The following is a 57671-nucleotide window of genomic DNA, read 5'->3' on the forward strand; positions in this document are numbered from 1 at the left end:
CTTTTATATTTTTTAGGGCTTTCACTCATGTACTCTACAAATATAAATAAACGTTACCGCTGCTCACAGATTGTGGTAAGTAGGTAATCGACTGGTACAGATAATAATTTGTCTATGACAGTGTTGTATCTTTGTTATACTAAAACTTTATGTTATGATCACTGGATTCATTTTAGGAATGTTTGGCGTTTGGCAAGTTGTTCTTGTTGTTTTGGCTATTTTATTACTCTTTGGTGGTAAAAAAATTCCTGAGCTCATGCGCGGTTTAGGTGGTGGTATCAAAGAATTCAAGGATGCAACCAAAGAAGATAAAGAGGACGCTACCAGTAAAGGCATCGACTCCAACAAATAATATGCGTTGATCGCATTAAAAAAGCCCTGTAAGATGATCTTACAGGGCTTTTTTATGGATTACAATCGGCTTAACCTTATTGATTGTCTTCCTTTTCTACAAAGCGTATGCTGTTGAGAATTGCCTCAATCTCAAATAGATAATTGCGCTGCACAGCATTGGGTGCAGAAATGTAGCCTTCTACAATTAACCACTTTTCTTTATCTGCATTGTAAATAGCATAGTTCAAGAACGGACCTGCCATGAACATATCCCTGACTTCCCAAGTACCTTTAGTCTCAAACGCAAACCTGCCATCGACTTGTGTCTCATTCACATAGGGTGAAAAAGCAGGCTCTGTACGGAACGGACCACCGTCAGTTGGGATCTTAATCAATCCTATGGAGTCTCTCACGGCAACAATGTCTTGCACCACGCTGCTATCGCGTTGTATCTGGCTCAACGGTACTTCATAGATAAGCATGTCCATCGTTCCTTCTACAATATTGCGTCGCAACCAGGTGAAATCTGGATCGTCTACCGCGGCATATCTATAGGCTGTAGGCACATTCATATCAATACCAAAACGGTCTGTAATACGATCTGTATTTAAGCGCACACGATCAATAAGGCGTTGCTTTTCAGTTAATTCTCCTTGTTTGAAAATGGTAACGATGTTATCGGCATTTTCGCTTATTTGCTCGGCGATTTCACGTGTGTCTTTTCCCTGAACGATTACGCCTATTTGCGGTGTGGCGTATTTATTCTTGCGTATGCCAACGCTTGCAGTATCTGACTTTCTTACAAAAAGGTAATTGCGGGATTTCTTGAGCATGCCCTTAAATGACTCTGGCTTGACCTGATTGAGCGTGAACATTGCCTCGTCACGTACCAATCCATCAATAGGTCGTGCCAGCACATTCCTGATCGTGTCACCTATCTCGCCATCCCAGTTCTCACTGTTCACAACAATTAATATATCGTTGAGTTTACCTGCGCTGTCGTTTATACGCACTGGCTCTTCCTTACAGGAAATAAGCACTAATGCAACAAGTAATGTGGTTATAATTCTCATACTATTATTTTAAGACCAGCGTCATTCCTGGTTTTAGATTCTTAGAAGCCTTAGGGTTTAATCGCTTAAGTTCCTTGACGGTCATGTTATTGCGCCTAGATATTGCCCATAGGCTGTCACCAGATCGCACGACATAATTTTTGACCTTTGCCGTTTGCCTAGTTGCACCGGTCGTGGTGTTAATTTTAAGACGCTGCCCAATTGTCAATTTATTGCTGCGTAGGCGATTCCATCTTTTGATTTCGGAAACCCTAACATTATATCGTGCTGCGATTTTACCTAGATAATCACCGCTGCGCACCCTATAAGTAATGCTGGTTGATGGCTTGAGAAGCTCTGGTAATGGTTGTTCTCTTTTTTCAAATTCTGCTTTCGCGAAAGCGTAAACCTTATCCTCATTACCTGCAATAACGGCAACCTGCTCTATAGGTAGCCTCAAATAATGTGGTTTGCCTTGCTCTATAGGTATGATTCCCAATTTGTAACTAGGATTAAAAAACTCGATGGTTTCCTTGTCAATGTCTAGCTGGCTCTCGATTTGATCAAAGGAGATTTGATTCTTAATCAGGACCGTATCAGTCTCCATCATAAGCCTAGAAGTGCGCTGTGGTTTAAAGCCATGCTCTTGGGCATATGTGAACAAATACATCATCGCCTGGAATTTAGGCACGTAACCAGCAGTTTCCCTAGGTAAATGCGGTCGCAAATTCCAGTAATTTTTCTTGCCGCCACTACGGCGTATGGCTTTGTTGACATTACCAGCACCGCTGTTGTAAGCGGCGAGAGCCAGATCCCAATCATCATAAATGCTGTAGAGTCTGTTGAGATATTTACATGCCGCTATGGTTGATTTATTGGGATCCATGCGCTCGTCAACATAAGAGTTGACCTCGAGCCCATAACCTTTGCCCGTTGCATACATAAACTGCCAGAGTCCGGTTGCACCTACTCTACTCTTTATTTTCGGATCCAGAGCGCTCTCAACAACGGCTAGATATTTCATCTCTAACGGTATGTCATAGCGATCCAGCTGCTCCTCAAACATGGGGAAATAATAATCACTAAGCGTCATGATGCGTTCTAGATACACACGCTTGTAGGTAAGTTGCTTTTTTATAAGCTGCTCAAGAATTGGGTTGTATTCAATATTAAAAGGCGTGCGCTCATTTATGCGCTGTAATCTCGCCTTGAGCGTATCTGTGCTTAATGTTGAGTCACCTACATTAGGTAAGCTATCTATATTTTTAAATAAATACTCATAGCCATCATGATCATACAGCATGTCCATGTAGGCCTGATCAAATCGATCTACCTCTTCATAGTTCTTCATCACTAGTGAGTCCAGCGATTGCAAGGGATCGATTGCTCGATCAACGCTAGTCGTTTCCAGAAACTTGACACTATCCACGGCAACGACCATAGAGTCTGTAACCTGCCCTTGCATCAATGCGCAGGACAACAGGATAAAGAGTGTCCACATTTTCTTGAGGTACATCATATAACTTACACGATCAATCTTCTTGCCACTATTGTTCTTGCACTGCTTTGATTCCTGGTAATGTTTTTCCTTCCAGCATTTCTAGCATGGCGCCACCACCAGTAGATACGTAACTTACTTTATTCTCAAAGCCAAATTGTTTTACCGCTGCAACCGAGTCGCCACCACCGACAAGTGAGAAAGCACCATTAGCCGTAGCATCTGCGACAGCATTACCAATGGCAATGGTTCCTTTAGAAAAAACGTCCATCTCAAAGACACCTGCTGGGCCATTCCAAAGAATCGTTTTACATTCTTTAATAACAGCAGCAAAATTTTTTCTTGATTGCTCACCTATGTCCAGTCCCATCCATCCATCGGCTATTTGATCGATTGGAGAAAGGTCGCGTGTGGCCTGCTCAGAAAATGAGTCTGCAATCACAGAATCTACTGGTAGGTGAATCTGTGTATTAAGTTCTTTGGCTTTTTCAAGAAGTTCAAGAGCCAATTCTTGCTTGTCATCCTCGACAAGCGAATCACCTATCTCGCCGCCTTGAGCTTTCACAAAGGTATAGGCCATACCACCAGCTAGGATCAAGTGATCTACTTTAGGTAAAATGTTCTCGATCACTGTAATTTTTGAAGAGACCTTTGCACCACCCAAAATAGCAATTACCGGAGATGTAGGAGAATTCATGACTTTATTAAGACTATCCAATTCCTGCTCTATCAGCTTACCGAAGCACTTTTCTTTAAAAAATTGAGCAATAATAGTGGTTGATGCGTGTGCACGATGTGCAGTACCGAAGGCATCATTGACGTAAACGTCACCTAATTGAGCCAATTGCTGTGCAAAGTCTGTGTCGCCTTGCTCCTCTTCCGGATGAAATCGTAAGTTTTCTAATAGTAAAACTTGTCCTGACTCCAGTGTTTTTGATTGTTCCAGAGTTTCCTCACCAACACAATTACTAGCAAAAATCACTTGCACTCCTAAAATATCAGATACTGTTTCTACAATATGTTTGAGCGAGTATTTATCCTCAATACCATCTGGACGTCCTAAGTGCGACATAAGCACGACAGATCCACCATGCTCAAGTATGTGGACGATAGTTGGTTTTGCAGCCTCAATTCTAGTAGTATCCGTTACTTGTAGCTCCTCATTAAGTGGTACATTGAAATCTACTCGTATGAGCGCTCTTTTATCTTTAAAATCTATTTGTTCTATGTTCATATATCAGGCATTTGTGAGCCTACACAAATATAATGGTTATGGTATAACCTGCTTTACAGACTAGTATATTTGCAATATGTCTCAGGAAGCAGTCATAGGTCTAGATCACATAAAAAATCATTTGAAGAGCACTGTTTCAAATGATCGAGTTGCTCATGCACAACTATTCATAGGTAGCAATGGTTGTGGTGTATTACCACTAGCGCTAGAATATGCCAAAAATATTCTTGCTAGCAACGGCGATAAGGATGCCATGAGACGCGTAGAACAATTAGTTCATCCTGATTTACACTTTGTTTTTCCCGTGGCAACCACCACAAGGATTACTAGTAAACCAGTATCTGACGACTTTATTCAAGAATGGCGTGCTTTTTATAAGGAACAGCCCTATGGATTATTACAGGACTGGTATCAATATGCAGACATTGAGAAGAAATCTTGTGAAATACGAGTGCATGAAGCTGCAGACCTTTCAAGAAAACTGAGTTTGAAATCCTATGAAGGTGGTGCCAAAATCTGCATTATTTATGGTGCCGATTTCATGAATGTTGCTGCGTCAAACAAACTGCTCAAGATCATCGAGGAGCCGCCAACTGGTACAGTTCTTATTCTTATCGCTGAAAGCGAAGAGCAGATTCTCAACACCATAAGATCAAGATGCCAAGTGCTTCACGTACCAAAGTTGAGTGCCGCTGATATTTCGCAAGGCTTACAAACCCATTATGGAATTGATGCCTCACGAGCAGAAATGATTTCTAGACAAGCAAACGGAAGCTTTAATAAAGCGATCAAATTGTTAAGCAATCATACGGAAGATAAGGAATTTGAGGAATGGTTTATTTACTGGGTGCGTACAGCCTTTAGTGCTAAAGGAAAGCCCAGCGCTGTTGCCGACCTGATAGCGTGGGCAGAAAACATTGCTAGTAAAAACCGTGAAGTACAAAAGAGGTTTTTATCCTATTGTTTAGAATTCTTCAGACAAGCCATGCTTACCAATTATAAAGCTGATACGGCGGTTTATCTAGAAACCAGTCCCAGTTTTGATCTGAAAAAATTTGCTCCATTTATTGATGGACATCGTATCATTGAGATCACAAAGTCCATTGAAGATGCGCTTTATCATATAGATCGTAATGCTAATGGTAAGATCGTAATGACTGATTTGAGCATAGGATTAACTCGAATTCTGCATAAAAAGTCACGATAATCGATATTTTACATTGAAAGTCTCTTATTTGAAGTCATTTAGCCTAAACCTGACTATTATTGCCACACTAAAATTGAAAAATGGACTTTAACGCGGCTGGTATTACCATCCTTCTTTCTTTCTTGCTCTTGACATTTCTCATGTCTGCTTATGAGAAAATGATTGAATGGAGCAAAACGTTAGAGCATTACCAAAAAATGTATTCAAAAACATTTTTGAAACCCATTATTAAACCTCTTATTGTTTTAATTCTAGGATTTGAAGCAACCGTAAGTACGTTTTGTGGTCTAGGAATCTATGATTTGATAACGATGGGTAATTATGAATTTGCCTGTTATGGATTTTTTACCGCCTCTTTGCTCTTCTTCATATTTTTATTTGGATTACGCTTGATCAAAGACTATCAAGGAACGTCAAGAATTGGGGTTTACTTTTTAATTGCAGTTTTAGGTCTATACTGGGCTCAATTACTTAATTCTATACCTTAAGGAAATAATATAGTTTTTTACTATTTCAAACTGCACATTGCGATGACTTTAGAGAACGTTTTAGAGCTTTAAATTATCAAACATACACTAAATCCGAAATGGTTCGTCAAAACGCCTCTATTGTGCTTTTTTGAAGATGTAAATATGCGAAGATGCTTGATTGGTGAAAATCGTAGCAATATTTGAAAATAAACCTATGATTCCGCCTATGACTAATGGAAGCGGCCATTTTTTATATCGCGCTGATAAAATAGAGACATAGAAACTATCAAGCCACATAACTTTTGTATTGACCAATTCAAACTTACCATCAAAAACTGATTGAATACCGTTTTTATCAAAATGCCACAAATGCCTAGGAACATCCCACGCGGCCCAATACTTACCGAATAATTTTGCGTCTAGGGATTTATGATTAGGAACCGCAATAATTACATGACCATCTTCCTCTACAATTTTAGATAAATAGTGTAATTGCTCACTTAAATCCTCAACATGCTCTAGGACATGAAACATGGTAACCACTCGATAGGATTTTATTTGAGCATCGGGTAGCTCATCCAGCAGCTGAATCCCTTTTTGATAAGCAAACTTTCGCGCAAGCGGGCTAGGCTCAAAACCAATTGCATCAAATCTATTTTCTCTCAAATAGGAAACTAGCTCACCGTTGCCCGCTCCAATATCTAACATTGGACCTTCTGGCAAGTATTTACTGATCAAAGATTTTTTGCTATTAAGATTCCAATTCCTTGCTGTCTTATATAAGCTTGCAAATAATCCTGTGTTAGAGTCGTCATGACTCAAGTATTCATCACTTTGATAATACTTGTCCAGGTTTGATGGAATAGGCATGGTTTTCAGCAAACCATCAATTGTAGTTTTGACAATATCAAAATGCTCTTGAGTCAAAAAATAATCCTGGGTACTGCTATGTAGTTTCTTTTTTTTGCTCATTGTTTCACGTGAAACTATCGACCCATATGAACCAATAATACAGAAATATCGCTAGGTGAAACGCCTGATATACGTGATGCCTGCGAAATGCTTACTGGCTGAACCGCCTTTAATTTTTCTCTAGCTTCAAAACTAATGGACTGTATGTGACTGAAATCAAAGTTATCTGGAATACGAACGTCTTCTAGCCTATTCAGTTTATCGGCATTCGCTTTTTCTTTAGCAATGTATCCCGCATATTTAACTTGTACCTCTACTTGCTCTAAGATATCGTCGTCTAAATCATTTTCTTTTAAATATTGATCGACTTGAGAAATAGTGCTTATGTCTTTTAAGTCAATGACTGGCCTTGAGAAAACTTTAAATAGCTTCGCATTTTGGGTAACTCGAGCACTGCCTTTTTTATCCAATAACTCGTTCATCTCATTAAAATCAAAGCTGGTATCGCGTAAAAATGAGACCATTTTATCGGCTTCGCGAGCCTTGCGCTCGACCCTTCGGATTGCTTCTTCGCTAACAGTACCTATTTCGTGGCCCATAGGCGTCAATCTCAAATCTGCATTATCCTGGCGCAGCAACGTACGATATTCTGCTCTTGAGGTAAACATACGATAAGGCTCGTCTGTTCCTTTTGTGATAAGGTCATCTATTAACACACCAATGTATGCGTCATCACGACGTAGAATGAAGGCTTCTTCTTCTCTGATTTTTCTCACGGCATTAATACCGGCCATCAAGCCTTGTGATGCGGCTTCTTCATAACCTGTGGTTCCATTTATCTGACCCGCAAAATAAAGTCCATCGATAATCTTAGTTTCTAACGTGTGTTTGAGTTGCGTCGGTGGGAAATAATCATACTCAATGGCATAACCTGGCCTAAAGAATTTGACTTTCTCAAAACCAACTACAGATCGCAGCGCTTTAAATTGCACATCTTCTGGTAGTGAAGTGCTGAATCCATTTACATAGACCTCTACCGTATCCCAACCTTCTGGTTCAATAAACATCTGGTGTCTGTCCTTACTTGCAAAGCGGTCGATCTTATCCTCGATTGACGGACAATAACGTGGACCTATTGATTGAATGCGTCCATTAAACATAGGACTGCGATCAAATCCTTCTCGAAGTAAATCGTGAACCAAAGGACTTGTATAAGTCATGTGACAGTCGCGCTGATGTTTCAGCTTGCTAGTGCGATTACCATAGCTGAATTTTGACACCTCTACATCACCTGGTTGCGGCACCATCTTAGAGTAATCTAGCGATCGACCATCCACTCTTGGCGGCGTTCCTGTCTTCATTCTACCAGACTCGAAACCAAGATCAATTAATTGCTCGGTGATTCCGGTACTAGCTCGCTCACCAGATCTACCACCACCGAATTGCTTTTCTCCAATATGGATCAATCCATTTAGAAAAGTTCCATTAGTCAGCACTACTGATTTACCTCGTATTTCTAGTCCCAGAGATGATCTAACGCCGACTACCTTTTCGCCTTCTATAATGAGGCCCGAAACCATTTCTTGATAAAAGTCGAGATTTGGTAAGGCTTCTAACTGTAAACGCCACTCCTCAGCAAAACGCATACGGTCATTCTGTGTACGAGGAGACCACATTGCTGGACCTTTGCTTTTATTAAGCATCTTGAATTGGATGGCACTTTTATCGCTTATAATGCCGCTATATCCACCTAAAGCGTCAATCTCACGTACAATTTGGCCCTTGGCAATACCACCCATCGCAGGATTGCAAGACATTTGCGCGATTGTTTGGAGGTTCATGGTGACCAATAAAGTACTTGCGCCCATGGTCGCGGCAATAGCAGCTGCCTCGCTTCCTGCGTGGCCTGCACCAACTACTATAACGTCATATTCTTCTAAAAACATATCATTGTTTCACGTGAAACATTTGCATCTTCTGCGATTCCAATAGTCTCATTTTGGCAGACTCTTCGTCGGTCTTATCTCCATAACCTATCATGTGTAAAAGACCATGAACCATGACTCTTCTTAACTCGTCATCTTGACTGACATTGTAGATGAAAGCATTCTCATTTACACGATCCGTAGAAATGTATATCTCGCCTTCCAAAACATCATCTACCGAATAATCAAAAGTGATAATGTCCGTAAAGGTATCATGATTCAAGTGCTGTTGATTAATGTCCAACAAGAACTCGTCACTACAAAAAACATAATTCAATGACTTGATAGAGCAATTCTCACTATCTGCAACACGATTCAACCACTCAATGTAATTCTTCGGAGAGGAGAATTCAAAGTTGTTCTGCGAATCAAACTCAATCATTGGTTTTGAAATAGGATTTCACCTTACCCTTGTATTGTGGTTGCAAAGGTAATACTTGTCTATTGAGTATTTCTTTGTTCTCAAAGTATCTCTGTATAGTGGCATCCAGCTGTGAAGCGGTATTGATATACTGGCGCTGGTTTGCATTTGATTGACGTTGCTCGTCCTTTCCTTGTTCAAGGTTTGCATCTTTGAGCTTGAGCAAATCATACAAGATCTCAGACATCTCATTTTGCACATCGCGGTTGAACCCTTGATCCAGCAACTTACGTTCCACACCTTTCATCTGATCGCGTATCTCATCCACCTTTTGCTGCAAGCCTTCATCAATAATCATATCTTCTAACTGATTGCGCAATTCTTGTTGTTGTTTGTAAATTTCGTAAATACGCTGACTTTCCTCTTCAGACTCTTGATAAGACTGCTTGTCGCCATTTAAGCCTTCACCAGATCCATTCCCATCTCCATTACCTTGACCTGTTGATCCATTAGTACCATTTTGACTTTCGGATCCTTGACCTTGTCCGTTTTCTCCTTGTTGACCTTGCCCAGCCTGGCCTGGATTTCCTGATTGACCTGCTTGCCCGTTCTCGCCCGATTGACCAGAACCTTGTCCAGATGTGCCTTGACTGCCATGTGATTGCCCTGATCCACTCGTGCCACTTTCACCTTGCTGGCCTGGTGCGCCACTATTGCCCGGCTTTCCTTCTCCTGGTTTATCACCTTTGCCGTCACCAGGCTTTTCTCCATCGCCATCGCCTTCTTTCTCTCCTTCACCTTTTTTTTCACCTAGGCTTTTTTGTTTCTTAATAATATCTGGCAATTGGAATCCAGCGCCTTGACCTCCTTTTTGAGGTTTACCAGGAATAGCTGGAGAGTTAAGCTGATCAAGCACACCGCTTAACATCGCGGCAAGTGCATTTGCCCCTTTGAGACTTGATTGCTGTGACACCTGTCCAGCCGGTATATCAAGATCACCCAATCTTTCTAAGGATTTTTCAAGATTGTAGTAGATATCTATCACCTCTTTATTGATCTTCTCACCTACCTCAGGATTGCGGGTACTTAACGAAAACAAGCTATCATCCACGTGCTTAAAAACAGTCTCGAGCTCTTTTTGTAAACGCAACGTCTTGCCATAAGATAGGCTATTGGCGGTGATACTTTTTACCTCATCGAGTAAATCCTCTTGCTCTTGAGAGAAAACAATTAGGTTGTCCAATACCTGACGTAAAGATTCGGCATCCTCTTCCTTTGCCTCAGCCTCCATGCTTTGCATATCTTTTTGCATCTTGGCAGCTTGCTTTTTCATAAGCTGTGCTGCCTTACTTTGATTGTCTTGTGCATCCTTAGGTGACGCCTTTTCCAAATCGTCCGTTGCCTGTTGCTGCTCATCCTTGATCTCATCACCATCTTCTGGATAAAAATCGAGATTCATGTCTTGCTTGAGGTCCTCATTCTCCTTTTCCAGGTCTCTAAGTTCCTGTTCCCATTTCTTGTATTCCTCATTGAGTATCTCTTGCGCTTCCTTAGTATTAGTAGCATCACTTTTTTTGGATAACTCTTGTTGACGCTGCGCTATTTCTTGTAACTTCTTACCTAATTGCTCGAACTTTTGGGCAACATAATAGCGCTTAGTCAACTCCAACAATTGCTCTAGACTGCGCTGTTGTTGCTTAGTGTTTTTTTGTGCCTTTTGTAATTCTTCCTGCAATTCTTCTTTGGATATCTTATCCTGATATTCCTCTAGTTGTTTGAGTAATTCTTCATTCTTTTTGGATTGCTTGACTGATTCTTGCATGCGCTCCTGTAATTGCTTTTTGCGCTCATCCGGCTCTGATGTTTTGTCAAGTTGCTTGTCTAGTTGTTTAAGTTGCTGCTGTATAGTTTTTTCCTGCTGCTGCTGTTTTTGTAGCGCTTGTTCAAGCTTACGCCTATCACTAAAGGATCTTGATCGCTTCTCTATTTGCTCTTGAGACAGATTTTCTAAGGCTTTTTGCTCCTGTTTTTGCTCTTCAAGTGCCTTTTCAAGGCTGGAAAGCGATTGTTTCTGGTTCTTCAACTGTTCTTCTTGCTCTTGTGGCAATGTGGGCTGTGAGAATGTGAACGTTTGTGATTTTACAGACTTGTAATTGTGGATCGCATCATTGTCGACAACTTCAAAATAGAGGCTGTACTCATGACCACGCTCTAATTGTACGTCGCCAGGAAAGCTTGTCAAGAATTGGTGAAAGGCAGCACCGCTGGAGAAGGCAATCTTCTTGAGTTGCAATTCCTGTGGTTGATCATTTTTAAAATATACCAGATCAATGGATCTAAGGCCATAATCATCTGCGGCCTGTCCATTAAAATACATCACACGCTCCTCGATGGAGTCTCGCTTCATTTCTACCTTTAACTCAGGAAACTCATCTGTGATGACTTCGAGATTAAAGTCCAATTGTTCATAGCCTGATACATTCTCGTTGCTAGTACTTACGGTATAGGGTAGGTCGTTAAGTACCGCTTTCGCGAAAGCAAAATCATCACCAACCTTATCAAAATTGATAGCCTCATCACCACCCGATTTGTATTGTACCAACTGTGTTGACAGCGCGCCAATGTTCCACGTGACCACGGTTCCCTGCGGTATTATAGCGTTACCGGTGCCGTTGATCTTTTCATCTACTTTACCCGTATAATTAGGGTAGTCCAGCATCATGGTAAACTCACTGATGGTAGGAACGCTGTTTACCTGAAGCTTATAATCCATACTGCGCACATCGTTTGCAGCGATATAGAAATCAATATCATCTTCTGGGCGCTCAAAGTCAAATGTGTACGAGCTAGGCGATATTTGTGTCATGAAATATTCTTGACCGTCGTATAATATGCTTGCATTCTCTGGGAGCTTGTCACCTGTAACATTTACTTGTAACTGAAAGTTCGTTCCCTGCAGGGTCGATAAATCACCATTGACTACCGTAAAAGTGAATGGCGCTGGTGGAATGTATTCATTAGAATAATCTACTACTCTACTGGCACTAGAGGTTAGCATCTCGTCATTATTGGTAAAGAAAATGGCTGCAATAATCACTAGCGGTATCGCGAGGTATTTTAAGTACTTCTTGTTACTGCCTAAATCAATGGCTAGTGAAAAAGGTATAGGCTTAAGTTCTTCACTCTTCTGATTGATACTAGCCCATGTGAGATCGTCATCGCCACCGCTAGAGTGCAACTGCAACACGTTGACCAGCTTGTCAGACACTTCTGGAAAATAATTGCCAATGATATTACTAGCATCTCTAAAATCGATGCCGCGAGCCAATCGTAGCAAACGCGCCAATGGAATAAAGACAAACTTGATTAAAAGTGCTAACTCTACAATGATAAACAACCAGAATAAAATGGTTCTTCCCAAGCTGCTGAGCCATAAAAAATGCTCTATTAGCGCGGTCGTGAGAAAATAAAGCAAACCAATAGCAAGAAATAACAGCGCACCTCGCAACAGATCATTGAGGTAAAATTTACCTATGAACTTTTCAAGCTTTACCTGTATGATTTCAAAATTGCTCAATGGCTAATTGTTGCGTTGTTGATTACTTGTGCATTTAATGACTACAAAGGTAATGACTATCAACCTAGTAGAAGTTCCTATAAATCTGAATCGTCTTGAGGTTGCAGCATCAAAAGATTTGATTAACAAATTTTTATGGTTTACTTTTAATCCTGCAGTAAATTAAAATTATGAAAGATCTCAAATATTTAACCGCATATGTTGTACCTATATTGTGTGTTGTCAGCATCTATTATGGTGGCTGGTCTTTATACCTGACACCATTGGTCATTTTTGGGATTGTTCCATTTCTGGAATTGTGGATGCCGTCCTTAAAAAGCAATCTTGAAGATGACGAGCGTGAAGAAAAAATAGCCAATAAATTTTTTGATATGCTGCTATGGCTTAATGTTCCTATTGTTTTTGGGGTGTTGGGCTATGGTTTCTATACCTACTCCATTAGTGCGTTTGAAACCTACGAGATTATTGGCTTAGTATTTTCCCTAGGTATCGTTGCAGGAAGTAATGGTATCAACGTGGCTCACGAACTAGGTCACCGTCAAGATACGTGGGAACGCTTTTTGGGCAAGGCCTTGCTATTACCTAGCCACTACATGCATTTTTATATCGAGCACAATTACGGTCATCATTTGAAAGCTGCCACTCCAGATGATCCAGCAAGCGCACGATACAATGAGAATTTGTATGCTTTCTGGATACGATCAGTGAGCAGTCAATATTCTAGCGCTTGGGAAATTCAATCCAGATTGAACAACGCAGCCGAAAGGTCTTTCTTCTCGTTCAAGAATGATATGCTGTGGTACACGATAATTCAAATATCCTATATCGCGCTCATTGCTGTAGTCTTATCGCCAGCGACGGCTCTTATTGCTATAGCAGTAGGAATTGTAGGCTTTACCTTATTGGAAATTATCAATTACCTGGAACATTATGGTTTGCGCCGTGCACAGAAAAAATCTGGGCGATATGAAATCGTGCGAGAAATGCACAGCTGGAATTCTAATCATGCTTTAGGTCGCATTTTGTTATACGAATTGACCAGACACAGCGATCACCACTATCGTGCAAGCAAGAAATATCAAGTACTGGATTATCACGACATAAGCCCACAACTGCCTTACGGGTATCCTACCATGATGGTAATTGCTACCATACCACCGCTATGGTTTGCCATTGTAAACAAGCACGTGCCTAAAGAGATGGTGGCATTGCAAACAGCTGCTTGAAAAACATCTTGTTAGCTCCTAATCTATTACGCAATCCGTTCGTAACGACATAAGATCAACATCCCTTTTACTCGCGATAAGCATTCTTTATCTTTGCAATCTCAAAAAATTGCCTAGATATGACTCAAGATGTACGTGTAAGATTTGCTCCTAGCCCAACTGGGCCGTTGCATATAGGTGGTGTGCGCACAGCGCTTTTCAACTACCTGTTTGCCAAAAAACATAACGGCACTTTCATCCTACGTATTGAGGATACTGACCAGAATAGATATGTTCCTGGTGCAGAAGATTACATCATCGAGGCACTCAACTGGTGTAACATACCTTATGATGAAGGACCTGGAAAAGAGGCTAATTACGGTCCATATCGTCAAAGCGAGCGCAAGGATAGATACCGTGATTACGCCTTACAATTAGTAGAAAAAGGTGCTGCTTACTATGCGTTTGATACTGCTGAGGAACTTGCAGAAGCAAGACAAAAAGCAGAATCTAATAAGGAAACTTTTATCTACAACCATCACAACCGCGACCAGTTTACCAACTCATTGACACTATCCAATAACGAGGTGCGTGATCGCATTGCATCTGGTGATGCCTATACCATACGTTTTAAGCCAGAGCTTAAGACGTTATTCATGCATGATGAAATACGCAAAGGCATTGAGATTGACACAAGCTTACTGGATGATAAGGTGTTGTTCAAAAGTGATGGTATGCCTACCTATCACCTCGCGAATATTGTGGACGATCACGAGATGAAAATATCGCACGTGATACGTGGTGAAGAGTGGTTGCCTAGTATGGCTTTGCACGTGTTATTGTATGAAAGTTTTGGTTGGGACGCGCCTAAATTTGCGCACTTACCATTGATCCTCAAGCCTACCGGTAAAGGAAAATTAAGCAAGCGCGATGGTGATAAGCTGGGTTTTCCTGTTTTCCCGCTAGCGTGGAATCCTGAAGTAGGTTCATCCAGTACTGGTTATCGAGAAGACGGTTATTTGCCTGAAGCCGTAATCAACATGCTTGCTTTTCTAGGTTGGAATCCAGGAACTGAGCAGGAATTATTTACCTTAAAGGAGCTTATTCATGCCTTTGACCTAGATAGAGTGAATTCATCAGGTGCTAAATTTGATCCTGAAAAAACTAAGTGGTTTCAGCAACAGTGGTTTGTGCAGCAGGACGATGCCGTCATAGGTTCCGCTTTCGCGAAAGCGTTACAAGAAAAAAACATCGACTACAAGTCACAGGATTATGTCAATATCATCGTTGGTCTGGTGAAAGAACGTGCCGTGTTTGTAGAAGACTTATTTGAACTCGCAGGCTTTTTCTTTACTGCACCTAAGGAATTTGATAACAAAGCTGCTTCAAAATCATGGAAAGATGACACGAGCGACCTTATGCAACATGTTATTGATGTGATTCAAAAAGCAGGAGACACGACAGCATTAGAATTAAGCAATGCGGTAAAAGGCTGGATCAAGGAACAGGAAATGGGTTTTGGTAAGGTGATGATGCCGCTTAGACTATCGCTGGTAGGTAGCCTTATGGGACCCGACGTTTTTGAAATCGCGAGTATGATAGGTGTTGATGAGACAATTTCACGCATACGGTTTGCCAGCGAACAGTTAGGCTAGAAATACAGCCTCAAACCGGCGGATACATAACTTAATTTTCCATCGACATCGCTGCCGCTTACTGTTTGGCTATCTAGTGAATCTAGGAAAGCATAATGATAATGTGCCGTAATGCGCACATTGTTGATACCGGCAGAAAAGCCACCAACAGCATTGATGTTGATAGGGTTGGTTTTTTCAAATTCTGATACTAGAATAGGGTCTGTCGTACCTACAAACCTGCTGAGATCTGAATCGTCAATTTTGAACTCACCATTGACCATGACGGCAGGACCGGCTTCTATCGTGAAGTATGGTGAACCAAAAACGCGCCAGGCTAGCAGAAGCTTCACCTCTGCACCTATCACGCTCATGTCAATCGTTTCAGTAGATTGAAATTCTTCTACATTGAATTTATGATTGAAGATCCCAACAGAATAGACCATATCAAAATACCGATTGAAATCACCTCTAGTCTCTAGATATCCTGCAAATCCTGTCTCGCTTTCTATATTGACCTGATCGCTTTCTAATTGTAGAAAGGTAGCATCGGCTCCTATTCCTAGTCTATTAATACTACTGTAAGTGCGTTGAGCTGATAAGTACAGACCGAACAAACAAAAAGAAAGTACGAGGTAGATTTTCATAATTTGTAACTATACTCGTAAACTTAAGACTAATCAATTGTTAATCACTTAAAAATTTACACTAACCATGGATTTAATTGTTCTCGTACCGCTGCTATTGATAGGTTTCTTTATCATTATCGCAGCATTTTTTACTGTTAAGCAGCAAACTGCTGCTATTATAGAACGTTTTGGAAAATTTACCAGCATACGCCACTCGGGACTGCAATTTAAAGTGCCAGTGATCGATCGTGTTGCTGGACGTATCAATTTAAAGATCCAGCAACTGGATGTTATTGTTGAAACTAAAACTAAGGATGATGTATTTGTACGTCTTAAGATCTCCGTACAATTCCAAGTGCGTAAGGAAAAAGTTTATGACGCATTCTATCGTCTAGAGAATCCGCGTGATCAGATTACTGCTTATGTGTTTGATGTGGTACGTGCCGAGGTTCCTAAAATGAAACTGGATTTTGTTTTTGAGAAAAAAGATGATATCGCGATAGCAGTAAAGCGTGAACTTAATGAAGCCATGATGGATTATGGTTATGACATCATTAAAACGCTTGTAACAGACATTGATCCTGATGTACAGGTCAAGGCTGCTATGAACCGTATAAACGCCTCAGAGCGCGAGAAAATAGCCGCAGAATATGAAGCAGAAGCAGAACGTATCAAGATAGTCGCAAAAGCACGCGCAGAAGCAGAATCTAAGCGCCTACAAGGTCAAGGTATTGCAGACCAGCGTCGTGAGATTGCTCGTGGACTGGAAGAAAGTGTTGATGTACTGAATAACGTAGGTATCAACTCTCAAGAAGCAAGTGCGCTTATTGTTGTGACACAACACTATGACACACTGCAATCCATAGGTGAAGAAACTAATTCTAATCTCATCCTATTACCTAACTCGCCACAAGCAGGTAGCGACATGTTGAATAATATGATTGCAAGTTTTACCGCAAGTGCGCAGATAGGTGAACAAATGAGAAAGGATAATGTTAAGAGAGAAGCACGTGAGAGGAAAGAGAAACGTGAACTGCCTCCTAGTACAGACCTTCCTGAAAGTGGATACGATGATGACTTATAGATCATCAAATAACTTATAATGCAAAATCGGCTAGACGTGATGTCTAGCCGATTTTTTTATTTAGGGTAATGATATTTATTATTTACCTATGAGCTTATTGACCGTTTTTAGTATCAAAGCCTTTTTGATGATATTCCCAAAGATTCCTGATACCACGTTGATGGGTGAAAAACTTTCTTTCACGTCTTGAACGTTCATCTTCATCTTTTCAAAGTCAATCTTCTGCTCCAACTTGAGGATTTGAAGATCTCTATCTATTTGTTCAAAATCAGTGTACGTCTTCAGGCTCATCTATCGTGATGTCTTTAGGTGAATTGAAAAAAGATTGACTTGTTCTAGTCAAGATAATCTTAGTTAAGATAGGCTTCAATACAATGGCACATATGACCATTATGACTAAATAAATGGCACCCACAATCAGATATCCTAAAGGAAGGCTATCTACCGCATTACCTATATAAATACTCAATGCAACACTTAAAAAGAGTAACGCAATGAGTAAGAAGAATGCGAGAATAATCTTGTGTACGCCGTCGATGATACCTTTCATCGACTTCTTATAAAAGTCTAATTGGTAATAAGCAATCGACGACTCAATATAATCTTGAGCCGTCGATGTAAATTCTTCAAAATTGTCTTTGATGCCTTTTCCCAAATCTATTATGCTTTGGTCTTAGCTGCTGCAGTCTTCACTGCACCATTTACACTGCTAGGCTGCTGTAATTTTGCGTTTTTTGCTCTCAATTGCTCCAGCTTATTTTCTAGTGCAACAATAGCATCATCTGCTGCATAGCTTGCAGTTGATAGTGCGCTGTCTATACGCTCGCTCACCGTTCCTTTAAATTCGGTAGCCTTAGTGGTAAGATCATTATAAGTCTTACGGGTTGAAGCCTCGATATCAGCTTGTGTTTTCTTTGCTTTCTTAGAAAGATTCTTACGAGTTTTCTCACCGCTTTCTGGTGCATAAAGTAAACCAGCTACTGCTCCTATTGCTGCTCCAGCTACTAATGCTACTAATGTATTTCCTGTCTTTGCCATTTTATTTCTTGTAATAATTAATTTAAGTAACAAAGATAAATTTCCTTACAGCCGTTTAAGTTAATGTGCAGTTAACCTTACAGTTAGCAACTATTAAATCCATCCCAATATCTGGAATTTGTATAAAATCACGTTAAAACCTAGAGCGGTTAATAACAGGTTGTTAGAAAGAGTATTTATAATTCCGCTTTCGCGAAAGCGTAACTAATCTAAATCCATCATGCATTATCAATCTTTGCCCAAGTATCACGCAATGTTACCGTACGGTTGAAAACCATATTGTCCGCAGTTGTATCTGGATCTACACAGAAGTATCCCAGTCGCTGAAATTGTACTGTGTCACCTATCTGGAGATTCTTCATCGCAGGCTCTGCCATCGCTGTAATAACTTCCAGTGAGTCTTTATTCACGAACTCCATAAAGTCCTTGTCCTTGTCAGTATCTGGTGATGGTACGGTGAACAATCGATCGTATAGCCTAACCTCAACAGGTACGGCGTGCTGGGCACTTACCCAGTGAAGTGTTCCTTTAACGCGACGCATGCTAGCCTCTGTACCGCTGCCGCTTTTTGAATCTGGATCATAGGTGGCGTGAATCTCTGTGATATTGCCATCTGCATCCTTTAGGCAACCTTCACCCTTGATGATGTAACCGTTCTTGAGGCGCACTTCTTTGCCTATGGAAAGTCTGAAGTATTTCTTATTGGCACTTTCTTTAAAATCCTCACGCTCTATAAGCAGCTCTCTAGAAAATGGTACTTCTCTATAACCGCGAGACTCGTCTTCCTGACTATTTTCTGCCTGCAGCATCTCTACTTGATCCTCTGGATAGTTTGTGATCACTAGTTTTACTGGGTCCAGCACACACATCACACGATCTGCCTTTTTATTGAGATCCTCACGCAAGTGAAATTCTAGGTGGTTCATGTCGACCATATTCTCACGACGCGCGATACCTACAGAGTCTGCAAAATTCTTGATAGCATCTGCCGTATAACCACGACGGCGCAAACCAGAAATGGTTGTCATACGTGGATCATCCCAACCAGTGACTAGATTTTGCTCTACCAGATGTTGCAATTTTCTCTTACTAGTAACCGTGTGTGAAACGTTGCGTCTTGCAAACTCACGTTGTTTAGGACGTACTTTATTAGGATCTACTAATTGATCTAGAAACCAATTGTACAGCTCACGATGTGGCAGGAATTCCAGCGTACAAAATGAGTGTGAGATTTGCTCTATATAATCGCTCTCGCCGTGCGTCCAGTCATACATTGGGTAGATCTTCCAGTCTGTACCGGTACGGTGATGTGGCTTGTCCACCACTCTGTACATGATGGGATCACGCATGAGCATGTTGGTGGATTGCATATCGATTTTGGCTCTTAATACATGTTCACCTTCACCATATTTCCCGCTTTTCATACCTTCAAAAAGCTCTAAATTTTCCTCTACGCTGCGGTTGCGATATGGACTATTTGTACCAGGTTCAGTCGGTGTTCCTTTTTGCTCTGCGATGGCCTCGCTGGATTGTGAATCCACATAGGCCTTTCCATCCTTGATCAACTCAATCGCCCAATTATACAACTGCTGGAAATAATCTGATGCGTAGCATAGATTGTCCCATTTAAAGCCCAACCACTCTACATCATTCTTGATAGCTTCTACGTATTTTGCTTCTTCTTTGGCTGGATTTGTATCATCAAATCGCAGGTTTACTGGTCGATTGTACTTCTCGCCCAACCCAAAGTTGAGGCAAATGGCACTGGCATGACCTATGTGCAGGAAACCATTAGGCTCTGGCGGAAATCTAAAACGCAACTTATCCTGTGAAAGACCTTGTTGCAGGTCTTCGTCAATAATATCTTCTATAAAATTGTTACGCTTTTCTAGATCGCTCATCTTCTCAAAAATTAAGGGACAAAGTTACGATTTCGATTGTTCAATCTTAGTACATGATTTGAGAGCCCACTTGCAAGATGTTTACTACTTGCTCTAAGTTGATTGTCATGGTTGTGGTTGTTTGGGATTATGCTTTCGCGAAAGCGTAATTACCAAAACCATTATTGCATATGAATGACCACTGATTATCTTTACCACATGCATAAAATTTTACTCGAGAATGTACGTGTGTTTACCAATCATGGCTGTCTAAATGAGGAAGAGCTCATAGGTAGTGAATACCGTGTGGATCTTGAAGTGGTGACTGATCTTACTCGCAGCGCCAAGAGCGATGACCTGTCTGACACTGTGGATTATGTGTATCTCAATAAGGTAATCAAGGAAGAAATGGCAGTGCGATCAAAGTTGCTGGAACAAGTGGCGCAGCGCATACTGGACCGTATTTTTAAAGAGGAAGAAATGGTGCAACAGGCAACGGTGCATGTCTCAAAACTTAATCCACCACTAGGCGGCGATGTGGAAAAAGTGACGATTGCGATGACGCAATCACGATCTTAAATTGATGATTGCATCAAATATCTTAATGATGCGGTAGTAGGAACGACGTTAATTTTAGTATTTTTGCCATCCTGTAATGGCGTCATGGCCGAGTGGCTAGGCAAAGGTCTGCAAAACCTTGTACAGCGGTTCGAATCCGCTTGACGCCTCTACTTTCTTAAACCCTAGCTTTTATGGCTGGGGTTTTTGTTTTGTGGTATCTATGGTCTGGAAAATATCGTCCTCGACTTCAACTTCTGGCTTATTATTGGGCGATACTTTAGGCAACGGTGTGGTTTCTTTGATAGGCCTTACTGTTTTTTCTACAGGTTTATCTGGTATGAGGTCTTTTGATTCTAGCTCCTTGATAAATTCTTCTTCTACCTCTTCTACCTTTTCTTGATCCATAAGATCTGGCATGATGTCAATTTGTTCTTCCAGCTGTTTAGTAGTATCAGGAAATGTGCCCTTGAAGATGAGAACGCCACCACAAATCATCATGATAATGGCAATGAGTCGCTTGAGCCAGAATATGCGTAATGGTGTCAGGTAGCGATTGAGACTTTTGGCCAGTGCAATCTTGAAAAGATCTACCACAAGGTATGAGGCAAGCACGGTCCCAAAAAAGGTCAAGATACGGCTACCGTCATTTTCTAATTGCGGACCAAATATCAAAATCAACCCCAACCAAAAACCGAGTACGCCTACATTAATAAAATTGAGTAAAAATCCCTTAATCATCAACCTACCATAGTTGTTTGTTGCTACAGGAATTACATTAGGATCAACCTCTTTAAGGTATGATTTGCGTGTTTGCGCAAATGATATCACGCCATATAAAGCGAGAATACCACCGCCAAAAATGAATAATCCGGGATCGTCCTGTAGTTTTTCTAGAATTGCACTAGTCATGAAATAAGCGACTAGTAGGAAGACGATATCTGCGATAATCACGCCTATATCAAACGCCAGCGCTGCTCTAAAACCCTTGATAGCGCTAGTTTCTAATAACGCAAAAAATACCGGACCTATCAGGAAGGCCATTCCTATCCCTAAAGGTATTGCGCTGTAAATATCTTCAATCATGCATGATCCTTACGGTATGATCAAAGGTATGGAATAGAGTTTTAAAATGTATGTGCCCACTTAAACACGGCTCAATGAGCTATTGTAAATTGAAATCGAATAGTTATCGAATGACTACACTACCGCCGAATAATGTTTTCTTGTTGACTTTTTTGGGATCACCATAAACAATCACATCGCCGCCAGCCTTAATATTCACATCTACAGACTTTGTGGCGTGAACTTCAACCTCACCACCAGCTTGCACTTTGACGCTGGTGTATGCTGTGATAAGATCCTCGTTTTCTATGATACCACCAGTATTTACTACTACCTGCTGATTATTGACTTTACCAGATAATTGAATGATACCCCCTGTTACCGCACGTACGTCGAGATTGTCAATACGAACACCAGCCTTAATGGTAGCACCTTCTTGAACGCGCAATTCTAGATCGTCCTGTTCCATTAGTTCGTTAGCATAAATGATGGAACCTTCATTTGCATCAATGGTTTTGATGTCTGTGTAATAAACAGTGATAAAAGTGTTTTGACCATCAAAGATCTTATCATGTTTCATGCGTACTTTGAGCAAACCATCACGCTCTACAAACTCTACATCATCACCATCGCGTCCTTGAAAAAGTATCTTGTTCTCGTCTGCCTTTACCAGATTAACCTTTATCAAATCAAATGTTTTGATCGTCTCAAATTCGTCGATGGCTACCTCACGATCCTGTGCAATTGCAACGATTGTAGATAACAGAAATACAGCTATACAAATAAATTTCATGATGTGTGTTTTTATAAAGATGCAGCTAGTAAGGAATTGTTACAGTTGTAGATAATACACTATCGCTTCACAAAGTTAAAATCGATGGTTTCCACATCATTAACTACTTGAGCCTTGAGCGTGTCACCAGCAATCCAGTAGTGAATCTGAGTAGGGAAATCCAACGCTGGATTAAATACTGAAATACTGTCCTGCTTGAACTCAAGCGAGGTGAGCGTTGCAGTGCTATGATTTGTACCTTCTACAAATAATGTCCATTTATCGGTTTTGGTGATCTTCATCTCTTCCCTAAAGATGGTATCGCCATCTCTCATGGCATAGGCAAACCCTTGATAACCATCATCTGTTTTAGTCCATTCTTCATAGGATTGTCTTCCTGCTGGATCATCCGTACGTTGCCAGCTGCCCAATATCCAATCCAATGACTCTGGATCATTGTTGCTGCAGGCGCAACATAAAACTAATAGAATAACGCTTAATTTTCTCATGATCTAATGTCTATAACCTTTCCAGGTACCGCCATAACGATACTCTGGTAAACTTTGATGTTTCTCCGTACAGCTCTTACAACAAAATACCCATTCTTTACCACTTGTAAGCTGAATGCGGTACAACGTGGTGTGCTCCTCACCGCAAGTATGGCAGATTTTGGTTTTCACTATTTCTGGTTTTCAACTTCAGACTTTGCACCGACCATCCAGAAATCTAGGTGTTTCTTAACAAGATCTGCATTCTTAACTTTTACATAAACCTCATCACCTAGACGGTAAGCATTTTTAGTCTTGCGACCTATCACGGCAAACTCTTCTTCTACATACTCATAGGAATCATCGTCTAGATCGCCTAGACGTATCATTCCTTCGCATTTATTCTGTATGATTTCTACATAAATTCCCCAATCTGTCGCGCCAGAAATAACACCTAGGAATTCTTCATCTGCATGATCTTTCATGTACTTGACCTGCATGTATTTGATGCTGTCACGTTCTGCTCTCGTGGCTAGTATTTCCATGTCTGTACTATGCGTACATTTCTCTTGGTATTCTTCTTCATTGACTGGTTTACCACCATCTAGATAATGCTGTAATAATCGATGTACCATCACGTCTGGATAACGTCTTATTGGGCTGGTAAAATGCGTGTAGTAATCAAAGGCAAGACCGTAGTGGCCTATATTCTCGGTAGAATACTCTGCTTTTGACATGGTGCGTATGGCAAGCGTATCGATCATATTTTGCTCCTTGCCTCCTTTTACATCTTCTAATAATTTATTGAGTGATGCAGTGACTGTCTTGCGATCACGTAGGTCTAATTTGTGACCAAAACGTGTTACAAATTGCGCTAGAGCCGTCAACTTCTCATCATTAGGCTCGGCATGGATTCTATAAACAAACGTGTGTTTAGGCGATCGCTTACCTATAAAGGCTGCTACTTTGCGATTAGCTAGTAGCATGAACTCTTCGATTAATTTATTAGCGTCCTTGGAAGTTTTAAAGAACACACCAGTCGGCTCGCTATTCTCGTTAAGGTTAAACTTCACCTCGGTCTTATCAAAACTCAATGCACCATCTTTCATACGTTGTGCACGCATTACTTTGGCGATTTTATCTAACGTTAAAGTTGCTTCTGTGATTTCAGGTTTGATTTGAGTACGCTTTCGCGAAAGCGAGATATCCTCAGGAATATCACCTTTACCAGTTTCTATGATATGTTGAGCTTCCTCATAAGCAAATCGCTGGTCTGAATGGATGATCGTGCGACCAAACCATTCTTTATAAACCTTACCGCGATCGTCCATTTCAAACACGGCTGAAAATGTCAACTTATCCTCATGTGGATTCAGAGAACAAACGCCATTTGACAGAACCTCAGGCAACATAGGTACCACGCGATCTACCAAATAAACTGAGGTTGCACGCTCGTAAGCTTCACTTTCTAATACGGTGTTAGGTTTGACATAATGCGATACATCGGCAATGTGGATTCCTATTTCATAACGGCCATTTTCTAGTTTCTTGAACGATAGTGCATCGTCAAAATCCTTAGCATCTGCTGGATCAATGGTATAAGTAAGTGTCTCGCGCATATCACGTCTCGACGCGATTTCTTTATCTGTAATGATTTTATCCAGATTATTAGCGTGGGTTTCTACCGCCGCAGGGAATTCATAGGGTAAACCATATTGAGCAAGAATTGCATGAATCTCCGTATCATGCTCACCTGGCTCACCAAGTATTGCTTTTACAGATCCAGTAGGTGAATCCTGTTTCTCGTTCCAGTCCATAAATTCGACGAGAACGACTTGACCATCCTTGGCATTGTTGATCATCTTTTTAGGGATGAAAAAATCTGTCTGGATTTTGTGATCTGTGACGTTTACAAAAGCAAACTTGTCGTGTACCTGTATGGTACCCACAAATTCGGTTTTATTGCGCTTTATAATCTTGGTAATCTCACCTTCTGGTTGCTGGCCGCGACGCCTGTGATATACATATACCTCGACTTCATCACCATTGAGTGCCTGACCCAATGATCTTCTAGGAACCATAATATCTTCCTGCAGCTCGTTAGTTATAACATAACCGGTACCACGTGAACTGATGTCAATTTTACCTGTGTAGTAATCAATTGCTTTAATAAACTTGAACTTGCCACGATCGACTTCTTCAATTTTACCTTTAGATTTGAGTAAGTGTAGTTTTTTAATGACCTGATTACGGCCGCTCGCATCCTTTATACCCAGTTTGGCACAAACCTGCTTATAATTAAAGGTTTGGTCTGGATTTGATTTGAGTGTATTTGTTATGGATTGGGTAAGATTAGGGAACTTAGACTTACCGCTTTTTTTCTTCTTTTTCATATGTGGTAAAGTTACTCAATTACAAATGACAGTCTTGTTTAAGAAAACTAGTAGGAAAAGTCACACTACTTTATCATTACCTTAACATCTCTAGTTCAGTATGTTTTATCTTTGTTAAACTTATGTCTGCTCTTACGGTCATAGGTTCAAGAAATGAAAATAAGACAACCCTCAAACCCTGGAAAGTTTGCATTTTACTTATTTCTGTTCATTTTTCTATCAGGAATAATTATCATGTTTTCTTTAAGTAGTGACATACTCAACGGCATATAGCCGATGATTTAGGAACGCCCTTTTTCTATCAACAACTCAAGCCTTCATTATGAAGGTTTTTTTGTTTCCCACTGTTATCAACATTTATTAATAGTATCATTTTTCTTTTTTAAAAATTTAAATAAAATATAGTGATGATGATGTAGTGTGAATAGCGGTATAAGTTCTGGGCTTATAATTAGGTATTAGAATTTCTAGAGAGTTATCCTCAAATACACACAGGTTATTGACAGGCTATATGCTTCATTATCATATAATTTTCACATTTTGATAACAGTTGTCAATAAGTATTAAGGCTGATTAAATGTTGAGAAACTAGCATTATTTTTTTGTTGAATAAGCCATCATTTACATCTTAAAATTATCTGAAAATCTCGTGACTTATATTCTTGCTTATTCAGAAAATATTTTCATATGAATTTTAAATCGGATTATCCTAAAACTTTCTTTGAGATAATATGAACATGTTATCTGGTGTTTATCAATCGTGTAAAAGCATCATTGTTTATATCATGATAAACTGTTTATTACTGCTATTTTTGTGATATTAAACTCTACCCATGAATATATCTATAGGTAATGACCACGCCGGTCCAGATTATAAGAAAGCTATAGTATCCTTCTTGCAAGATACTGGACATCAAGTCACTAATCATGGGACTGATGTGCTGGATAGCGTCGATTATCCAGATTTTGCACATCCTGTGGCACAAGATATCGCAGCTGGTAATAGTCAACTGGGTATCGTTATTTGTGGTAGTGCACAAGGTGTTTCCATGACTGTCAACAAGTATGAAAAAGTACGTGGAGCCGTTTGTTGGAGCAAGGAGATTGCACAACTAGCTAGAGAGCATAATGATGCAAATATTATATGTATCCCAGCACGTTTTACTAGCATACCTCAAGCGGTTGCTATGGTAAAGACCTTTATTGATACACAATTTGAGGGCGGCCGTCATTCAAGACGTGTGGATAAGATCAAGTGTTCCTAAATATAGATGGAAAGAGACGGCTTACACAAACGCTATTTTGAACTAGGTAATGAACTGCCTGATATCTACCCTAGCAAAAGCTTTCAAAATCACTGCTACTGGCGCATAGCTCTGGATCAAGTAATTAGCGATAAGTGGAATCATAAACTCGACAGCCCAGCTTATAAAAACTTATCAGACGAGCAATTGCAGCAAGTCATAGAGCTTCTAGAACATTATAAAGATGATGAAGTTTTATTGGAAAAACACAATAAGCAGTCGCTGCGCTATCGTGGTAAAGTGTAGTTAAGACCGTCAACATTTATCTGACAACTGCTACTTTTACACCATGAGAAAAGAGGCCAAAATCATCATACATCAATTGCGCACTGCCGTGCATCCACAAAAAAAACTGATGGAAATATGGCGTGAGCTAGAAGAATATGATGAGGACGATAAGCAGGAAACCCTAGACGATCTCGATACAGAGCGTCAAGATCTCATGGCTCGCGGTGATGAGGATTTTGGCAACATGCTCGAGAAAATCATTACTGATATACGCATTGGCGTCAAGCCACCCAAGTTCAACAACGTGCCTAAACGTTTTTAGAACATGCAGTTTCAATTCAAAAAATTTAACGAATTAAGCCTGCAGCAGTTGTACGATCTACTACAATTGCGCAGCGAGGTTTTTGTGGTCGAGCAGGATTGTGTTTACCAGGATATAGACGGCAAGGATCACAAGGCCGTCCACGTTTTAGGTTATGATTGTGAATTACTTGCGGCATACACCAGGATTTTTCAAGCAGGCGATTATTTTGACGAGATCAGCATAGGTCGAGTGGTGGTGCAGCAGCATTATCGCAAGTCTAATTATGGTAAACTTATCATGGAAGCTAGTATGGATCACGCTTTCGCGAAAGCAAAATCACCAATAAAAATATCTGCACAGCAATATTTGGAGCGGTTTTACACAGATCTAGGATTTGAGGCTACCGGTAAAAAATATCTGGAAGACGGCATACCACACATGGAAATGATAGCGTATCCTAAGAATTGATCGCCGGTTTACTGTCATAGTATTTCTTTTTTAACCAAAAGGATAGCCTCACCAGCAATATCAAGGCTGGCACCTCAACTAGTGGTCCAATAACACCAGTAAACGCCTGACCAGAATTGATTCCAAAAACCGCTATTGCCACGGCGATTGCCAGCTCAAAGTTATTTCCGGCAGCCGTGAAAGATATAGCCGCATTCTGATCATAGCTAGCGCCATTCCATTTACTCACAAAGAATCCTATCAAGAACATGATGGCAAAATAAATCATGAGAGGCACTGCAATGAGCAGCACATCAAAGGGTATCTCGACGATCATTTTTCCTTTTAGCGAGAACATCACGATGATGGTAAACAATAAGGCAATTAATGTAATGGGACTTATTGCCGGTAAGAATTTGTTTTCATACCAATTCTTTGAGAAAACAGGAACTAGAATAAGCCGACTCAAAAAACCTAGCGCAAATGGTATTCCTAAATAGATAGCCACACTCACAGCAATCGTGGACAGTTCAATATCAACGATAGCGCCGTCTAATCCAAAATAAGGCGGCAATACCGTGATAAATAACCACGCATAAAAACTATAGGCAAATACTTGAAAAATACTGTTGAGCGCCACTAAAGCAGCGCCGTACTCTTTGTTACCGTCAGCAAGATCATTCCATACCAATACCATGGCAATACATCGAGCAAGACCTATCAATATCAATCCAATCAAATACTCTGGATGGTCCTGCAAGAAAATAATCGCGAGCACAAACATTAATACAGGTCCTATGATCCAGTTGAGTAATAGTGAAATACTCAGGATTTTTACATTGGTAAAGACTTTTGGTAGCAGCGCATAATTGACTTTGGCCAGCGGTGGATACATCATGAGGATCAATCCTATCGCTATAGGAACATTAGTAGTGCCATAAGAGAATTGATCGATGATGGACTCAACATCTGGAATGATGATGCCTAGTAAAATACCTATTGCCATGGCCACAAAAATCCAAAGGGTTAAATACCGACTTAAAAAATCCAGCTTTTTTCTCGCTGCCATATTATTTAATTTGTTTGAAAACGTACTTCATCTCGGTGGCGATCTGCTCGCTGCGCTTGCGGTACACTTGGTTTTGTAGATCTGTCCCATCAGATGATTTAGGATCTTCATAAGTAACAGCGATACGTTTATAGGCACCAGGAATAAAGGGACAACCTTCATCTGCTTGTGAGCAGGTCATCACGGCTACAAAACCGCTTTTTGGATTTTCATGATGATCATACACTTTAGAAAACAGTACAACTGGCGATTCTTCTGGATCTATTGATAAATGATATACTGGATTTGCGCTGGTATCCAGTGGTTCAATGAGAAAACCCTGATGAGTTAATGTCTCGACAATTTTAGGATATACCGCGGTAGCCTCAGTACCGCCGGAATAGGTAATAATATGGTTGATATCATAATATCGCGCCATCGCCGCTGCCCAAACTTGTCCTAGATGACTGCGTCTAGAATTGTGAGTACATATAAAGTTGAGACGAATGGCTGTGCCTTGATCTTTTTGTTCCTGGATATAGCTCGTTAGTTGATTCAAAAGTCGCTTACGATCAACTGGGATAGTATCTATTTTTAAGTGATCTATTAAGTGTTTTAATGTCTTGTTCATATCAACAACATCCAGATCCTGGCGCGCAGGAATTTGATTGTATTTGCGATAGGCGTACACGAGGCTTTTCCTGTGGTATGCCACAGGCGTCCATGGCTAGACAAGCGGTTTTTTTGTTGGTTAGTATATAACCATCAGCTGTGGATTCTAGATTGTAGATACCTATGGTCTCAACTTGATATTCTACCTCGACAGGTACATCTGGCAGTCTAAGTTTTTGAATAGAAAGTTCAATGATGGATACCAGTTTCTCTGGGTGTAGTCTGTGGTCATAATCATCTGCTTCCCATAATTGTAGTTTGATCGTCGTTTCCTCTCGTTCCTTACCACCGCAATCGATAAAATGACGATGATTTTTACCTACCTCGGTCACGTGAAAATGTGTTGGCACCATCTGGCCGTTTTCCAACTGAAAAGAGATGGTTTTCCTCGACTTCAGGTCAAATAATAATTCTGATAATTTCATCGTGATGTTTTTAGCAACAATTGATTTTTTCCTTTGCTGGTGTATTTAAAAAAGTACCCAGCGTATCTTGTAATTGCGACCATACTGCTTGATTGATACAGTAGCACGTGCTCGTACCAGTAATCGTTCCTTGAATAAGGCCAGTCTCTTTCAATGCCTTTAAATGCTGTGAGATCGTAGCCTGCGCGAGGCCTATTTCTAGAACAAGGTCGCCGCAAACACAGGTTTCACGGCTTACCAGATGCTGGATAATTGCAATCCTAGCTGGATGTGATAACGCTTTCGCGAAAGCGGAAACCACCAACTGTTCACTGCTGTAATTACTAATCTTAGTTGCGCCCATATTCATCGCAATATTACGATGAAAGAAACAAAATAAAAATTAATGGTCGATTTTTGTGATGTACAATTCTACGCGACGGTCGTCCCTATCGCTGCCACCTAAAGGCCTACTGCGACCGTAGCCCTTATGCGACATACGTTTTGAAGCGACGCCATTCTCATTGAGTAGCCTAAAAATAAGCTCGGCACGTGCGCTAGATAGATCAGACCGCATAGTATTACGATTGAGCGCATCAGGAAATCTAGGATTGATGCAGCACACATGACCACGTATCTCAAAATGAATATCAGGCCTAGCTACTAGTATCTCAATGACGCGTCGTAGCAGTGGTATGGAACCTGGATTGATAGTCGATCTACCTTTTAAAAAATGGATATTTTCTAGCTGTATCACTTCACCAACCTCTATGTCTTTGCGCAATAGCGACTTGAACGGCTCTTTATAATCTTTGTTTACAGGCGGTTTGATGTTAGTAGGAATATTGAGATACATATCAGTATCTGCAATGGTGATCATTTGTTGGGAGTTGATGTTTTTGCGCACTCGACGTGCTACTTTTTTCTCGTATTCATCGATTACAGCAAGCTCATCGGCAGTAAGATCAGATCGTTTGATTTTCTTAATTTCAAGACGATTGGCTACAACCTTAGGAAGAAGAAATTGAATATCCACGCGCCTATTGCGAGCTCGTGTGCGCGCAACTTCTTCTGGAATTCCTGAATCCACAAGAGCAATTTCACCTAAACCTTCAATATGTTGGAATATATAGTTGAGATTGATGTGATGGTACTGCAGCCATTTAGTCACCGCAACCACTCGGTTTGTGGATAGTTGCTGGTTGTAATCTATGGTGCCACGATCGTCACAATAGCCTAGAATACGTACTTCCAGCACGTTCTTGTATAGTAAATTTTCAAATAAGGAATCGAGAGACTTGATCGACTCGTCCCGCAATTCATATTGATCAAGATCAAAAAAGACGCTGTGTTCTATCGTGAGCTGTGCGCTGCTTGTTGAAGCAAGTAGCAAAAACACGATATGTAGCGCCCAGGTTTTCATTAGCTCAAGATGCGTTTATATTCTTTGGGATTATCTAATACCTTAATGGCTTCTTGAATTTCAGGGCCGTACTTGAGTTGATATTCATACAAGCCATCGCGATAAAAATAACGCTTGACGATCTCGTCAGTGAGCAGGCTCATGATCTCGGCCTTTTTATCCTTAATGTCTCCTTTTTTGGCTTCCTTGATCGCCTGCACCATGGTCTGGTAGCTTGCATCAATGTCGTCATCCAGTTGTTCATTGGCTGCTGTTTTGTAAGCTTTCGCGAAAGCTGACTCTGTAACTGTCTCAAAATCAAAACCACGAGCCTCAATCCATGCGATGAAGTCTGCAAAATCTTGATTACTCAATTTAATGTCATCTATACTCGCATACTGATGGTTGTAATAATAGTCAGTCGCATAGTCAAATATGGCATTATCACGCAATAACGCGGTGGTAATAGGCGAGTAGGCAGCGCTCTCCATCTTAATATCGGGATCGATGCCGCCACCATCATATACCGTACGGCCGCTGTTGACCGTCTTGTAAGCGTTGTAATCTTCCTTGAGCGTGCGCACGGCATTGCCATCTGCATCGCGGTTCCAGTAATCCAGCGCCTGGATGCATCTACCACTAGGCGTGAAATATCTAGAAATGGTAATCTTTACCTGTGTTCCATAGCTCAACTCACGCGGACGCTGTACGAGGCCTTTACCATAACTGCGTGCGCCTATCACGACACCACGGTCATAATCCTGCACGCTACCGCTCACAATCTCGCTGGCACTGGCGCTGCGGCCGTTGATGAGAACCGCTAACGGTATATCTGCGTCAAAGGCTTTCTTTTTTGTCAAATAGGTGCGGTTGTACTTCTCGATAGAAGATTGTGTACTGGTAATGAGTTTATCCTTAGGAATAAAGAGGTTTGAAACATTCACGGCCTCGCTCAATAAGCCACCAGGATTACCTCGCAGGTCCAAGATAATTTTTTGCGCACCTTGCTCCTTCAAATCACGTATCGCATCACGAGTTTCTCTTGAGGCTTTCTCGTTGAACTTTGCTAAAATTACATATCCTATATCGCTGGTTGCCATACCATAAAACGGTACCGCTTTAATATCTACCGCAGCACGTTCCAGCGTGGTGCTGTTTGTTTTACCTTGTCTAGTGTAGGTTACCTGTAGCTTTGTACCGGCAGAACCCTGTAATAGTTTTCCAGCATTATCCTCATAATCTGCGATCTTGATACCATCAATTTCCAGGATTTCATCGCCTGCCTTAAGGCCTGCCTTATCGGCTGGATAGTCTTTCCAAGGCTCAACGATTATCAGTTTGTTTTCCGTGGTGCGCACATTGGCACCTATACCTGTGTAGGCACCTCGCGAATTAATACGCGATTGCTCTACCTCTTGCTCTGTCCAGTATTTTGTATAAGGATCAAGATCAGACAACATGCCTTCTATGGCGTTGTCCATAAGATCTGCAGGATTAGTCTCATCAACATAGTTCATGTTGATTTGTTTATACATCTCTGTAAAAATCTCAATCTGCTTGGCAATTTCAAAGAAGTCATTCTTGAAACTTGCTAGACACAACAGCATCGCACTTCCTAAAATGGGAAGCAGAATTTGACGCTTAATTTTTACTGTGGTATGCTTTCTTGCCAAAATCGGTATCTTAAATTAATTGTTAAAGATACTGAAAACGCTGCTATACAGGCATTTGTTGTTCTAGAAGCTCAACTTTTGGCGTCCGTTAATCGATGTAATTCTTTGATAACGTTATGTACTAGCTTATTAATTTGCTCCTGATCAGGCATTTTATGAGATTGATAAATCCACATAAATTTAAAATGCTGTGTTACCAATAGAGGTAGGTCGTGCTGTTGCAACCTGTAGGATTCACGCATCAAGCGTTTGATTCTATTGCGGTCAACAGCTAGTTTATGAAAGCGTTTAGGCACTGTAAAAGTCACCTTGTTTTCATCAGCTCCTTGATCTTGAACGTACTTCAGTCGCAATGCACCCTTGCGAACGGAAAGACCTTCTATAAAAAGGCGATCAATATCCTTTTTACGTTTTAGTTTTTTCTCTCTGCCCAAAGTGAATTTCATGTGGTAAAGGTAGTGGGTTCGATAGGATCGCTTATAAAAAAGCCAGCTCATCGAGCTGGCTTTCTAAATAAAATAGATTATTTCCTAGTTCTCAAGCGTGTTATTCTCGCGATTAACATCTGCCATCATTTGTTTTGGGTCGATGGTGATCGATGAAACGTCTGCCGCATCAATACCAGGCAGTGTGAGATTATAAGTAGGGAAAGCCCACGGCCAGTCTGCCTCAACTTTCCAGTCGCTAGGTACTTCTTTCTCACCACGCATCATGCGTAATGGTAGGTAATACATATATTCATCGCCACTTTTAGTAGTTACCTTGATATCCAGTGGCATAGGCATGAGTCCCTTTCGCGAAAGCGTAACCACAGCATTACCAGAATCATTGACCACAGCATCAACACTGTAGTCAATCGTATTTGTAGTTTGCGTCCAGTCTGTATGATACCAGTCCAGTTCCATACCGCTCACACGCTCTGCCACGCGCTTGAAGTCGTTAGGCGTAGGGTGTTTGAACTTCCAGGTGTCATAGTATTCCTTGATGATCTCGTCGCGCACCTCATCGCCTACTACATAACCCAATTGTGCGAGATAGGTAGCACCTTTAGAATAAGCACTAACGCCATAGGCAAAGTTGCGCTCATAGCGATCTGCATGCGTCGTTTGTGGTTGCTCAACGCCACTGTTCGCTAGTCTAATATAACCTGCATATGAACCTTCATTGGGATTTTCTTGACCCTCATTCTTAATCTCATCCATGGCAAGATTAGAAATGTAGGTAGTAAAACCTTCATCCATCCACTCATGTTTTGCCTCGTTAGTAGCCAGTATGTGGTTGAACCATGAGTGCGCAAACTCGTGAGCGGTGACACCAGCTAGACCGTCGTAACTGCGCTCTCCAGTAATAAGCGTACACATGGCATACTCCATACCACCATCACCACCTTGCAATACAGAATATTGTTTGTACGGATACTGGCCTATGTTCTCATTGAAGAATTGGAGCATCTTGTTGGTATCTGGTTGCAAGCGCTTCCAGTTCTCTTTCAAATTATCTTTGTTTAGGTAAAAAAAGTGCAGGTCAACACCATTGGCGCCTTTGTAAATATCATGCACATAATTAGGGTCTGCTGCCCAAGCAAAATCATGCACCTTAGGTGCTTTAAAGTGCCAGGTCAGTTTGCCATTCTCGCCCTTAGCAGGACCAGAGTTGGGCTTGTCATAGCCGTGACCTATTTCTTTTGGGTTTTGTAGATAACCAGTACCACCTACAGTATAGGATTTGTCCATGGTGAGTTTTACATCAAAATCGCCCCAAACGCCGTGAAATTCACGACCTATGTAAGGACTAGCGTTCCAGCCGTCTATATCAAATTCAGCGATTTTAGGATACCATTGCGTCATGGATAGTGCGACGCCTTCCGCATTATTGCGGCCGCTACGTCTTATCTGTACAGGAACTTGGCCATTAAAATCAAGCTTAAACATAGTGCTTTGTCCAGGTTTCAACGGCTTGGCAAGTGGCACGACCAGAATGGTCTCTTCTTCTTTAGGATTGAGCGTCATACCATCTTGAGTCATGTTGCTCACATGCAGGTAACCTATTTCATTAGGTTTTAGCGCAACAATTCGAGAGCCTACACGACCATCAGGATCTTGAATGCTGCGCGAGCGCACATCCATCTCACTACCAGGTTGGAAGGCGTTGAAGAACAGATGATAATACACCTTATCCAGTGTTTCTGGACTGTTGTTGGTATACACCAGAGTCTGTTTACCGTCGTATTGATAGTTGTCGACATTCATGTCAACGTCCATTTTATAGTCAACCTCTTGCTGCCAGTAATTAGGCATATCAGGGTTTTGAGCCATCGGTTTACTGGTCTCTTTAGTAGAACTACAGCTGGCCAAAACTGCCGCCGCGAGTATTAAAAAAGTTTTTTTCATGAATCCTGTTTGTTAAAGCATAAAGATAAGGATTTGGCTGCACCTTGAATTGATCTTAGTATTGGGAATCATTTGGGCGTTTCCACCCAAACTTTGGGTGGTCGGGCTTTACGCTACAAGTCCTCGCTTACTCCCGATAGTCATCGGGATCGCTGTGGGCTTTTCACTGCAATCCCTAACGCTTGTATTATAGGTGATAAATGCATTGTATGAATGGTTATAAAGATTTTAAGTTGGTTTTCGTAGGATTCCGCATCAAGTGCGAATAATAAGAAGAAAAACCTTATCGTTTGCTAAGGTTTTAACTGTGAGCCAGGTGAGTTTCATTTGATGGCTCAAAAAATTGACCAATTTCCATTGTTGATTTTAAAAGCTTGAAGAACAAACGATGTAAAGATTCCGCATCAAGTGCGGAATGGATAATAAAAAAAGACCCTAGCGTTAACTAAGGTCTTTACCGTGGGCCCACCTGGGCTCGAACCAGGGACTTTCTGATTATGAGTCAGATACTCTAACCAGCTGAGTTATAGGCCCTCAAAATATCGCAGCGCGATATACTGATTAAAAAGTCTGCAAATTTAAACTTTATATCAAATCTACCCAACTATTCCTGTATTTCCTGACATAGTTCTACTAGGACGCCGTTGGTACTTTTTGGATGTATGAAAGCCACTAGTTTATTATCGGCACCTTTCTTAGGCTCTTTGTTTATTAAGGTAAAACCTTCGGACTCCAATCGTTGCATTTCTGCATGGATGTTCTCTACCGCATAGGCCACATGGTGTATGCCTGTGCCGCGTTTTTCTATATGCTTTGCGATGGCACTATCATCGCTGGTGGCTGCAAGTAATTCTATTTTATTCTCACCAGCCGTAAAGAAGCTAGTAATGACATGCTCACTTTCTACCGCTTCTTGCTTGTAAGGTTGACGTCCCAGCAGCTTTGTGTACAAGTCGTTTGCCTGTTTAAGGTCCTTAACGGCAATTCCTAAATGTTCAATTTTACCTAGCATGTCTATCAATTTTGCCAGCAAAGATATTTTAATTGAACCAAGTGCTTTTGAAATACAAGCCAATTACATCAGTAAGAATAATATTTAAAATTACTTGCGTTAAGGATTGAAGAGGAAATCCTTTTTATAGTATGCGCAGCAAAGCACACCATAAAAAGATTGTAGCGCAAAGCCTGACCTGGCCTTTTTCTGGACAGGTAACGCCCAAATGATTATGATGCGAGATTGAATTACCTTTGTAGCATGGAAGAAACTCAACGTCAAAAAAAAATTGCGGGAATTCTGCAAGAGGATATCTCTAGTGTGTTGCAGGAAAAAATGCGCCAGAATGCGGTGAAGAATCTGCTGGTATCTGTGACTAAGGTTACGGTGACGCCTGATCTGGGTTATGCTAAGGCTTTTGTATCTGTTTTTCCTGCTAATAAGGCTGATGCGGTGATTGAGGAGATCAAGGAAATGACGGGTGAGATACGCCATGAGGTGGCTGCTAGGGTGCGACACCAGTTCCGTAGGATGCCTGAGCTGCAAATTTATAATGATGATAGTTTGGAATACATGGATCAAATTGATCGCGAGCTCAAGGGCGAGAACAACCCAATTGAGAATCCTGATATTTTACCGCGACGCAAGAAGTCTTAATTGAACATCTCGTACTACATAGCGCGACGTTATCTGGTTTCCAAAAATGGCAAGAATGCCATTAACATCATTAATATTCTAAGTTTTATCATAACAATCGTGGGAACGGCGGCACTATTTATTGTGCTTTCCGGTTTTAGCGGGTTGAAAGATTTTAGTACCAGTTTCAGCGGTTATTTTGATCCTGACTTACAGGTCACTGCGGTTCAAGGAAAAACGGTACAACTCACCAATGACCGACTAGAATCATTGCTCCAGACAGACGGCGTCGATGTGGTTGCTGGTGTGATAGAGGAAAAAGCGTTTCTCAACTATGACGAGAAAAATGACATCGCTTTTATAAAGGGTGTTCCCAACAACTACACGCAAATTATTTCTACTGACTCTATCTTGATAGGCGGCAGCTGGCTGACTGATAGCGATCCACAAATTGTTATTGGTGCTGGTATCGCTACTGATCTATCGGTTTTTGTAAATGACTATAGCTCTTTCCTGCAAATTATGGTACCTAAACCTGGCGAGGAAGCGCTTAATGTGATGAACTTGAGTAGATCATTTCGCAAGCTGGATGCTGTTGCGGTAGGTATGTTCTCAGTCAATGAGGAGCTGGACAACAAGTACATCTTTATTACTCTGGATGCTGCTCGCGCGCTTATGGGTTATAATGAGAATACGGTGAGCGCCGTAGAGATCAAATTATCAGAGCCTCAAAAAGAAGATGAAGTACGTCAGGCAATCGCCAGTATTTTTGAAGAGGATATTATTATTAAAAATAAGCTGCAATTAAATGGAGCACTTTATAAAATGCTGAATAGCGAGAACCTCGCGGTTTACTTGATTTTTACACTGGTGTTGATCATCGCCCTGTTCAATGTGGTAGGCTCGATCATCATGATGATTCTTGATAAGAAAAAAAACTTAAAAACATTGCTAGACCTTGGCGCGCAGGTAGGTGACTTGCGTAAGGTGTTCTTTATTCAAGGAACGCTCATGACGCTGGCTGGTGGCTTGATTGGATTATTGATAGGCGTCGCTTTTGTTGTCCTACAAATCGAGTTTGACCTCGTTTATATCGCGCCAGGATTGCCTTATCCTTTTGCTATGGACTGGACTAATGTGATTGTGGCACTTTCTACTATTGCGGTTTTAGGTATGATCGCGAGTTATACGGGTAGTCGTCGTATTAATGATCGATTGTTGTCTCAGGCAAAGCTGTAATCACCAAACTCCTGTAGCACCTCATCAAACGCATCAAATACTCCTTGTGGATCGTCACTAGTCACCATTTTCATGCGGTGTTGCTTGAAGTTAGGGATGCCTTTGAAATAATTAGTGTAGTGCCTACGTGTTTCAAAAACACCTAGTTTCTCACCTTTCCAAGCGATGGACATTTCTAAGTGACGTCTCGCAACTTCAACACGTTCTTGCATGGTTGGTGGCGCCAGATGTTCACCTGTTTCAAAGAAATGCTTGACTTCTCTAAAAAACCACGGGTAACCTATGCTCGCGCGTCCTATCATGGCACCGTCAAGCCCATATTCATCGCGCATTTCAAGAGCACGTTCTGGTGTGTTGACATCACCATTGCCAAATACAGGAATGTGCATGCGTGGATTGTTCTTAACATCTGCAATGGGTTTCCAGTCAGCGTCGCCTTTATACATTTGAGCGCGTGTGCGCCCGTGAATACTGATGGCCTTAATGCCTACGTCTTGTAATCTTTCGGCAACCTCAACAATTTTAATGCTGTCGTGATCCCAACCTAATCGTGTTTTCACGGTAATAGGCAAATTGGTGTGCTTAACCATGGCAGCAGTGAGCTCTACCATGAGATCGATGTCCTTAAGAATTCCAGCGCCAGCACCTTTAGAAACCACTTTTTTAACTGGGCAGCCGAAGTTGATATCAATAATGTCTGGTTTGGTGCGCTCAACAATCTCTACAGATTGCAACATGGATTGCATGTTAGCTCCAAAAATCTGAATCCCTACTGGACGCTCTGTCTCATAGATATCTAATTTCATGGTACTTTTTGCAGCGTCGCGTATGAGGCCTTCACTAGAGATAAATTCTGTGTAAACCACATCTGCACCATTTTCCTTGCACAGCGTGCGGAATGGTGGATCACTCACATCTTCCATAGGTGCGAGTAATAGTGGGAATTCAGGAAGTTCTATGTCGCCTATCTTGACCATAGTGCAAAAATACTATATAAATAGGTCGTCTAGAATCCTGAGGTGCGCGTTCCTGTGCGTTCCTGATCTTCTGGAGTTGCCACATCGCGATTAGAAAGCCTGAAGTTTCCAAATTTATAGGTAAAGCCTAGTGCAATGGTATTGGTTTCTGGTAAGGCTAGGAACCTGTTGTCCTGATTAAGGTATCTAGAAACTAGCGGCTGGTTCTGGCTCAAGAACAAGTCGTTGAAGTTGAGTGTTACTGCAGCACGGTTATTCCACAATGATTTGTAGAAACCTACACTCGTTGTCAATTGATCTTTGAACTCATAAGAGCCGCTCAAATAATTTGTCAAGTAACCAGCTTGCACATCGACACTAAAGGTGCGATCCTTACTCAAGGTAATGCGATTGAAGATGTTGAGGTAAAAACCAGTTACATCCAACTGCTGCTTGACGCCACCAGATTGTACTGCGGTAAATTCGTTCTCCATATAAAACAAGCTAGACTGCGCCTGTAAAAACCAGGATTGATTTAAGTATTGGATGGTGGTAAAGTCCAGACTGTACTGCAACTCATAATCCAGGTTTGCATTTTGTGAATTGAGCGTAAAATTGTCGTTGTTTTGAAAAGGTAATATGGCTAACGCATCGTTTGTCCTTGTGTAATACAGGTCAAAAATATACTGTCCTTTATGCGTCCAGTTGAGGTTTACCTTATTGGTAAAGGCTGGCTGCAGGTTAGGATTACCTGTATTGACATTGTTGTCGTTTATAAAGTAAGAGAATGGATTTAAACTCTCGTATCGCGGTCGTTCAATAGACCTCTTATAACTTAAGGTAAAGAGGTTGTTTTGATCTGTTTGTTTAGTCAATGATACGTTAGGGAATAGCTCAAAATATTCTTGAGTATTGACTTGTCCTAGAGAGCGGCTATCTCCTTCTACATCGGTTTGTTCTGCACGTAATCCTAGAGATAGCGCCCAGTTTTCCCAGTCGCGATCTAATTGCAAATATGCGGCATAGATATTTTCATCATAGATGAAGCGGTCAGACAACTGGTCTCTAAATTCTCCAGAACCACCATTTGTATCAAAAAACAACAGTTCACTTGTAGAATTAACATCAGAATATTTAAGACCAGCGCCTACCACATAGGCGCCAAATGTATTGCTAAAGTCTAGCTTACCCGTGCCGATATTGATATCCTGCAATGCATCTGTAAAGAAGCTATTAGTTCCCGTAGTATCTCCATTTTCATCAAAAAATCTACTGGATAGATCCTGAGTCTGGTCGCGGTCTGTGAAGATGTAATTTGCCTCTAGAGACAAGGTACCGCTACCTTCATTGAAGGTATTGAGCCATCCAATGTTTGCAAAACCATTATTTCTATTTCTTGTAAGATCAGAGTCTGTATTGAAACCGTCAAATGTAAATGAGCCAGAAGGTAGTATAAAGGTCTCCACATCAGTATCGATGTCTTGATTTTGATTTACCGTAAGATTTGCGTTGATGCTCAAGGAATTGTTCTCGTTTAGAGTAAAATCTAGTAATGTGTTAAAGTTATGAGCATCGCTCACAGTTTCTTTCTCAAAATCTGTAAACCATCGTGAGTTGCGTGATCCATTATCGTTGAAAAAGCCTATTTGGGACTCATCTAGTTTAAAATCCTTTCGCGGATTGTAGTTGTAGTTAAAGTAAACGTTGATCCAATTATTCTTATAGAATTGAGAGGTTCCTATCTGGTATTTGGCAAAGCGATCAATTGTGTATTCTCCATTGATTGATCCTTTATAACCTAGCGAGATACCTTTGCTAGTGTTTATATTGATCACCGCGGCACCTTCTGCATCATAGCGTGCTGGTGGATTTGTAATTACCTCGACGCTTTTGATATTATCGGCGCTGTAACCAGTCAATAGCTGGTTGAGCTCATCGCTCGTCAAATAAACACGCTTGTTATTAATGTAGATAACTGCTGGTGAATTTTGCACCATGTAACTTCCATTCATCTCAAAAATCCCAGGTGTTTGTTTTAGGATGTCCTGCGTGTTCCCGATACTTAAAGAACTGTTCTCTACATTAAATATGAATCGATCTGGACGCTTTTCTATAGTAGGTCTGCGCGCGGTAACGGTTACGCCTTCTAGCTGCTCTGTATTTTCCTGTAAAATTAAATCTGTGATGTTGAGATCTTTGTCGATAGTTAGCTTTCGCGAAAGCGGAATCATTCCAACAAAACTGCTCACCAGAGTGTACTCACCAGTATCAATGACGTTGATTTCAAATCGCCCTGCATCATCTGTTATCGTGGCCTTATAAAAAGTGCTGTCAGGCATTTTATATAGCAATACATTGGCATAGGGAAAGGCATTTTGATCGCTATCTTTTACCGTGCCTGTAAGTTCATGTTGTGCAGTGGCACTAATGCATAGTAAACCGAGTAGTAGAGAGTAAAATAATTTCATACAGCCGCTAAATTAAGCAATGTAAGCACTTTAACTCGCGGTTGTAATTAGATTATATTTGTACCCGATTAAGATTCTATGAAAAACATACGCAACTTTTGTATCATCGCTCACATTGACCACGGTAAAAGCACGCTGGCAGACAGGCTGCTAGATGCCACACAAACCGTGACAAAACGTGAGTCCAAGGCACAATTGCTAGACAACATGGACCTAGAGCGCGAGCGTGGTATCACGATCAAATCGCATGCGATCCAGATGGACTATGTTGCGCCAGATGGTGAGAAGTATATATTGAACTTAATCGATACACCAGGTCACGTAGATTTCTCTTATGAAGTCTCGAGATCTATTGCGGCTTGTGAAGGCGCGTTGCTCATAGTGGATGCGGCACAAAGTATCCAGGCGCAAACTATTTCAAACCTTTACCTAGCACTGGAAAATGATCTTGAGATCATACCAGTACTCAACAAAGTAGATTTACCTAGTGCAAATGTTGAAGAAGTAACTGATGATATCGTTGACCTGTTAGGCTGTGATCCTAGTGAGGTAATTCCTGCCAGTGCTAAAACTGGTTTAGGAATTCAGGATATTCTAGACGCGATTATCGAGCGTGTACCTGCGCCTAAGGGTAATCCAGACGAGCCATTGCAGGCACTGGTTTTTGACTCGCAGTACAACCAGTTCCGTGGTGTGGAGACGATTTTTAGGGTGATCAATGGCTCTATTAAGAAAGGGCAGCATATCAAATTTGTCGCTACTGGTGAGAGTTATTATGCAGATGAGATAGGAACGTTGAAGCTTAATCAAGTTCCCAAAAAAGAAATTACTGCTGGCGATGTAGGATACCTTATTACAGGTATCAAAGAGGCCAAAGAGGTAAAAGTAGGTGACACGATCACAGATCATGAAAACCCAACTACCAATCCCATTGAAGGTTTTGAAGATGTGAAACCTATGGTTTTTGCAGGAATATATCCTGTAGATACTGAGGATTATGAGGACCTGCGATCCAGTATGGAAAAATTACAGCTCAATGATGCATCGCTGGTTTTTCAAGCAGAAAGTAGTGCGGCGCTGGGATTTGGTTTCCGTTGTGGATTCCTAGGCATGTTGCACCTTGAAATTATCCAAGAAAGACTGGAGCGTGAGTTTGACATGACGGTCATCACTACCGTACCTAACGTGTCCTATCATGCATTCACAAATAAAAATCCAGATGAGATTATTATTGTCAATAATCCATCTGACATGCCAGAGCCGTCAACGCTCAATAGGGTAGAAGAGCCTTACATCAAGGCCACAATCATTACAAAGTCTGACTTTGTAGGTAATGTAATGTCCCTATGTATCGAGAAGCGTGGTATCGTGACTAATCAAACTTACTTGACTACAGAGCGTGTTGAGTTGACCTTCGACATGCCATTGGCCGAAATTGTTTTTGACTTCTATGATAGATTGAAAACGGTTTCTAAAGGTTACGCTTCATTTGACTATGCACCAATTGGAATGCGCGCGTCAAAACTGGTACGTGTTGATATTCTTTTAAATGCGCAAACGGTAGATGCCTTGAGTGCCTTGATACACTTTGACAATGCTTATACCATAGGTAAGAAAATGGTAGAAAAGCTGCGCGAGTTGATACCACGCCAGCAGTTTGATATTCCTGTACAAGCAGCCATCGGTGCAAAGATTATTGCTCGTGAAACGATCAAGGCCTTGCGTAAAGACGTTACAGCAAAATGTTACGGTGGTGATATTTCCCGTAAACGTAAGCTCCTAGAAAAGCAGAAGAAAGGTAAGAAGCGCATGCGCCAGGTAGGTAATGTCGAGATACCGCAGCAGGCATTTATGGCCGTGTTGAAGTTGAACGATTAACGAGAAAAGTCTTTAAATGTAAAAACGTCCTTATCATATCGATAAGGACGTTTTTATTTGAAGTTCCAAAATTTAGTGAAGAACTTACTCAACATCTTCCATGACCACTTCACCACTTGCTTGCTCTACGATCTTTTTACCCATGTAAACCAGCATGTCGCCTTCTTCAACCTCTTGGTCAATCGCGTTTGACGGAATTAAATCAATCTGCTTGCCACTTCTTATAAACAATGGGACTATATCAGCATCAGTTTTGGTGATTTCAATCAACCCTTGAAAGTGCTGTTTTGAAGTAAGTTCTATCTCATGAATATCGCCGTGGTGACGCGCTACTTCCATCAGGTTTACATAGTCGTCTGTAGCAGAGAACAATCCTGACTCTGGATTTTGATTGGGATTGCTTATTTCACTACTGTGTACAATTCTAAAGGCGCCATTTTCTCCATACATTTTTCCAAAACGATCTATCGCATAATCATTGATTTGCGAGTTACCTGTCATAGCTAGTAAAAAGCCAATGTTGTTGAATTCAATGTCATCAGTCAGCGCATCGCTGTAGATATCGGCAACTTTAGCATCTAGTCCTTGTTCTTTAGCAACACGTATATTGTTTTTATTCGTGTCAATAAGAACGACGCTACGCCCGTGATCCTTTAAATATTTGCCTACTAGGCGAGAGAATTTTGAGGCGCCTACAATCATGATGCCTTCACTTTGTTTGAGGAATACGCCAACTATTTTAGCAAACATTCTTGCGGTAGTGGCATTAAGTAATACGGTTCCTGCAACAATCATGAACACAAGTGGCGTTATATATTCTGCACCTTCAATACCTTGATTGACCAGCTTCGTACCAAAAAGAGAAGCAATACCGGCAGCAACAATACCGCGAGGTCCAACCCATGAGATGAATAGTTTCTCATTGAGCTGCAATCCACTTTTATAAGAACTGGCAAAAACACCCAGCGGCCTTAAGATAAAGACCACAATAGCAAACAATGCAGCCGTTTTCCAACTGTAGATCAAGTAGAGATCTTCCATATTGATATTAGCAGCTAGTAGTATAAATAGAATCGAGATCAACAAAACACTTAAGGATTCTTTGAAATAAAGAAGATCCTTGATATTAGGCAGGTTGATATTTCCTAGAACCATTCCCATGACTACCACGGCAAGCAGTCCAGATTCATGAGCAAAAACATCACTTAACACAAAAACGCCAAGTACTGCAGCCAGTGTAAATACATTCAATAAATAATGCGGTATGATCTTACGCTTGATAGCAAATGCCAGTGCGTGTGCAAACGAGAATCCAAAAGTAAACCCGAACAATACAATCTTTCCAAACTCCTCTAGCGCCACTAATGTAAACTCACCACCAGCACCAGCGCTAATAAATTCAAAAACTAGTACGGCAAATAAAGCACCAATTGGATCAATCAGGATGCCTTCCCATTTAAGTATGGAGCTCACATCCTTTTTAAGCGGGATATTCCGAAGGATAGGTGTGATTACAGTAGGTCCAGTCACGATAATAAGTGCAGAAAAAAGCAGTGCAATCTTCCAGGTAAAGTCAAAAATGTAGTGCGCAGCAATACCACCACCAATAAAGGTAATAATCACAGCAACTGATATAAGCTTACCAATTACAGGACCTGTATTGAGGATCTCAATACGTTTCAACGTCAATCCACCTTCAAAAAGAATCACACTTATCGCTAGTGAGACAAAATAGAATAAGCTATCGTCAGGAAACAGGCCTTTCTCACCATTATAAATAGGCTGAATCAACTTAGTGGCATCTTCAGTATATAAAGTTGCAAGTGGTCCAACTAGTAAGCCTATAAGTATCAACGGTAAAATGGCTGGTATCTTGAAGCGCCACGCCATCCATTGAGCTAGTATTCCTAAAATTATAATTCCTGCTAGTTCAAGCATTTAAGTATGTATTTAGATTGAAAATTACAACTTTCTATGAAGCTGTTGGTGATTACGCTTTCGCGAAAGCGCAATAAACACACATTAAACCATATATTTAGCCCTTTAACAAAATTTTTAGTGCACCATAACCCTTACCAGACGCTAGGAATAGGCGTCGCTTTCTCACCTAATTTACAGGCCAATTTGAGTGAGGCAACACGCCTCGCAAAAATGCTTGAAACCCGATTGATATTGATTCATGTAGGTGAACAAAACCACGATAAGGAGAAACAAATCAAGGAATTATTGCCAGCTGATTCTAATGACTATCAATTGGTTTTTAAACCTGGTAATCCGGTTGAATCAATAGTAGCTGCGGTAGATGAGTATGATATCGACTTGCTTATTCTGGGTGCAGTAAAAGAGGAAAAGTTCGTTAGGTATTATCTAGGCTCTATTGCCCGTAAAATTACACGCAAGGCTTCCTGCAGCGTTTTACTACTTACAAATCCAAGTGTAGAGCGATTTGCCTGTGCGCATATTGTAGTCAATGGTTTAGAAGATGAGCATACGGCACAGACAATTCAAACGGCTTTTCATGTTGCTCACAAATTAAAAACACCGCGCATCACTATTGTAGAAGAGATAAATAAAGAACGGGTCAATATCAAGATTGATGACGATCAAAGTTTGCAGCGAGCTAATGAGCTCAAGGATAAACTGCGCCGCGAGGAAGATGAGCGTGTTCAAAAAATTCTTGAAACCATACCACAGGCTAATCGTGAAGGGATCAAGGTCGCGACACAACCTATTTTTGGCACACGTGGTTACTCCATAGGTCACTATGCTCAAATTAAAAGAGCAGATTTGCTGGTGATGAACGCGCCTAAAAGATCTAAAGCAATCGATCGCATGTTCCCACACGATATGGAGTACATACTCAATGAACTACCTACTGATGTCCTGATTGTACGATGAGCGAGAAATTAAAAAGTAACGACTCATTCTTCAAGAGTCTACCACGCAATATTTTTAGTGGATTTGTGGTAAGTCTTATCGCATTGCCGTTAGGTCTAGGTCTGGCCATGGCAAGTGAGGCTCCACCTATTGCTGGAGTGATCGCCGCGGTCATTGGTGGATTAGTGGTTTCCATACTAGGTGGTAGTCATGTAACTATCGCTGGCCCAGGTAACGGCCTAGTAGGTGTTCTTCTTGTGGCGATTGCTACGTTGGGACTTGAGGCTACTTATGCTGCCATCATATGTTCTGGAGTGTTACTTGCCTTATTAGGATTTTTGAGATTAGGCATACTAGCAGACTTCTTTCCTTCTAGTGCGATAAAAGGAATGCTTGCAGCCATAGGTCTCATAATACTAGGCAAGCAATTTCATATCATGTTGGGCAATCGATTGAGTCTTGATGGTAGTATTGAGTATTTAATTGCCATCCCACAAACCATTATTGGTATAGTCAGCTATCAAAATACCGGGTTGCTGTATGCAGCAGGCGCAGGAATTCTTGCGCTGGCAATCATGGTAATTTATCCTAAGATCCATAATAAATACTTTCACCTTGTTCCTGCACCTATGTGGATAGTTTTGATTTCCATAGGTTTCAGTTATTGGTATGAGTTAGTTCTTAAAGCACCTAATCCTATTAATGCAGATTATATGCTGTCAGGTATACCATCAGGTGCTAAAATCATTGAACAATTACCAACGCCTGACTTCAACTTTGTAACAACTACAGGTTTCTGGAGTAGCGTGGTTGCCATTACCTTGATTGCAAGTATTGAATCGTTGTTGAGTATCAAAGCAGTCGATCAGCTAGATCCAGAAAAACGTAGATCTAATGTCAATAAAGATCTTAAAGCTTTGGGACTAGCTACTATTGGTAGCGGTTTTTTAGGAGGTTTGAATGTCGTGACGGTTATTGCACGCAGTTCTGTCAACGTGAATAATGGTGGTACTAATCGATCTTCAAATTTTGCTCATGCTTTTTTCTTGGTGATTTTTATCGTGTTGTTCAGCACGCAATTGACACGAATTCCTTTACCAGCTTTAATGGCAATATTGGTTTATACAGGATATAAATTGGCGTCACCTATGCGGCTCTTAAAGATTTTTAGGATAGGTAAGGAGCAAGCCGTCATTTTCTTGACTACACTTGCTGTAACCCTGCTGGTAGGACTTATATCAGGAATTTTAGCTGGTGTCGCGATGACCTTTATTACACATCTATTTGTGACGCGCAATCCAGAGTTGTTTTTTAAGAACTTGCGAAAACCTAACGTGCTGATGTTTAGAGAATCGACCGGTAAACAGCAGTACTATATCAACGTCAAGCACTTTTGCACATTTCTCAACTTTTACAAACTCAAGGAAAAGCTCAATCAGATTCCTGAAAACGAGATTGTAGTCATTGATTTCTCCTTATGCGATTTTGTGGACCACACCGCTATGAGCAATTTGAGTGACTATCAAGAGGTGTTTCACAAGCGCGATGGTCATCTAGAAATAATAGGTCTAGATCAACATAATGCAGACACGCAACATCCATTTGCGCTGCGTCATTTATTACCAGGCATTAAACTGTTCACAACAAATTTTACTAGAAGGCAAAAGACATTACAGCAAATTGCTGCCGACTATCACCTACAATATGATGCTGGTAGTAAGCGTGATACTTATGTGTTAGAAGGTTTTCGCTTTTTTGCTACAAAGCATGTTGAGCATATTTACAACAGGCTTTTTGATAAGGAACATCGCTTTACGGTATTTGACATCGCCTATTCTGAAGGTGCGCTGATTACCAAAGAAGAAGTACGCACCACCATGCTGCACATTGAACTGGATCAAACCATTCCAGAATTTACACTTGACCGTGATGGGTTTCTGGCAAAACTCTATGCTATTTCAGGATTCAAGGACATTGCTATAGAACGCCATCCAGAGTTCACCAGCCGCTTTTACTTATTAGGTCAAGACGATCACGAGATCAAGACATTTTTTAAAGATGAGTTGGTGCTGTTCTTTGAAAGCAACCCATACTATCATGTAGAATCTCATGCAAACGGCCTACTTATTTTTCACAACGAGCGTACTGCTGGTGTTAGAGAAGTGAGAGCGTTGATTGATTTTGGTAAACGCCTCAGCGTGGTGCTGGACAATATACCCTTGTAAGGGTATTTCATGTTCTAGAATAATAATCTAGGTTTAGCCTTCAACATTATCATTTCATGAAACATCTCCTATTCCTCTCGTTTGCCATAATGCTGCTATCGATCTCAACCTGTAATGGGCAAAAAATCACCGGCATCAAATATTCATTGTTTGAAAAGCACCCTGATAATTATTGGCTCAAGATAACGCCCAACATGTTTGACGGTAATATTGCAGAGACCACAAAAACCTCAGGCATCTATGCCGTAATGATATGCTATACCTATAATGGTAAAGAAAAGTCTGTATATCAAGACGTGACCTCAAAGTTTGTGGCTGGAGAGGATTATACCTTTTCATTTTCATATGGCAGCGCAAGCCTTGATAAACTCAAGGTAAATAACATCACATTCTTCAGGCGAGATATGGATCGCAGCACCTATCCAGATAAGGATAATTGCCACGACAATGTTGCCTTATCAGGCGCTAATAGCTACAACGTGAGCATGCTGTACAATCGTTAGACCCTTAAACAAAACACAATATTAGCCAGCACATATCGCGCGTCCTGACCATTTTTGTATTTTGCCTATTGTATGAAAATCCATCCAGTAGAGGCAGGTAATTTTAAATTAGACGGCGGCGCTATGTTTGGAGTCGTGCCTAAAAGTTTGTGGCAACGCACTAATCCTGCAGACGCTAACAACATGATTGACATGGCGGCTCGATGCCTGCTTATCGAGAATGGCGATCGATTGACGCTCATAGACACTGGAATGGGAGATAAGCAGTCAGAGAAGTTTTTTGGCTACTACTACATGGATCACAAATTCAATCTTGATAGCTCACTTAAAAGTCTAGGTTTTTCACGAGATGACATTACAGATGTGTTCTTGACCCACTTGCATTTTGACCATTGTGGTGGCGTGATACAACAATCTAGTAAAGGTGATTTTTATGAGCCCGCTTTCGCGAAAGCTAACTTCTACACCAACTCCAGTCACTGGAAATGGGCCACAGAACCCAACGACAGAGAGAAAGCCAGCTTTTTAAGTGAGAACATACTACCTATCCAAGAAAGCGGACAGTTAAAATACATTGAGCAGTCCAGCACATTTGAGACCGCCCTAGAAATGGATTTTGATATCCTATTTGTCGATGGTCACACAGAAAAGATGATGATACCACATATAAAGGTAGGCGATAAGACCTTCGTTTATATGGCAGACTTGTTGCCTACGGCCGGTCACGTGCCGTTACCTTATGTTATGGGTTATGATACGCGGCCATTGCTAACACTAGACGAGAAACAAAAATTTCTTGAGAAAGCAGCACGAGAAAATTACTACCTGATCCTAGAGCACGACCCTCACCATGAGATCATCACGGTTAAACAAACAGATCGCGGCGTGCGTCACGACCAGACCTATACATTTAAAGACTTATTAAACTATTAAATTAAAAATCATGAACAATCCTATATTAAAATACGGCTTTATGAGTATCGCGGCAGCGACAATACTTACTGGCTGTGGTAGTGGTAACAATCTCACAATTGTCTCGCCACCTATTGAAAATATCGATCAACAACCACTCAAAGCATCAGAACTCAATGAGTTTGAGGCGCAAAACTGGAAAGATCTTGACTTGGGTCAGGACACGATCCCAGGAATGTCGGTTAATAAAGCTTATTCCCAAATATTAACCATGACTAAAAATGGTCAACAAGTAGTGCGCAAAGGCGAGCCAGTTATTGTTGCTGTAATAGACAGCGGTGTTGACACAGAGCATGAAGATCTGGATGGAGTGTTATGGGTAAATGAAGACGAGATTCCAGGAAATGGTATTGATGATGATAAAAACGGTTACATTGACGATGTACATGGCTGGAATTTTCTAGGCGATATCATTGAGGAAAACCTAGAATATGAACGAATTGTACGAGACGCTGATAAGCTACCAGCTGATATCGTTGCAAAAGCCCGTAAAGAATACAACGAGAAGCTCTCACAAGCTACAGAGCAAAAAGCATTTTTAGAACAGCAACTACAAGCTGTTAAAGAGGCTCAACAAACCCTTCAACAAGCAACGGGTAAGAATGAGTTTACTATAGAAGATGTCAACAAAATTGAAGCTAATAATGAAAATTTGAATCGGGCAAAACTTATAGGTCAACAAGTGATCAACAACTATGAGAGCTTTGAAAACATTCTTGAATTAATCAATAACGATCTTAACGAGACAATTGCTTTATTGAATGGAGAGAAGCTCAAGACTAACTACCGTATGGACATCTTAGGTGATGATCCATATGTATGGGATACTGGCATCTATGGAAACAATGAATATTCAGGACCAGACCCAGAGAAAGCAGATGCTTTTCATGGTACTCACGTGGCAGGTATCATCGCTGCAGAGCGTGACAACGGTAAAGGAGTTAATGGTGTGGCAAACAATGCGCGCATTATGGTATTGAGAGCAGTTTCTCAAGCAGATGAATATGATAAGGACGTAGCAAAAGCTATACGCTATGCAGCAGATAACGGTGCCAAGGTAATTAACACAAGCTTTGGTAAATACCACTCGCCTAATCCAGAATGGGTTTGGGAAGCAATTGAGTATGCAGCTAGTAAGGATGTATTAATTGTAAATGCTGCTGGTAATGAAGGTATCGATACTGATGTTACACAAGTATATCCACAAGATCAAGAAGGTGCTGGAGAAGAAATCAGCGATAATTTCTTGACAGTAGGCGCTTTAAATTATAGATATGGGCCTAACGTGGTGGCTAATTTCTCAAACTATGGTGGTAGATCTGTGGACGTATTTGCACCAGGTGTAGCAGTTTACTCAACCGCGCCTAATAATAAATATCGTAACGCAGGTGGAACCAGCATGGCATCGCCAGCAGTCGCTGGAGTTGCTGCAGTATTAAGATCACAGTTTCCTAAGTTAACTGCTGCTCAAACAAAGCAAATTATAATGGATAGTGGATTAACATTGCCAATTGATGTCGTTCTGGGTGATGATACTACACAAGCATTTACAGACATTACAGTTTCTGGAAAAATGGCTAATCTATATAACGCACTGATTCTCGCTTCCAAGATTTAAGATATATTTAATATTTGTAGGAAAACCTCAACCTATTGTTGAGGTTTTTTTATTGTTTTACGTTGACAACATTTGTAGCTTTGCCACGTTAGACACTTGATAAGCTGTGAATAACTTGAATGAACTTTAGTTAATACTATCGATGAAACACCTGGATTTTGGTTATTTGAAACCAAGCCGAGTGTTTTGACGTAAAAAGTTATAGAAAACCCTACTTTCGCATTTAGTTTACTTATACATGAAGCGTGAATTTATCTTACTGTGCATTTCCCTGATGCAAGAAACTAGTGGACCGCCGCCGCCTATGTCGCCTGCGCCACCTGTTGGTAATCAAGTTCCATTGGATTCTGGTATTGCTATACTATTGGTAGCAGCAATCTTATTAGGTATAGGATATGTTTGGTACGTTCAAGTTTCTTCAAGATCTCAAGTCAAGTAAACGACTTACATATTTCCCTATTACATCAAATTCTAGATTGACCTCATCACCTTTTTTAAGTTGATGAAAGCTTGTATGCTCATAGGTATACGGTATGATGGCCACTGAAAACCCATCATTTTTGGAATCTACTACGGTCAAGCTTACACCATTTACACAAATGCTGCCTTTTTCAATGGTAACGTTGTTAGCCTTGCTATCATATTGAAAGGTAAACTTCCATGATCCGTTTTGATTTTCTATTTGTGTGCAGGTGGCAATTTGATCTACATGACCTTGAACAATATGACCATCGAGTCGAGCATTCATGAGCATGGCGCGTTCAATATTGACAACAGTACCTATCTTCCAGGAATTGAGATTGGTTTTTTCTAATGTTTCTCTTATAGCAGTAACAGTGTATTGATCGCCGTTGATTGCGACTACTGTCAAGCAAACGCCATTGTGTGCAATACTTTGATCAATTTTAAGTTCTGCTGTTAACGCAGTTTTTAAGGTATAGTGAATATTATCTAGATCAACTTTAATATCAACAATAGTAGCGGCAGTCTCTATGATTCCTGTAAACATAAGTGGTTTAAATCCGTTATTTTTATCCTTTCAAAAATACAGCGTAAAGCTTGTAAAATATGGCCAAAACAGACAATATAAAGGTAGGTATCTCCATAGGTGACCCAAATGGAATAGGTGGTGAAGTGATTATAAAGGCGTTTGAGGATCCGGCTATGCTTGAAATGTACACGCCAATTATATTTGGTAGCACGAGGCTATTTTCCCATGTTATAAAATCAATCGATTCTCAGGTCAAGATTCATGGTGTCAAAACGGTGGACGAGGCAATTCCTGGACGCATCAATGTGGTACGTCTTTTCAAGGAAGACTTTGCTATTGAATGGGGTACCGTCTCACCACAAGCTGGTAAAATGGCGGTTGAGAGTTTACAAGCAGCCGTAGCGGCTCTCAAGGAAGATCAAATAGATGTATTAGTAACAGCTCCAATAAATAAAGAGTCCATACAATCAGACGATTTTAAATTTCCTGGGCATACGGATTACCTCAATCAAGAGTTAGTAGGCGAGAGCCTCATGTTCATGGTTTCTGAAAATCTCAAGGTAGGTTTGCTTACGGACCACGTTCCCATCAGTGAGGTGAGCAACAGTATCACTCCAAAGCTTATTAAAACCAAGATAGGCACTATCAAAGAATCTCTTAAAAAGGATTTTGCTATCAACCGTCCAAAAATTGCCGTCTTAGGTATCAATCCGCATGTTGGTGATAATGGCGTGATAGGATCTGATGATCAAGACACATTGATTCCTGCATTGGAGGAACTGCGAGAAGATGGTAACATTATTTTTGGCCCTTATGCGGCAGATACTTTTTTTGGTAATCAAAATTTCAAAAACTTTGACGCCATTCTCGCTAGCTACCACGATCAAGGTTTAGCGCCATTCAAGACGATCAGTTTTGGTAGTGGCGTGAACTATACAGCAGGTTTGAGTCATGTGAGAACCAGCCCAGATCACGGGACAGGTTTTGACATCGCCGGTAAGAACCAGGCAAATCCTAGCTCAATGCGTGCAGCCATTCATACAGCCGTTGCCATCTATAACAATCGTAAATTATATGACGAGCTCACCGCAAACCCATTAAAAAATCAGTCGCGCAAACGCAGGTAATATTAACAATGCATTTTTAATAACTTTTATTATCTTTGCCCGCTCTTTGAAAGGAGAAGATTATGGAACTCAAGGCATTCAACATAGCCTTTGCTGGATTAAAGCAAGGCAAGCATGAATTTAAATTTGAGCTCGATAATACGTTTTTTGAAAATTATGGTTATGATGACTTTAATGCTGCAAGCGTTATTGTCGATGTAGTGTTAGATAAGCGTTCAACGCTCATGGATCTATCCTTAAATGGCTCAGGAACAGTCAATGTCAATTGTGACTTGACTAATGAACCGTTTGATATGCCGGTGGATTCACAAATGGATATTGTGATCAAATTTGGTGACAGGTTCAATGATGAGAACGAGGATTTGTTGATACTACCTCATGGAGAGTACGAGTTTAATGTAGCACAATACCTGTATGAATCAGTAGTGTTGAGCATACCATTTAAAAAAGTACATCCAGGCATAGAGGACGGCACGCTAGATTCAGATATTCTGGATCGACTTGAAGAACTCAAGCCTAGAGAAACCATAGATAAAGAAGACACGAGTACCGACCCTAGATGGGACGCATTAAAAAATTTAAAAACGGATAATAATTAATAGCCATGGCGCATCCTAAGAGAAAAATCTCCAAAACAAGAAGAGATAAAAGAAGAACTCACTACAAGGCAACAGTTCCTCAAATAGCAACTGACTCAACTACTGGTGAGGCTCACCTATACCATAGAGCACACTGGCATGAAGGTAAATTGTATTACCGTGGTAATGTTCTTATAGACAAGACTGAAACTGCCGAGGCTTAACCAAGCTTTCAGTTATTTCTAGAAAACAACCGTTTTCTTTATAAATCCTTAAAAATGACACGTTTTTGTTATAAATGTGTCATTTTTTGTTGTTTTTTAGTAGCTTTCAAGGCTGTAGTTATTTAACTAGAAAACCAAAGTATGAGTGATTTAAAAGCGGCGATCACAGCCGTAGGCGCATACCTTCCAGACTATCGATTGACCAACTCTATACTGGAGACCATGGTTGATACAAACGATGAATGGATTACTACACGCACGGGTATCAAAGAGCGCCGCATACTTAAAGACAAAGATAAAGGCTCGTCCTTTCTGGCGATCAAAGCAGCACAAGACCTTATCGATCACAACGATATAGATCCATTGTCCATAGATTTGGTTATTGTGGCAACAGCCACACCAGATATGCCAGTGGCATCTACAGCCGCATATGTCGCCACACAGATAGGAGCGACAAACGCTTTCTCCTATGATCTAATGGCTGCCTGTTCCAGCTTTTTATATGGTATGAGTAATGCAGCGGCCTATGTGCAATCAGGCCGTTATAAGAAAGTGTTGCTCATTGGTGCAGACAAGATGTCCAGCATCATCGATTATACAGATCGCGCTACGTGTATCATTTTTGGAGATGCAGGTGGCGCGGTTCTTTTTGAACCTAATAATGAAGGCCTAGGATTGCAGGATGAATTACTGCGTACAGATGGTAGCGGTCGCGACTTTTTACGCATAGAGGCTGGTGGCTCTATTTTGCCAGCATCACAGGAAACCGTTTTGAATAAGCAACATTTTGTCTATCAAGACGGCAAGAATGTTTTTAAGCATGCCGTGTCAAACATGGCAAGCTGTGCAGAAGAAATCGTGAAGCGCAATAATCTCACCACTCAAGATATCGACTGGCTCGTGCCACATCAAGCAAACAAACGAATCATCGATGCCACTGCAAATAGAGTCAACTTGCCACAAGAGCAAGTAATGGTGAACATACACAAGTATGGTAACACAACAAGTGCTACCTTACCATTGTGTCTTAAAGACTATGAGAGTCAACTTAAAAAAGGAGATAACCTAGTATTTGCCGCCTTTGGTGGTGGTTTCACTTGGGGTAGCATCCTTCTTAAATGGGCTTATAACAAGAACTAAACAATCATTAATTATATGGAAATCAAAGAAATTCAAAACCTGATCAAATTTGTAGCAAAGTCTGGCGCCAGCGAGGTAAAGCTAGAAATGGATGATTTCAAAATCACCATCAAGACTGGATCAGACGAGCCAGCGGTTACTTATGTACAGCAAGCAGCACCGCAACAGGCGATACAGGCGGCACCAGCTCAAGCCGCATCGGCACAGCCAGCGCAGGCACCAGCTCCAGCAGCAGCTGCTCCAGCGTCAAGTGAGGATAAGTACGTGACCATCAAGTCACCTATCATAGGTACCTTCTATAGAAAGCCATCACCAGACAAGCCAGTGTTTGCTGAGGTAGGCGACAGCATCAAGATAGGCGATACACTTTGTGTAATCGAAGCCATGAAATTATTCAACGAGATTGAGAGTGAAGTCTCTGGTACTATCGTTAAGGTATTGGCGGACGACAGCTCACCAGTTGAGTTTGATCAGCCATTATTTTTAGTAGATCCTTCCTAGTTTTCAAAAAATTAGCATAGAAGTAAAGGTTGTCGGGATTATGCTTTCGCGAAAGCGTAAACACAACCATCACATCCACTAAAAACGAACATTATGTTTAAAAAAATATTAATTGCAAACCGCGGTGAGATTGCTTTAAGAGTTATACGTACCTGTAAGGAAATGGGTATAAAAACTGTCGCAGTCTATTCTACGGCAGATGCTGAGAGCCTGCACGTAAAGTTTGCAGATGAGGCAGTATGTATAGGACCAGCTCCTAGCAACCAGTCCTACCTCAAGATGTCTAACATCATAAGTGCCGCAGAAATTACTAACGCAGACGCCATCCATCCAGGATACGGCTTCCTATCAGAAAATGCAGATTTTTCCCGTATTTGTCAAGAGCACAAGATCAAGTTTATTGGTGCCAGTCCAGATATGATCTCAAAAATGGGTGACAAGGCAACCGCCAAGGCTACCATGAAAGCTGCTGGTGTACCTTGTGTACCAGGATCAGAAGGAATTCTTGAAGATTTTGAGGATTGTAAGAAAACCGCGCTAGAAACTGGGTATCCTGTAATGCTTAAAGCTACCGCTGGTGGTGGTGGTAAAGGTATGCGCGCCGTATGGAAAGAAGAAGATCTTGAAAACGCGTGGAATAGTGCCCGTACAGAGTCTAAGGCCGCTTTTGGCAATGATGACATGTATATGGAAAAGCTTATTGAAGAGCCGCGTCACATTGAGATACAGGTAGTAGGCGATAGCTATGGTAAGGCGTGTCACCTGAGTGAACGCGACTGTAGTGTACAACGTCGCCACCAGAAGTTGACTGAAGAAGTGCCATCGCCATTCATGACAAAAGCACTGCGCAAGGAAATGGGTGAGGCGGCCGTAAAAGCTGCTGAGTTTATCTCTTATGAGGGCGCAGGAACGGTAGAGTTTTTAGTAGACAAGCACCGCAATTTCTACTTTATGGAGATGAATACCCGTATCCAGGTAGAGCACCCAATCACTGAACAGGTAATTGATTTTGATCTCATACGCGAGCAAATCCTTGTGGCATCAGGAGTTAAGATTTCTGGTAAGAACTACCAGCCAGCCTTGCACTCTATTGAGTGCCGTATCAATGCCGAGGATCCTTATAATGGCTTTAGACCATCGCCAGGTAAGATTACGGTATTGCATGCGCCAGGTGGCCATGGTGTGAGACTAGATACACACGTGTATGCTGGATATTCCATACCGCCTAACTATGATAGTATGATCGCAAAATTGATCACTACCGCAAGAACGCGTCAAGAGGCCATCGATAAGATGAAACGCGCACTCGATGAGTTTGTGATAGAAGGCGTCAAGACGACCATACCATTCCACAGGCAATTGATGGACGAGCCAGATTATGTTTCTGGTAATTACACGACTGCCTTTATGGATACTTTCAAAATGAAGCCTCTCGAGGATTAAGATTAAAGTAACTGAATATAGAAAGCCCTGCATAATTTATGCAGGGCTTTCGTT

At 41.0% G+C, this 57671-nt stretch carries 57 protein-coding genes and 2 tRNA genes (1 of these 59 running past the window's edge); 27 read left to right on the forward strand and 32 right to left on the reverse strand.

The features are described from left to right. Positions 1-29, reverse strand: the beginning of a protein-coding gene (locus EJ995_RS02360; protein WP_126445242.1) for a M23 family metallopeptidase. The gene continues 829 nt to the left of window position 1, outside the view; only the first 29 of its 858 coding nucleotides appear in the window; it begins with the start codon at positions 27-29; the stop codon falls past the left edge of the window. 125 nt (positions 30-154) lie between these two features. Between EJ995_RS02360 and EJ995_RS02365 the strand changes: the two genes are divergently transcribed. After that, the gene (locus EJ995_RS02365) at positions 155-352 is read left to right on the forward strand and encodes a Sec-independent protein translocase subunit TatA/TatB (protein WP_126445244.1); all 198 of its coding nucleotides are present in this window, start codon (positions 155-157) and stop codon (positions 350-352) included. Positions 353-428: 76 nt separating this feature from the next. On the opposite strand, the gene EJ995_RS02370 is transcribed toward EJ995_RS02365, so the two are convergent. Genes EJ995_RS02370 through EJ995_RS02380 form a run of 3 tightly spaced genes read right to left on the reverse strand, consistent with a single transcriptional unit; the run spans position 429 to position 4117 of the window. Further along, positions 429-1406, reverse strand: a complete 978-nt coding sequence (locus EJ995_RS02370; protein WP_126445246.1) for a DUF4837 family protein — start codon at positions 1404-1406, stop codon at positions 429-431. A gap of 4 nt (positions 1407-1410) precedes the next feature. Continuing rightward, positions 1411-2886 (reverse strand): LysM peptidoglycan-binding domain-containing protein, encoded by a 1476-nt coding sequence (locus EJ995_RS02375; RefSeq protein ID WP_241234674.1) that lies wholly within the window; start codon positions 2884-2886, stop codon positions 1411-1413. 46 nt (positions 2887-2932) lie between these two features. Further along, positions 2933-4117, reverse strand: coding sequence for a phosphoglycerate kinase (locus EJ995_RS02380; protein WP_126445248.1), 1185 nt, complete (start codon positions 4115-4117; stop codon positions 2933-2935). Between the two features lie 76 nt (positions 4118-4193). On the opposite strand from EJ995_RS02380, the gene EJ995_RS02385 reads away from it, so the two are divergent. Both EJ995_RS02385 and EJ995_RS02390 read left to right on the forward strand, forming a co-directional pair. After that, a complete protein-coding gene (locus EJ995_RS02385; protein ID WP_126445250.1) occupies positions 4194-5324 on the forward strand; it encodes a DNA polymerase III subunit in 1131 nt (376 codons plus the stop codon). Positions 5325-5404: 80 nt separating this feature from the next. Next, positions 5405-5812, forward strand: coding sequence for a hypothetical protein (locus EJ995_RS02390; protein ID WP_126445252.1), 408 nt, complete (start codon positions 5405-5407; stop codon positions 5810-5812). 117 nt (positions 5813-5929) lie between these two features. Here EJ995_RS02390 and EJ995_RS02395 read toward each other — a convergent pair whose 3' ends face one another. Genes EJ995_RS02395 through EJ995_RS02410 form a run of 4 tightly spaced genes read right to left on the reverse strand, consistent with a single transcriptional unit; the run spans position 5930 to position 12629 of the window. Next, on the reverse strand, positions 5930-6766 hold the full coding sequence (locus tag EJ995_RS02395) for a class I SAM-dependent methyltransferase (RefSeq protein WP_126445254.1): 837 nt from the start codon (positions 6764-6766) through the stop codon (positions 5930-5932). Positions 6767-6780: 14 nt separating this feature from the next. Then, positions 6781-8652, reverse strand: coding sequence for a tRNA uridine-5-carboxymethylaminomethyl(34) synthesis enzyme MnmG (gene mnmG / locus EJ995_RS02400; protein WP_126445256.1), 1872 nt, complete (start codon positions 8650-8652; stop codon positions 6781-6783). Position 8653: 1 nt separating this feature from the next. Beyond that, positions 8654-9073: an rRNA maturation RNase YbeY gene (gene ybeY / locus EJ995_RS02405; protein ID WP_126445258.1), complete on the reverse strand. Its 420-nt coding sequence runs from the start codon at positions 9071-9073 to the stop codon at positions 8654-8656. Then, a complete protein-coding gene (locus EJ995_RS02410) occupies positions 9066-12629 on the reverse strand; it encodes a hypothetical protein (protein WP_126445260.1) in 3564 nt (1187 codons plus the stop codon). Before EJ995_RS02410 ends, ybeY begins: the two co-directional genes overlap by 8 nt. Positions 12630-12799: 170 nt before the next feature. Between EJ995_RS02410 and EJ995_RS02415 the strand changes: the two genes are divergently transcribed. Next, a complete protein-coding gene (locus tag EJ995_RS02415; RefSeq protein ID WP_126445262.1) occupies positions 12800-13855 on the forward strand; it encodes an alkane 1-monooxygenase in 1056 nt (351 codons plus the stop codon). A 119-nt stretch (positions 13856-13974) separates the two neighbouring features. Continuing rightward, positions 13975-15489, forward strand: coding sequence for a glutamate--tRNA ligase (gene gltX, locus EJ995_RS02420; protein WP_126445264.1), 1515 nt, complete (start codon positions 13975-13977; stop codon positions 15487-15489). On the opposite strand, the gene EJ995_RS02425 is transcribed toward gltX, so the two are convergent. Continuing rightward, on the reverse strand, positions 15486-16115 hold the full coding sequence (locus tag EJ995_RS02425) for a hypothetical protein (RefSeq protein ID WP_126445266.1): 630 nt from the start codon (positions 16113-16115) through the stop codon (positions 15486-15488). The genes gltX and EJ995_RS02425 overlap by 4 nt on opposite strands. A 67-nt stretch (positions 16116-16182) precedes the next feature. Between EJ995_RS02425 and EJ995_RS02430 the strand changes: the two genes are divergently transcribed. Further along, positions 16183-17181 carry an SPFH domain-containing protein gene (locus EJ995_RS02430; protein ID WP_126445267.1) on the forward strand — a complete coding sequence of 333 codons (999 nt, stop codon included), beginning with the start codon at positions 16183-16185 and terminating at the stop codon, positions 17179-17181. Positions 17182-17259: 78 nt separating this feature from the next. On the opposite strand, the gene EJ995_RS02435 is transcribed toward EJ995_RS02430, so the two are convergent. The 4 genes from EJ995_RS02435 to EJ995_RS02450 form a co-directional block, all read right to left on the reverse strand. Further along, complete coding sequence (locus EJ995_RS02435) at positions 17260-17472, reverse strand: DUF6327 family protein (protein ID WP_241234675.1); 213 nt, start codon at positions 17470-17472, stop codon at positions 17260-17262. After that, positions 17450-17836, reverse strand: a complete 387-nt coding sequence (locus EJ995_RS02440; RefSeq protein ID WP_126445269.1) for a phage holin family protein — start codon at positions 17834-17836, stop codon at positions 17450-17452. Before EJ995_RS02440 ends, EJ995_RS02435 begins: the two co-directional genes overlap by 23 nt. A gap of 5 nt (positions 17837-17841) precedes the next feature. Then, positions 17842-18219 carry a YtxH domain-containing protein gene (locus tag EJ995_RS02445; protein ID WP_126445271.1) on the reverse strand — a complete coding sequence of 126 codons (378 nt, stop codon included), beginning with the start codon at positions 18217-18219 and terminating at the stop codon, positions 17842-17844. Positions 18220-18437: 218 nt separating this feature from the next. After that, positions 18438-20120: a glutamine--tRNA ligase/YqeY domain fusion protein gene (locus tag EJ995_RS02450; protein ID WP_126445273.1), complete on the reverse strand. Its 1683-nt coding sequence runs from the start codon at positions 20118-20120 to the stop codon at positions 18438-18440. Positions 20121-20318: 198 nt separating this feature from the next. On the opposite strand from EJ995_RS02450, the gene folB reads away from it, so the two are divergent. Then, the gene (gene folB / locus EJ995_RS02455; protein ID WP_126445275.1) at positions 20319-20678 is read left to right on the forward strand and encodes a dihydroneopterin aldolase; all 360 of its coding nucleotides are present in this window, start codon (positions 20319-20321) and stop codon (positions 20676-20678) included. Between the two features lie 78 nt (positions 20679-20756). After that, positions 20757-20827: transfer RNA gene (locus tag EJ995_RS02460), tRNA-Cys, on the forward strand. A 22-nt stretch (positions 20828-20849) separates the two neighbouring features. Here EJ995_RS02460 and EJ995_RS02465 read toward each other — a convergent pair. From EJ995_RS02465 to rnr, 5 genes are all read right to left on the reverse strand, one after another. Further along, positions 20850-21743, reverse strand: coding sequence for a LysE family translocator (locus EJ995_RS02465; protein WP_126445277.1), 894 nt, complete (start codon positions 21741-21743; stop codon positions 20850-20852). Between the two features lie 103 nt (positions 21744-21846). Next, a complete protein-coding gene (locus EJ995_RS02470; protein WP_126445279.1) occupies positions 21847-22515 on the reverse strand; it encodes a head GIN domain-containing protein in 669 nt (222 codons plus the stop codon). 59 nt (positions 22516-22574) lie between these two features. After that, on the reverse strand, positions 22575-23003 hold the full coding sequence (locus EJ995_RS02475; protein WP_126445280.1) for a DUF6265 family protein: 429 nt from the start codon (positions 23001-23003) through the stop codon (positions 22575-22577). Positions 23004-23006: 3 nt separating this feature from the next. Then, positions 23007-23174 carry a hypothetical protein gene (locus tag EJ995_RS13125; protein WP_164549862.1) on the reverse strand — a complete coding sequence of 56 codons (168 nt, stop codon included), beginning with the start codon at positions 23172-23174 and terminating at the stop codon, positions 23007-23009. Continuing rightward, on the reverse strand, positions 23174-25375 hold the full coding sequence (rnr, locus tag EJ995_RS02480; protein ID WP_126445282.1) for a ribonuclease R: 2202 nt from the start codon (positions 25373-25375) through the stop codon (positions 23174-23176). Before rnr ends, EJ995_RS13125 begins: the two co-directional genes overlap by 1 nt. Positions 25376-26208: 833 nt before the next feature. On the opposite strand from rnr, the gene rpiB reads away from it, so the two are divergent. Genes rpiB through EJ995_RS02500 form a run of 4 tightly spaced genes read left to right on the forward strand, consistent with a single transcriptional unit; the run spans position 26209 to position 27679 of the window. Then, entirely contained in the window at positions 26209-26640 is a 432-nt protein-coding gene (gene rpiB, locus EJ995_RS02485; protein WP_126445284.1) for a ribose 5-phosphate isomerase B, read from the forward strand. Positions 26641-26646: 6 nt separating this feature from the next. Further along, a complete protein-coding gene (locus EJ995_RS02490) occupies positions 26647-26925 on the forward strand; it encodes an acetyltransferase (RefSeq protein WP_126445286.1) in 279 nt (92 codons plus the stop codon). Positions 26926-26968: 43 nt separating this feature from the next. Continuing rightward, entirely contained in the window at positions 26969-27229 is a 261-nt protein-coding gene (locus EJ995_RS02495; RefSeq protein WP_126445288.1) for a hypothetical protein, read from the forward strand. A gap of 3 nt (positions 27230-27232) precedes the next feature. Next, positions 27233-27679, forward strand: coding sequence for a GNAT family N-acetyltransferase (locus EJ995_RS02500; RefSeq protein WP_126445290.1), 447 nt, complete (start codon positions 27233-27235; stop codon positions 27677-27679). Here the strand turns inward: EJ995_RS02500 and arsB are convergent. From arsB to mce, 10 genes are all read right to left on the reverse strand, one after another. Further along, positions 27669-28727 carry an ACR3 family arsenite efflux transporter gene (arsB, locus tag EJ995_RS02505; RefSeq protein WP_126445292.1) on the reverse strand — a complete coding sequence of 353 codons (1059 nt, stop codon included), beginning with the start codon at positions 28725-28727 and terminating at the stop codon, positions 27669-27671. The genes EJ995_RS02500 and arsB overlap by 11 nt on opposite strands. Before the next feature lies 1 nt (position 28728). Then, positions 28729-29337: an arsenate-mycothiol transferase ArsC gene (locus EJ995_RS02510; RefSeq protein WP_126445294.1), complete on the reverse strand. Its 609-nt coding sequence runs from the start codon at positions 29335-29337 to the stop codon at positions 28729-28731. Position 29338: 1 nt separating this feature from the next. After that, positions 29339-29803 (reverse strand): DUF6428 family protein, encoded by a 465-nt coding sequence (locus tag EJ995_RS02515; protein WP_126445296.1) that lies wholly within the window; start codon positions 29801-29803, stop codon positions 29339-29341. Positions 29804-29813: 10 nt separating this feature from the next. Beyond that, positions 29814-30146 carry an ArsR/SmtB family transcription factor gene (locus EJ995_RS02520; RefSeq protein WP_126445298.1) on the reverse strand — a complete coding sequence of 111 codons (333 nt, stop codon included), beginning with the start codon at positions 30144-30146 and terminating at the stop codon, positions 29814-29816. A 39-nt stretch (positions 30147-30185) separates the two neighbouring features. Then, positions 30186-31205, reverse strand: a complete 1020-nt coding sequence (locus EJ995_RS02525) for an OmpA family protein (protein WP_126445300.1) — start codon at positions 31203-31205, stop codon at positions 30186-30188. Then, positions 31205-32791: a S41 family peptidase gene (locus EJ995_RS02530; RefSeq protein ID WP_126448844.1), complete on the reverse strand. Its 1587-nt coding sequence runs from the start codon at positions 32789-32791 to the stop codon at positions 31205-31207. The genes EJ995_RS02525 and EJ995_RS02530 overlap by 1 nt, the downstream gene beginning before the upstream one ends. 137 nt (positions 32792-32928) lie before the next feature. Next, on the reverse strand, positions 32929-33303 hold the full coding sequence (rnpA, locus tag EJ995_RS02535) for a ribonuclease P protein component (protein ID WP_126445302.1): 375 nt from the start codon (positions 33301-33303) through the stop codon (positions 32929-32931). Positions 33304-33387: 84 nt separating this feature from the next. Then, positions 33388-35247 carry a M1 family metallopeptidase gene (locus EJ995_RS02540; protein WP_126445304.1) on the reverse strand — a complete coding sequence of 620 codons (1860 nt, stop codon included), beginning with the start codon at positions 35245-35247 and terminating at the stop codon, positions 33388-33390. A gap of 460 nt (positions 35248-35707) precedes the next feature. Then, positions 35708-35781: transfer RNA gene (locus tag EJ995_RS02545), tRNA-Ile, on the reverse strand. 70 nt (positions 35782-35851) lie between these two features. Further along, positions 35852-36259, reverse strand: a complete 408-nt coding sequence (gene mce / locus EJ995_RS02550; RefSeq protein WP_126445306.1) for a methylmalonyl-CoA epimerase — start codon at positions 36257-36259, stop codon at positions 35852-35854. A 243-nt stretch (positions 36260-36502) separates the two neighbouring features. Between mce and rbfA the strand changes: the two genes are divergently transcribed. Both rbfA and EJ995_RS02560 read left to right on the forward strand, forming a co-directional pair. Then, positions 36503-36898 carry a 30S ribosome-binding factor RbfA gene (rbfA, locus tag EJ995_RS02555; RefSeq protein ID WP_126445308.1) on the forward strand — a complete coding sequence of 132 codons (396 nt, stop codon included), beginning with the start codon at positions 36503-36505 and terminating at the stop codon, positions 36896-36898. After that, entirely contained in the window at positions 36899-38116 is a 1218-nt protein-coding gene (locus EJ995_RS02560) for an ABC transporter permease (protein ID WP_126445310.1), read from the forward strand. Here the strand turns inward: EJ995_RS02560 and dusB are convergent. Further along, positions 38101-39093, reverse strand: a complete 993-nt coding sequence (gene dusB, locus EJ995_RS02565; RefSeq protein WP_126445312.1) for a tRNA dihydrouridine synthase DusB — start codon at positions 39091-39093, stop codon at positions 38101-38103. The genes EJ995_RS02560 and dusB overlap by 16 nt on opposite strands. A 29-nt stretch (positions 39094-39122) precedes the next feature. Further along, positions 39123-41540, reverse strand: coding sequence for a TonB-dependent receptor domain-containing protein (locus EJ995_RS02570; RefSeq protein ID WP_126445314.1), 2418 nt, complete (start codon positions 41538-41540; stop codon positions 39123-39125). A gap of 78 nt (positions 41541-41618) precedes the next feature. On the opposite strand from EJ995_RS02570, the gene lepA reads away from it, so the two are divergent. Beyond that, complete coding sequence (gene lepA, locus EJ995_RS02575) at positions 41619-43418, forward strand: translation elongation factor 4 (RefSeq protein ID WP_126445316.1); 1800 nt, start codon at positions 41619-41621, stop codon at positions 43416-43418. An 84-nt stretch (positions 43419-43502) separates the two neighbouring features. Here lepA and EJ995_RS02580 read toward each other — a convergent pair whose 3' ends face one another. Then, positions 43503-45356: a cation:proton antiporter gene (locus tag EJ995_RS02580; RefSeq protein WP_126445318.1), complete on the reverse strand. Its 1854-nt coding sequence runs from the start codon at positions 45354-45356 to the stop codon at positions 43503-43505. Positions 45357-45476: 120 nt separating this feature from the next. On the opposite strand from EJ995_RS02580, the gene EJ995_RS02585 reads away from it, so the two are divergent. From EJ995_RS02585 to EJ995_RS02610, 6 genes are all read left to right on the forward strand, one after another. After that, positions 45477-46316, forward strand: coding sequence for a universal stress protein (locus EJ995_RS02585; RefSeq protein ID WP_126445320.1), 840 nt, complete (start codon positions 45477-45479; stop codon positions 46314-46316). Continuing rightward, positions 46313-48520: a SulP family inorganic anion transporter gene (locus EJ995_RS02590; protein ID WP_126445322.1), complete on the forward strand. Its 2208-nt coding sequence runs from the start codon at positions 46313-46315 to the stop codon at positions 48518-48520. Before EJ995_RS02585 ends, EJ995_RS02590 begins: the two co-directional genes overlap by 4 nt. Positions 48521-48576: 56 nt before the next feature. Continuing rightward, complete coding sequence (locus EJ995_RS02595; protein WP_126445324.1) at positions 48577-49023, forward strand: hypothetical protein; 447 nt, start codon at positions 48577-48579, stop codon at positions 49021-49023. A gap of 72 nt (positions 49024-49095) precedes the next feature. Next, positions 49096-49956 carry an MBL fold metallo-hydrolase gene (locus tag EJ995_RS02600; protein ID WP_126445326.1) on the forward strand — a complete coding sequence of 287 codons (861 nt, stop codon included), beginning with the start codon at positions 49096-49098 and terminating at the stop codon, positions 49954-49956. Between the two features lie 10 nt (positions 49957-49966). Then, on the forward strand, positions 49967-51613 hold the full coding sequence (locus EJ995_RS02605) for a S8 family serine peptidase (RefSeq protein ID WP_126445328.1): 1647 nt from the start codon (positions 49967-49969) through the stop codon (positions 51611-51613). Between the two features lie 238 nt (positions 51614-51851). Next, positions 51852-52052 carry a hypothetical protein gene (locus tag EJ995_RS02610; RefSeq protein WP_126445330.1) on the forward strand — a complete coding sequence of 67 codons (201 nt, stop codon included), beginning with the start codon at positions 51852-51854 and terminating at the stop codon, positions 52050-52052. On the opposite strand, the gene EJ995_RS02615 is transcribed toward EJ995_RS02610, so the two are convergent. Continuing rightward, positions 52032-52622: a riboflavin synthase gene (locus tag EJ995_RS02615; RefSeq protein ID WP_126445332.1), complete on the reverse strand. Its 591-nt coding sequence runs from the start codon at positions 52620-52622 to the stop codon at positions 52032-52034. The genes EJ995_RS02610 and EJ995_RS02615 overlap by 21 nt on opposite strands. 59 nt (positions 52623-52681) lie before the next feature. Here EJ995_RS02615 and pdxA point away from each other — a divergent pair, with 59 nt between their 5' ends. From pdxA to accC, 6 genes are all read left to right on the forward strand, one after another. Continuing rightward, a complete protein-coding gene (gene pdxA / locus EJ995_RS02620; protein ID WP_126445334.1) occupies positions 52682-53731 on the forward strand; it encodes a 4-hydroxythreonine-4-phosphate dehydrogenase PdxA in 1050 nt (349 codons plus the stop codon). Positions 53732-53793: 62 nt separating this feature from the next. After that, positions 53794-54330, forward strand: a complete 537-nt coding sequence (locus tag EJ995_RS02625) for a YceD family protein (protein WP_126445336.1) — start codon at positions 53794-53796, stop codon at positions 54328-54330. Positions 54331-54335: 5 nt separating this feature from the next. After that, the gene (gene rpmF / locus EJ995_RS02630; RefSeq protein WP_126445338.1) at positions 54336-54533 is read left to right on the forward strand and encodes a 50S ribosomal protein L32; all 198 of its coding nucleotides are present in this window, start codon (positions 54336-54338) and stop codon (positions 54531-54533) included. 141 nt (positions 54534-54674) lie between these two features. Next, positions 54675-55673: a beta-ketoacyl-ACP synthase III gene (locus EJ995_RS02635; RefSeq protein WP_126445340.1), complete on the forward strand. Its 999-nt coding sequence runs from the start codon at positions 54675-54677 to the stop codon at positions 55671-55673. 15 nt (positions 55674-55688) lie between these two features. Then, positions 55689-56174, forward strand: coding sequence for an acetyl-CoA carboxylase biotin carboxyl carrier protein (accB, locus tag EJ995_RS02640; RefSeq protein ID WP_126445342.1), 486 nt, complete (start codon positions 55689-55691; stop codon positions 56172-56174). 93 nt (positions 56175-56267) lie between these two features. Further along, positions 56268-57617, forward strand: a complete 1350-nt coding sequence (gene accC / locus EJ995_RS02645; protein ID WP_126445344.1) for an acetyl-CoA carboxylase biotin carboxylase subunit — start codon at positions 56268-56270, stop codon at positions 57615-57617. Positions 57618-57671: the final 54 nt, after the last annotated feature.

The organism is Nonlabens ponticola (genome assembly GCF_003966335.1).
Lineage (GTDB): Bacteria > Bacteroidota > Bacteroidia > Flavobacteriales > Flavobacteriaceae > Nonlabens > Nonlabens ponticola.

Bases quoted from the DNA above. Each gene is read 5' to 3' on its own strand.
- EJ995_RS02415 (WP_126445262.1), top strand. From the start codon at position 12,800: ATGAAAGATCTCAAATATTTAACCGCATATGTTGTACCTATATTGTGT.
- EJ995_RS02475 (WP_126445280.1), bottom strand. From the start codon at position 23,003: ATGAGAAAATTAAGCGTTATTCTATTAGTTTTATGTTGCGCCTGCAGC.
- rnr (WP_126445282.1), bottom strand. From the start codon at position 25,375: ATGAAAAAGAAGAAAAAAAGCGGTAAGTCTAAGTTCCCTAATCTTACC.
- EJ995_RS02430 (WP_126445267.1), top strand. From the start codon at position 16,183: ATGGATTTAATTGTTCTCGTACCGCTGCTATTGATAGGTTTCTTTATC.
- EJ995_RS02365 (WP_126445244.1), top strand. From the start codon at position 155: ATGATCACTGGATTCATTTTAGGAATGTTTGGCGTTTGGCAAGTTGTT.
- dusB (WP_126445312.1), bottom strand. From the start codon at position 39,093: ATGGTCAAGATAGGCGACATAGAACTTCCTGAATTCCCACTATTACTC.
- ybeY (WP_126445258.1), bottom strand. From the start codon at position 9,073: ATGATTGAGTTTGATTCGCAGAACAACTTTGAATTCTCCTCTCCGAAG.
- pdxA (WP_126445334.1), top strand. From the start codon at position 52,682: ATGGCCAAAACAGACAATATAAAGGTAGGTATCTCCATAGGTGACCCA.
- EJ995_RS02435 (WP_241234675.1), bottom strand. From the start codon at position 17,472: ATGAGCCTGAAGACGTACACTGATTTTGAACAAATAGATAGAGATCTT.
- EJ995_RS02600 (WP_126445326.1), top strand. From the start codon at position 49,096: ATGAAAATCCATCCAGTAGAGGCAGGTAATTTTAAATTAGACGGCGGC.
- EJ995_RS02395 (WP_126445254.1), bottom strand. From the start codon at position 6,766: ATGAGCAAAAAAAAGAAACTACATAGCAGTACCCAGGATTATTTTTTG.
- accC (WP_126445344.1), top strand. From the start codon at position 56,268: ATGTTTAAAAAAATATTAATTGCAAACCGCGGTGAGATTGCTTTAAGA.
- EJ995_RS02450 (WP_126445273.1), bottom strand. From the start codon at position 20,120: ATGAGCGATCTAGAAAAGCGTAACAATTTTATAGAAGATATTATTGAC.
- lepA (WP_126445316.1), top strand. From the start codon at position 41,619: ATGAAAAACATACGCAACTTTTGTATCATCGCTCACATTGACCACGGT.
- EJ995_RS02375 (WP_241234674.1), bottom strand. From the start codon at position 2,886: ATGTGGACACTCTTTATCCTGTTGTCCTGCGCATTGATGCAAGGGCAG.
- EJ995_RS02615 (WP_126445332.1), bottom strand. From the start codon at position 52,622: ATGTTTACAGGAATCATAGAGACTGCCGCTACTATTGTTGATATTAAA.
- folB (WP_126445275.1), top strand. From the start codon at position 20,319: ATGCATAAAATTTTACTCGAGAATGTACGTGTGTTTACCAATCATGGC.
- EJ995_RS02625 (WP_126445336.1), top strand. From the start codon at position 53,794: ATGGAACTCAAGGCATTCAACATAGCCTTTGCTGGATTAAAGCAAGGC.
- EJ995_RS02610 (WP_126445330.1), top strand. From the start codon at position 51,852: ATGAAGCGTGAATTTATCTTACTGTGCATTTCCCTGATGCAAGAAACT.
- gltX (WP_126445264.1), top strand. From the start codon at position 13,975: ATGACTCAAGATGTACGTGTAAGATTTGCTCCTAGCCCAACTGGGCCG.
- EJ995_RS02515 (WP_126445296.1), bottom strand. From the start codon at position 29,803: ATGAAATTATCAGAATTATTATTTGACCTGAAGTCGAGGAAAACCATC.
- EJ995_RS02495 (WP_126445288.1), top strand. From the start codon at position 26,969: ATGAGAAAAGAGGCCAAAATCATCATACATCAATTGCGCACTGCCGTG.
- EJ995_RS02390 (WP_126445252.1), top strand. From the start codon at position 5,405: ATGGACTTTAACGCGGCTGGTATTACCATCCTTCTTTCTTTCTTGCTC.
- EJ995_RS02445 (WP_126445271.1), bottom strand. From the start codon at position 18,219: ATGGCAAAGACAGGAAATACATTAGTAGCATTAGTAGCTGGAGCAGCA.
- EJ995_RS02605 (WP_126445328.1), top strand. From the start codon at position 49,967: ATGAACAATCCTATATTAAAATACGGCTTTATGAGTATCGCGGCAGCG.
- EJ995_RS02510 (WP_126445294.1), bottom strand. From the start codon at position 29,337: ATGAACAAGACATTAAAACACTTAATAGATCACTTAAAAATAGATACT.
- EJ995_RS02490 (WP_126445286.1), top strand. From the start codon at position 26,647: ATGGAAAGAGACGGCTTACACAAACGCTATTTTGAACTAGGTAATGAA.
- EJ995_RS02635 (WP_126445340.1), top strand. From the start codon at position 54,675: ATGAGTGATTTAAAAGCGGCGATCACAGCCGTAGGCGCATACCTTCCA.
- arsB (WP_126445292.1), bottom strand. From the start codon at position 28,727: ATGGCAGCGAGAAAAAAGCTGGATTTTTTAAGTCGGTATTTAACCCTT.
- EJ995_RS02570 (WP_126445314.1), bottom strand. From the start codon at position 41,540: ATGAAATTATTTTACTCTCTACTACTCGGTTTACTATGCATTAGTGCC.
- EJ995_RS02425 (WP_126445266.1), bottom strand. From the start codon at position 16,115: ATGAAAATCTACCTCGTACTTTCTTTTTGTTTGTTCGGTCTGTACTTA.
- EJ995_RS02595 (WP_126445324.1), top strand. From the start codon at position 48,577: ATGAAACATCTCCTATTCCTCTCGTTTGCCATAATGCTGCTATCGATC.
- EJ995_RS02380 (WP_126445248.1), bottom strand. From the start codon at position 4,117: ATGAACATAGAACAAATAGATTTTAAAGATAAAAGAGCGCTCATACGA.
- rnpA (WP_126445302.1), bottom strand. From the start codon at position 33,303: ATGAAATTCACTTTGGGCAGAGAGAAAAAACTAAAACGTAAAAAGGAT.
- rpiB (WP_126445284.1), top strand. From the start codon at position 26,209: ATGAATATATCTATAGGTAATGACCACGCCGGTCCAGATTATAAGAAA.
- EJ995_RS02500 (WP_126445290.1), top strand. From the start codon at position 27,233: ATGCAGTTTCAATTCAAAAAATTTAACGAATTAAGCCTGCAGCAGTTG.
- EJ995_RS02525 (WP_126445300.1), bottom strand. From the start codon at position 31,205: ATGAAAACCTGGGCGCTACATATCGTGTTTTTGCTACTTGCTTCAACA.
- EJ995_RS02590 (WP_126445322.1), top strand. From the start codon at position 46,313: ATGAGCGAGAAATTAAAAAGTAACGACTCATTCTTCAAGAGTCTACCA.
- EJ995_RS02530 (WP_126448844.1), bottom strand. From the start codon at position 32,791: ATGCTGTTGTGTCTAGCAAGTTTCAAGAATGACTTCTTTGAAATTGCC.
- EJ995_RS02540 (WP_126445304.1), bottom strand. From the start codon at position 35,247: ATGAAAAAAACTTTTTTAATACTCGCGGCGGCAGTTTTGGCCAGCTGT.
- EJ995_RS02520 (WP_126445298.1), bottom strand. From the start codon at position 30,146: ATGGGCGCAACTAAGATTAGTAATTACAGCAGTGAACAGTTGGTGGTT.
- EJ995_RS02580 (WP_126445318.1), bottom strand. From the start codon at position 45,356: ATGCTTGAACTAGCAGGAATTATAATTTTAGGAATACTAGCTCAATGG.
- mnmG (WP_126445256.1), bottom strand. From the start codon at position 8,652: ATGTTTTTAGAAGAATATGACGTTATAGTAGTTGGTGCAGGCCACGCA.
- EJ995_RS02465 (WP_126445277.1), bottom strand. From the start codon at position 21,743: ATGATTGAAGATATTTACAGCGCAATACCTTTAGGGATAGGAATGGCC.
- accB (WP_126445342.1), top strand. From the start codon at position 55,689: ATGGAAATCAAAGAAATTCAAAACCTGATCAAATTTGTAGCAAAGTCT.
- EJ995_RS02470 (WP_126445279.1), bottom strand. From the start codon at position 22,515: ATGAAATTTATTTGTATAGCTGTATTTCTGTTATCTACAATCGTTGCA.
- EJ995_RS02370 (WP_126445246.1), bottom strand. From the start codon at position 1,406: ATGAGAATTATAACCACATTACTTGTTGCATTAGTGCTTATTTCCTGT.
- mce (WP_126445306.1), bottom strand. From the start codon at position 36,259: ATGCTAGGTAAAATTGAACATTTAGGAATTGCCGTTAAGGACCTTAAA.
- EJ995_RS02385 (WP_126445250.1), top strand. From the start codon at position 4,194: ATGTCTCAGGAAGCAGTCATAGGTCTAGATCACATAAAAAATCATTTG.
- rbfA (WP_126445308.1), top strand. From the start codon at position 36,503: ATGGAAGAAACTCAACGTCAAAAAAAAATTGCGGGAATTCTGCAAGAG.
- rpmF (WP_126445338.1), top strand. From the start codon at position 54,336: ATGGCGCATCCTAAGAGAAAAATCTCCAAAACAAGAAGAGATAAAAGA.